Source organism: Methylobacterium sp. SyP6R, from assembly GCF_019216885.1.
In the GTDB taxonomy this organism is placed as follows: Bacteria; Pseudomonadota; Alphaproteobacteria; order Rhizobiales; family Beijerinckiaceae; genus Methylobacterium.
Window position 1 is genome coordinate 624,305 of sequence record NZ_JAAQRC020000001.1, and the last position, 55,787, is coordinate 680,091.

The window sequence follows — 55,787 nt, forward strand, 5'->3', positions numbered from 1 at the left end:
TGGCGAAGAAGTAGCGCGGCCAAGAGGTAGCGCGGCCGAGGAGTCGCGCGGCGAAGAAGGAAGCGGGCACAGAGGGAACACGGCAGGCGGCTTGCGGCTTTGGTCCGTCGTCGCCTCGCGGAGCCTCCGGCATGTCCCAGCCCGATACGCCCGTCCCGGATCCGGACGCCACCGGCCGGGCCCTCGTCCCGACCGGGTCTCCGGAGACCGACCGGCCCAGCCCCCGGGTGCTTCCGGCCCGGCCCCTGGCGACCTTCCTGGTCCACCTGATCGATGGCCCGACCGGGACCTTGAGGCCGTCGCGCCTCGATCGGTCGCGGGTGGCCTCGGAGCTTTATGCGGCCGGCCGCGGTCTCTGACGATTGTTCGCGTCACGCGACCGTCTAGAAACCCGCTGCGTCATCCCCGGGGCGCGACGAAGTCGAGAGCCCGGGATCCATCACCGCCGACGGTGCCAGACAAGGCGACCAGCGTTCCGCTTTTTCCTGCATCGCCGGCGATTATCGATCCCGGGTTCCGCTCCGCGGCCCCGGGACGACATCGAGGGCGTCAATTCGGTTGGCCAGCTCGAACGGCCGCTCGAAGGCGGTTCCCCTCCGATCCCGCTCCCCCGCCTCCAGCAGACCCATCAGCGAGCGCAGGGCGGGGCTGGCCTCCCCCGACCAGGCCAGGTGCGTGCGGTTGAGCCGCAACGGATCCGGCAGCTTGTAGCGCGCCACGGCACTCCCCAGCACCGCGTGGTCCAGCACCTCCGCCGGCACGATCGCCGCCCCGGTGCCGGCGGCCACGCAGGCGACGATGGCGTGGTACGAGCTCATCTCCAGGACCCGCTCCGGCGATCGGCCCTCCGCCGCGAGCCAGTCGAACAGGCGCTGGCGGTAGGAGCAGCCATGCGGGAAGGCCACCACGGTCCGGGTCATGGCGCGCTCGTCCGCAGTTTTGGCGCCGATCAGCACCAGCTCCTCGTCGAAGGCCGGCATCGACGACAGGGTTCCGCGCTCGAACGGCTCCGACACGAAGGCGGCTTCGACCTCGTGGCGCTCCAACTGGCGCAGCATCGCCCGCGTCGTGCCGGTCTGCAGCTCGATCGTGACGTCGGGATAGCGCGCGTGGAACGCCGACAGGATCGGCGGCAGCCGGGCGCCGGCGGCGCTCTCCAGAGAGCCGAGCCGCAGCACCCCGCGCACGGCACCGCCCCGCAGTTCCCGCTCGGCCAGGTCCGCCAGCTGCAACAGCTTCTCGGCATGGCCGAGCAGGGTGCGCCCGGCCTCGGTGAGGGCGAGCGTGCGGCCCTCGCGCCGGAACAGGGCGACGCCCAGCCGCTCCTCGAACTGCTTGATCCGGGTCGTCACGTTGGACGGCACCCGGTTCAGGACGTTCGCCGCCCGCGTGACCCCGCCCTCCCGCACCACGCTGCGGAAGATGTGCAGGTCGTCGAGGTCCATCATTCTCATGAAGAGAAGAATACGTCACGAAAATTCATTTTCCAAGAAGGGACGGCGGGTGTCTGGTCGACCCATGAGCACCACGGATCTCCCCCTCGCCCGATTCGACGCCCGCCCGAACCACGGGCCTGTCGTCGCCGGCGGCATCATCGCGCTGGCGGTCGCCATGGGCATCGGCCGCTTCGCCTTCACGCTGCTCCTGCCCTTGATGCTGCGCGACGGGACATTGAACCCGGCGGACGGCGCCGAATGGGCGGCCGCCAACTATGCCGGCTACCTCGTCGGGGCTCTCACGGCGGCGTGGTTCTCCGGGGATCCGGTCCGGGGATTGCGAGTGAGCCTCGCGGGCGTGGCACTGACGACGTTGGCGATGGCGGTCGCCGGCCACCCCGTCCCGATCGCGGTCGGCGCGCTCCTGCGGGCGGCGGCCGGGATATTCAGCGCCTGGGCCCTCGTCTGCGCCAGCGGCTGGTGCCTCGCCGAACTCGCCCGGCGGGAGGTGCCGCGGCTCGGCGCCTGGATCTATGCCGGCGTCGGCCTCGGCATCGCGCTCACCGGCCTCCTCGCCTGGCTCGGCGGGCGCCAGCCGGCGGCGCGATTGTGGCTCGAACTCGGGGCGCTGGCGGCTTTCGGCGCGCTCGTCGTCGGGCTCCTGTCGCGCCGGCAGGGGGCGCGCCCGGCCGGTCCGGCGGAGCGCGAGGCGGCGTCCGTCGCCCGGGGAGCGGGGCAGGGGGCCCTCGTCCTCGCTTACGGCACCTTCGGCTTCGGCTACATCGTGCCGGCGACGTTCCTGCCGGCCATGGCGCGGGACCTGGCGCCGGACCCGCTGGTCTTCGGCCTGGCCTGGCCGCTGTTCGGCCTCGCCGCCCTCGTCTCGGTCGCGGTGGCGGCGCGCCTCCTCGCGGGCGTGCCGCGCCGGCGCCTCTGGGCGGTGGCGCAAGGAACGATGGCGCTCGGCACCGCCCTGCCGCTCGCCGTCCATGCCCTCTGGGCGGTCGCGGCCTCGGCCGTGCTCGTCGGCGGCACCTTCATGCTCGCCACCATGGCGGGCCTGCAATTGGCCCGCGAGGCGCGGCCGGACGCGCCGACGCCCTTGCTCGCCCGGATGACCGCCGCCTTCGCGGCCGGGCAGATCTTGGGCCCGCTCCTGGTGCGCGCCCTCGGGCCGGGGCGCTGGGCGGGCCTCGACGCCCTTGACCTGACCGGCGCGCTGGCGACGCTGCTGCTCGCGCTCACCGCCCTGTGGCTGTGGCGGGCCGGCCGCGCCCCGGTCTGATGTGGGGTCTCCAAACGAGAACGGCGCCCGCGAGGGGCGCCGTCATCCCGTGCCGGTCATCGGCGGCGCGTCAAGAGCGCCGCCACGCCGGATCACGCGTCGGACTTGACCTTCAGCACCTGGCGACCGCGGTACATGCCGGTCTTCAGGTCGATGTGGTGCGGGCGGCGCAGCTCGCCGGAATCCTTGTCCTCGACGTAGGTCGGGGCCTTGAGGGCGTCGGCGGAGCGGCGCATGCCGCGCCGCGACGGAGAGGTCTTTCGCTTCGGAACGGCCATTGGAACTACTTCCCGTGCAACAAAATAGGCGCGAAGCTGCCCCGGGCGGAGCCGCCGCGCGCGTCGCGATCCTGATCGGAGCGGGGTCTATAGAGGAGACGCGCCGCCCTGGCTAGGGGACCGGTCCCATAAATCCGCTCAAGCCCTCATACACTCTCATTAAGCTGGCGTTCAACGGCGAAGGTCGCATGATGGGCCCTGCCGCCCCGGAAGCTCCAGATCCGGAGGCCCTGAGGGCGGCATGATCGGAGCTTTCCCGATGACGCGCTTTCCCCGCCTGACCCGCGCCCTGGCGCTGACCGCCCTTCTGGCCGCGGGCCCCGCTCTGGCCCAGACCCCGGCCCCGTCGACCCCGACGACGCGGCCGGCGCCGACCACGACGGCTCCCGCGGCGCCGGTCGCCCCCAAGGCGCCGGAAGTTCCGAAGGCCGCCCCCGCCGCGCAGCCGGCGCAAGCCGGCAAGCCCGCCCTCATCGACCTCAACAGCGCGAGCAAGCAGGAACTCGAGACCCTGAAGGGCATCGGGGCGGCGCGCTCGGAGGCGATCATCAAGGGCCGGCCCTATCGCGGCAAGGACGAACTCCTGTCGAAGAAGATCGTCCCGTCGAACGTCTACGACGACATCAAGGACAAAGTGATCGCCCGCCAGAAGTCCTGACGGCGGGCATCCTCGCCGGCCGATCCTTGCCGACCATGGGGAGGGGTGCTAGGCGCCGGGGCAGCCCTTCGCTTCCCCGGACGCCCTTTCCCATGCCCCACCGCCTGCACCGCGGCGACCTGCCCGACGATTACGTGCCGGGCCCGGCCATCGCGGTCGATACCGAGACCCTCGGCCTCCAGCCCCACCGCGACCGGCTCTGCGTGGTGCAGATCTCCCGCGGCGACGGCGAGGCCGACGTGGTGCAGATCCCCAAGGTCGGCCCCGAGCCGGTGGTGCTCAAGCGGGTCATGGCCGATCCGGCGGTCACCAAGATCTTTCATTACGCCCGCTTCGACCTCGCGGTGCTCTACCACCGCCTCGGCGTGATGCCGGGGCCGGTCTACTGCACCAAGATCGCCTCGCGGCTCGCCCGCACCTATACCGACCGGCACGGCCTGAAGGACCTGGTGCGCGAGCTGATCGGCGTCGACCTGTCGAAGCAGCAGCAATCCTCGGATTGGGGCGCCGACACCCTGACCCAGGCGCAGATCGACTATGCGGCCTCCGACGTGCTCCACCTCCACGCCCTGCGCGACCGGCTCGACATGATGCTGGCCCGCGAGGACCGGACCGCGATCGCCCAGGCCTGCTTCGACTTCCTGCCGACCCGCGCCCGCCTCGACCTGCTCGAATGGGACGAGACCGACATCTTCGCCCATAGCTGAGCCTCGACCGGGCGAGACGAAGCGTTGCCGTTCTGGTAACCTGCCGGCCATAACTTCGACACCGGGCCGGAGCATGGGGGCCGACGTCCCACGCATTCCGCGCCGGACCTCGGTACGATGCAGGCGGTCACGACCTTGCTGCAAGCTTCCCCGTTCGAGACGGTTTCCCAGGGCCTCGATCCCCGGCGCCTGCGCGCCCATGTGCGGGCGCGTCGGCACAGCGCCCAGGTGCGCTGGCTGCGGCGCGCGATTCCCCTCGGGGCGGGGGCGGCGGGGCTCGCCCTCGTGGTCGGCACCTGGCTCAACCCCTTCGCCGATCTCGGCGTCTCGGTCAGCCTCGGCGGGATCGGCGTCTCGGGCTCGAAGGTGACGATGGAGAGCCCGCGGCTCTCGGGCTACCGCTCGAAGGACAACCGGCCCTACGTCGTCACCGCGAAGGCTGCGCTCCAGGACGTGCGCAAGCCCTTCGTGATCGAATTGCAGAGCATGCTGGGGCGCCTCACCACCGACGAATCGGGGGGGCTCGCCCATATCGAGGCGACGGCCGGCATCTTCGACACCCAGAAGGAAGCGCTGGACCTGAGCCAGCACATCCGCCTCTGGACCGACAAGGGCCAGGAGGCGCGGTTGACCTCGGCCCATGTCGACTTCAAGGCCGGCACGATGTCCTCGCGCGAGGCGGTTACCGTCACGATGCCGACCGGCTCGATCAAGGCCGACGGCCTCGACGTGACCGAGAACGGCAAGACCATCTCGTTCGTCGGCAACGTCAAGGCGGTCTTCAACCACGCCCCTTCGCCAGAATCCTCGGAGCAGGATCCGCCGCTGCGGACCTCCGAGGCCCAGATCAAGGACGAGTAGCCCGTGCGTCCCCGTCTCCCGGCCCTCGCGGCGCTCCTCACCCTCGCGGTCGTCGCCCTCCCGTCGGCCTCGCGGTCCGAGACGCCCGCGCCCGCGCCCAAGAAGAAGGAGGCCGGCTCGGGCTTCGGCGCCTTCAGCAGCGGCGGCGGCAAGGAGCCGATCAAGATCGACGCCGACCGGCTCGACGTGTTCGACCGCGAGAATAAGGCTGTCTTCGCCGGCAACGTCGTGGCGGTGCAGGGCGAGAGCACGATCCGCTGCTCCAGCATGACCGTGCATTACCAGCGCAAGGAGAAGGAGCCGAAGGGCAAGGGGGCCGAGGCCAAGGGGGGCGAGGTGAAGCCCGACGCGAAGGCGTCCATCGCCCAGCCGGTGGAGGCCAAACCGGTCGAGAAGGCCGTGAAGGTCGAGGCGAAGCCCGAGCCCAAGGTCGAGAAGGCCGAAAAATCCTCCGACCCGACCGACGGCAGCGCGATCCGCCAGGTGGTCTGCGCCGGCCCGGTCACGGTGGTGTCGAAGGATCAGGTGGCGAGCGGCGACAACGCGGTGTTCGACCGGGTGGCGAATCGGGTCGTGCTGACCGGCAACGTGGTGCTGAGCCAGTGCCAGAACGTCACCCGTGGCTCGCGCCTCGTCTACGACATGAATACCGGCCGGGCGAACATGGACCCGGTCGCCGGCGGGCGCGTCTCGGCAATGTTCGTGCCGGGCGGCAAGGATGACGGCGCCAAGGGCAAGCAGGCGGGCTGTGCGCAGCCGCCGGGACAGGCGGGGAAGGCGGCGCCGAAGCCGCGGGGGTAGGTGGAGGCGTGTGGAAGAACTATTCACCACAGGCCCGGTATGGTTTGGATCTATCTGACTTGATCTGCTGCGGGATTGATTGTGGAGGAGGGTCAGCTGCGCAGATGTAATGTGTTAAATCTGATATTTTCTGGATTTCGATTGCTGATAAATATGGGCATATAGTAACCTCTTGGCGCGATAGAAAAATATTATATTGTCTCGCGTTTTGTGATATTTTGCCTCTGATTTATCTAATTTGAAGCTACCCCATATAGCAAGCCCCATTGAGATTGGCATCCGCAGGGGGTGCCATATTGGACAGGAAGTCCCATCCCGCATCGGCCGTAAGGAGTGCTGCAAATGTTGGTAGATTGTCCAGAATATGGACTATATTGCCCCTGCTGAAAGCGATTGTTGTGCCAGGCAACAAAGTTGTTTGCTCTAGAATTTGCCTCATTCTCAACGCCGCTACTGTCTTTGACATAGCGCTTTGAAAAATCAATCAAGCCCCATCTGCGGTACTGTTCAACATGCCCGAGTTCGTGTGCCCAGAGCGCTATATCTCCAAAAGCTTGATTTGCATTTTTAAACATGATCACATCAACAAGGGTTATGGCTATGGCATCGCCGTAACGAAAAGCATTTGACGCGAGAAGTAAATCATTTCCAAGTCCAACCCTAAATCTCACGGTATTGATAATATCATCGGGAAAAAATCCCGACAAAGCATTTCTGATATTCGGTGGAATTGGACTGACGCCGGCACTTATCGCATCATTCCGCGATGCTTGGATAAGGCCGGCAAGGGTAGGACCTGCAGTTTCGCCAAGCAACTCGCCGGTGCCATGCCTAACGACACCTGATATGCCTTCTTCTAAATGTTTATATGGCGGGACTGCCTGTTTGATTTGATCATGGCCTCTATCTATGGCTCGCCCAACACCACCTAAGCCGACGCGGTCGCCGAACCACGTAGCCAATCCTTGAGCGGAGGTGTAGTTGGCCGATAGCAGAAAAAGACAAGTGGATGCGGCAAAACGAGAGCGCATGGCCCCGTCCTCCTTCGTTGTGAACTGAAAGCTGGCATGCAACTTAGCAATTTTCAATAGGCTTCGTGACTTGACTTTACCGCTTCGATTGCGGCGGTATGCGCGCGTTCCAAAGCGCGTCTACCGTTCGCGGCATGCGAAACGTCCGGTGTGGATGTCTAGTTGGCTCCGGCCGCAAATAGCCTCTATGCTAGCCTAGACAGGGCGGGGCGGATCAAGGTTTACTGCGCCAAGATTTTTAATCGGAGCGTAAAATGTCTGAAAACCCCAGCATTCGAACAGATCAGAACAAAACAGCAGATTTCCAAGTAAGATCGCAAAATATCTCTCATATCATAAGTATTTTTGCATTAATTATTTCAGTCGCTTCGACTCTCCTAGCAGGACTTTCGATTTATCTGTCGCAAAACAAAGAAATTAACGTAGATATCAGGAATTCAACGAGGGACTGGCAAAAAGGTGCAATATTTTCTACTCTTCTAAATTCTCAGAAGCCAATGTCTATAGAAGACATCGAAGCGAAATACCGGAATATTGCGAATGCTTATAGAGATCAATTCAGGCTCGTAGATAAAAATTATTCAAGGGAAGAGATATACGGCGTTCTTTTAGAGCTTATGAATGGAAGTGCAATAAAGTTACGCGATAACAAATATTTTGCTGTGCGCGCGGATGATGATAATTTGCAAGACAGACGTATAGCATTTGATATGCTAGAGTTTGTGCTTAGAAACGAGTATAAGTATCAGTATGACGAATTTGCATCTCAATTTGCGAACTGGTATTATAATAACAAAGGTGATCCTTTGACAAAAGAAAGGGCACTTGGCATTCTTGCTATCGCGTTCCAGAGCAACCTGCTCGGCCTGCGTGTTCAGCAGGGATTTCGAGTTGACTGTGCAGTGGTTGGTGAGATCCCCCCACTTTATGTAACTAGCAACTTCGCAATCCGTACAGGCGCTCCTGCCGTCCTGCCGTTGCCGTCCGCCCTTCCACCTTGTCCGGCTAAGCCATGAGACTATGGCAGTGACTCACTCGGTGCTGTATCACAAGATTTGGCATCAACGTCTGGCATCGGAAATATTATTCTAAAGCAGTGCAATGCGTCATTCAAATGCGACAAGCTAATCAAGTTCGGGTGCAGATGTCCAATATCTCGGAGCTTTCCCTGCTGCATACGGAATGAAACTGCGCCCCAAACCGTAATATCCTTGTAAATCTGGCGGCCCAGCGATCACCTCGCCGGGCCGCCCCATTCCAATTACGCCGAAACCAACGGCGTCCCCGCCTCCGCCGTACTATCCGCCTCGACCTTCACCCCCTCGCTCCCCTGCGCCTCGACCACCGCCGCCGCCGTGATGTTGACGATGCCCCGCGCCGTCACCGACGGGGTCAGGATGTGGGCGGGCTGCGCCGGGCCAAGGAGCAGCGGCCCCACCGGCAGCGCGTCGGCGAGCATCTTGGAGAACTGGAACGCGATGTTGGCCGCGTCCAGGTTCGGCATGATCAGCACGTTGGCCTCGCCCTTGAGGCGCGAGCCCGGCAGCACCTTGTCGCGGATCGCCTGGGACAGGGCGGTGTCGGCCGCCATCTCGCCGTCGACCTCGAGGTCGGGCGCGCGCTCGCGCAGCAACGTGAGGGCCTGGCGCATCTTGCGGGACGAGGCCGTGTCGAACGAGCCGAAATCGGCGTGGCTGACCAGCGCGATCTTCGGCGACAGGCCGAAGCGGCGGGCGGTGTCGCCGCAGGCGATGGCGACGTCGGCGATCTCCTCGGCGCTCGGATCGGGCCGCACATGGGTGTCGGCGATGAAGTAGGCGCCCTTCGAGGTGACGATGAGGCTCAGCGCCGCGAAGTCCCGCGCACCGGGCGCGAGCCCGATGATGTCGCGGATCACCCGCAGCTTGCTCTCGAAGCGCCCTTCCAGGCCGCAGATCAGCGCGTCGGCCTCGCCGCGGCGGACAGCCAGCGCGCCGATCACCGCATTGTTGGTGCGGACCAGCGTCCGGGCGGCGTCGGGCGTGATGCCGCGGCGGCCGGCCAGATCCATGTAGGTCTGGACGTAGGCGCGGTAGCGCGGATCGTCGTCCGGGTTGATCAGCTCGAACTCGCGGCCCGGCTGGATCGCGAGGCCGAAGCGCTTCAGGCGGGTCTCGATCACGCTCGGACGGCCGATCAGGATGGGCTTGGCCAAGCCCTCCTCGACGATCGCCTGGACGGCGCGCAGCACCCGCTCGTCCTCGCCCTCGGCGTAGACGACCCGGCGCGGGTCCTCCTTGGCCTTGGTGAAGACCGGCTTCATGATGAAGCCGGAGCGATGCACGAACCGGTCGAGGGATTCGGCATAGGCCTGCACGTCCGGCAGCGGACGCTTGGCGACGCCGGACTCCATCGCCGCCTGCGCGACGGCGGGCGCGATGCGCAGGATCAGGCGCGGGTCGAACGGGCTCGGGATCAGGGAGTGCGGGCCGAAGGGCCGCGCCTCGCCGCCATAGGCGCGGGCGACCACGTCGGACGGGGTCTCGCGGGCGAGCCCGGCGATCGCCTTGACGGCCGCCGCCTTCATCTCCTCGTTGATCGTGGTCGCCCCGACATCGAGCGCGCCCCGGAAGATGTAGGGGAAGCACAGGACGTTGTTGACCTGGTTCGGGAAGTCCGACCGTCCGGTGCAGATCATCGCGTCCGGCCGCTTCTCCTCGGCGAGGTTCGGCATGATCTCCGGATAGGGGTTGGCGAGCGCCATGATCAGCGGCTTCTCGGCCATCCGCTCCAGCATCTCGGGCTTGAGCACGCCGCCGGCCGAGAGGCCCAGGAACACGTCGGCGCCCGGGATGATCTCGGCGAGCGTCCGGGCCTGGGTGTCCTGCGCGTAGACCGACTTCCAGCGGTCCATGAGCTTTTCACGGCCCTTGAAGACGACGCCCTCGAGGTCGGTGACGAAGATGTTCTCGCGGCGTGCGCCGAGCGAGACGAGCTGGTTGAGGCAGGCGAGCGCAGCCGCCCCCGCGCCTGAAGTGACGATCTTGACGTCGGCGATGTTCTTGCCGGCGAATTCGAGGCCGTTGAGGACGGCGGCCGCCACGATGATCGCGGTGCCGTGCTGGTCGTCGTGGAAGACCGGGATGTTCATCCGGGCCCGGCAGCGCTCCTCGACCTCGAAGCACTCCGGCGCCTTGATGTCCTCGAGGTTGATGCCGCCGAAGGTCGGCTCCAGGGCCGCCACCACGTCGACGAGCTTGTCGACGTTCTTCTCGTCGAGCTCGATGTCGAAGACGTCGATGCCGGCGAATTTCTTGAACAGGACCGCCTTGCCCTCCATCACGGGCTTGGAGGCGAGCGGGCCGATATCGCCGAGGCCCAGCACCGCGGTGCCGTTCGAGACCACCGCGACGAGGTTCTGGCGTGCGGTGAGGCTCGCGGCCTCCTCCGGATCGGCGACGATCGCCTCGCAGGCGGCGGCCACGCCCGGGGAATAGGCGAGCGCGAGGTCGCGCTGGTTGCCGAGCGGCTTCGTCGGCTGGATCTCCAGCTTCCCGGGTCTCGGATTGCGGTGATAGAACAGCGCGCCGCTCTTCAGATCGTCCGAAATGTTGCTGCTCACCGCGCTGTCTCCCCGGGTCGCCCGAAAAGTCGGGCTTGCCATCCTGCCCGCGACTCATGCCGGAGTGCGCGGGTGATGGGTTTCCTGCACCGCCTGCGGCAGGGGCGCAACCCTCACAACGAGACCCGCCTGCATCTCGCCAAGCTTACCGCCCGCTACGGCTTCCGGATCGGCCCGTACTCCTACGGCAGGCCGAAAATCCGCTTCCCGGAATCCGGCGCCCGACTGTCGATCGGCCCCTATTGCTCGATCGCCGACAAGGTCGAGATCCTGCTCGGCGGCAACCACCGCACCGACTGGGTCTCGACCTATCCGTTCGCGGCGATGACGGGATTGTGGCCGGACCTCGACGCGCCGGACGACTACCACGCCTCGCGGGGCGACGTGGCGATCGGTGCCGATGTCTGGCTCGGATCGGGCTGCCTGATCCTGTCGGGGGTCACGATCGGCCCCGGCGCCGTGGTGGCGGCCCGCGCCGTCGTCACCCGGGACGTGCCGGCCTACGCGATCGTCGCCGGCAACCCGGCCCGGGTGATCCGCCACCGCTTCCCGCCTGAGATCGTGGCGGCCTTGGTCGATACCGCCTGGTGGGACCTGCCGCCGGAGCGGGTGCGGGCCCTGGTGCCGCTCATCCAGAGCGGCGATGCCGATTCCCTGGTGCGGGCTGTGAGGGGAGGGGAGCCGGCGCCACCAGGGTGACCGCCACGAGGGTGCCGTGGAGCCGCGCCGCCTCGGAGGATCGGCAGGCCGTCACAGCCCCCGCATCTGCCGCTCCACGAAGGCCTGCATGCTGCCAGCGTGCTCGGCCACGCGCTCGTTCACGCACATCTGCACGGTGGTGCCGTAATACAGCATCCCGAGGCTCTTCTGCTTCTGGCACTCGTAGACCGGTTGGGCATAGAGGCCGCCGATGAACAGGACCGGCAGGGCCAGCACCTTGGCGAGGGTCACGAGGCCGCCGAGGAGGCGGCTGCGCGACGGCGCGGGAGTCGGCGCCCAGACGATCTCGATGGTGCGCCCGTCATGAGGGTGGACGTCATGAGGGCGGACGTCATGGCTGCGGTCATCGCGAATGCGCACGTCGTGGCGGACGGCAGACCGGGGCGCCGCTTCGCGTTGCGGCGTGGCCCGATCGGACAGGCTCCCGGGCGCGAACGGGCGAGCCCCCCCGTCACGGCTCTCGGTGACCATCCGGCGAAAATCGGCGTTCGTCAGAGCCATGGCTGCCACCCTTCCTGGAGGATCCCGCAATGGGGCGCGACGGCCCCGGTCAGGGGTCTCCTTGCGTCAGGCGTGCCAGTGGAAACCAATCGGAAACCATGCCCCGGCGGCACATTTCGCCGGGTCGAAGCCCGTCAGGTGGTACCGGGCCCGTCCCGCTCGTAGGGTGGTTGTACCAGGACGGGGCAGGTCGCTCAGCACGCCTCCCCACCCGCGAGACGCTTCTCGTAGCGCCAGGCGGTGGTGCCGTCCTCGTAATAGTCCGGCACGGTCTCGAAGCGGCGATAGCCGCTGCGCTCGTAGAGGCGGATGCCGGCGCCGTTATCCTCGCGGACCTCCAGGCGCAAGGCCTCGCAGCCCCGGGCCAGGGCCTCGGCCTCGGCAGCCTGGAGCAGCACCCGGCCGAGCCCCGTGCCGGCCCGGCTCGGCGCCACCGCGATCGAGGACAGGCGGGCGCGACCGCTGCCGCGGCGGCGCTCGATCGTGGCGGCGCCGACCAGCACCGCCTCGTCGAGGGCGACCAGCAGCGAGATCGACGGCGACCCGATGGCGTGGCGGATCGCCCGGCGCTCGGCCCGGTCGGTGGCGAAGGCCGCGGCTTCGAGCGCCATCAGGGCGTCGAGGTCGTCCCGGATCGCCGGCCGGATCGTGACGACCGGTGCAGGGGAGGGGTGGCCGCTCACGCGGCCGTCCACGGATAGGTCCAGGTCTCGGTCAGGGTCTGGCCGCGGGCGCGCAGGAAGGCGCGCAGCTCGGTCGATTGCCCGGGCTGGTCGAGCCGCACGTCGATCGCGGCGCGAAAGCCCCGCACGTGGAGGTTGGGCACCAGGGAGACCGCCAGGATCTTGCCCTGCGTCGTCGAGGGCACGATCTCGACCGCCATCGGGTCGGTGAGCCAGTAGCCGAGGTCGCCGCCCGAGAAGTCGACGAGGAAGCGCCGGGTGCGCGGCTCGCTGGCGTCCATCGTGCCGCCGCTCGCCGTGGTGCGGGCGACGTAGGTGTTCACGACGCGCCCGCCGGGATGCAGGTCGTCGGTCTCGGCGAGCGCGCGGATCTTGTAGGACAGCTCCACCGCCTCGCCGGCCTTGTAGGGCTGCTTGGGCTGCCAGGAGGCCACGATGTTGTCGTGGGTCTCGTTCTGCGTCGGCAGCTCGACGAGGCGCACCGTGCCCTCGCCCCACTCGCCCTGCGGCTCGACCCAGTAGCCCGGGCGGCGGTGATAGAACGCCTCGAGGTCCTGGTAATCCTCGAACACCCGGTCGCGCTGCATCAGCCCGAAGCCCTTCGGGTTGCGGTCCTCGAAGGCCGAGATGCAGCGCTCCTTCGGGTTGCGCAACGGCCGCCAGATCCACTCGCCGCCGCCCGACTGCATCAGTAATCCGTCGGAATCGTGCAGCTCGGGGCGGTAATCGTCCGAGTGGTGGCGGTCGTTCTCGCCGATGAAGAACATCGAGGTCAGGGGCGCGATCCCGACCGTGGCGAGGTCCCGGCGCGGAACCAGCGTGCAGCGCACGTCGACCACGGTCTCGTCGCCGGGATAGACCAGGAACTGGAACGCGCCGGTGCAGGACGGCCCGTCGAGGAGGGCGTAGATCACCGCCCGGTCGGCGCCCTTCGGCGGCATCTCGATCCAGAACTCGCGGAAGACCGGGAATTCCTCCGGCCCGCCGACGCCCTCGACGTTGACGGCTAAGCCCCGGGCCGAGAGCCCGTAGAGCTGGTCGCGGCCGAGGAAGCGGTAGTAGCTGGCGCCGAGGAACGAGATCAGCTCGTCGAGCACGCCCGGCTTGTTGAGCGGGTAGTGCAGCCGGAAGCCCGCGAAGCCCAGGGTGACCGGCAGCGGCTTGTCGATGGTGGTGCGGCCGTAATCGAACAGGGCCGGCTGGTAGGGGATCGGCGTCGGCACGCCGTCGCGCACCACGTTCACGGTCACCGGCCTCGTATAGAGGAAGCCGGGATGGAACAGCTGGAGCCGGAACGGCCCGTCCAGGTCGCCGAGCAAGGCCTTGTCCGGCCGGAAGCGGATGTCGCGCCAGGCATCGTAGTCGAGGGAGGCCAGCGGCGCCGGCAGCGGCGCCACGGTGGCCTCGAACGGCGCCCCGGCCAGCGCCTTCGCCCGGCGGACCACCTCGTCGAAGCGGAAGCGCGGCGGGCCGGACGGCGCCGGGGCGGGCTCCGGCGGCGGCAGGGCGCTCGGGCCGGGCTGGGTCGGCCCGACCTGGGCTGTGGCCGCCCCGGTCAGGGCGGCGGAGGAGAGCAGGCCGGCGATGAGCGCGCGGCGCGAGGGTGCGATGGTCATGGTGTCCCGGAGAATAAGGCGCTCCGGCTGAACGGGCGCCTCGTGCGTCGTCGGGTTGAATGGCCCGTCCGGCGTCACTTGAGAAGGCCCCGCCATGTGACGGTGTCGTCATGTTTCGGATCCGAGCCTGTCGCGCGCTGTATCTCCCGCGCCACGCTGGGGAATTCCGCCGGAAATCGGGAGATCGGGGCTTGCGGCCGGGGGGCATGGCCCGTATCTACCGCCTTGCCCAATTTCGCACGTGCCTGTGGCCGCGTGCCGGTTGGTGGGCATCCGGACAAGAGGCCGGACAGCCGCCAGGGGTCTTAAAGGATCGATGGCCGGGAAGGGTGGATCCCTCCGGCCGGCATCCAGGTGGAAACACCGGACCCCGACAACAACCGGCAGCCGGAGGCAAAACCGGCGAACCCCGCTCTCCACGGGGGACGCAGCTTAAAGCAACGACGAACGGGCTTTTTTGGTCTCGTCGGCCCTCCAAAGGCCGACACCGAAGAGGCTTGTTTCTCCTTGCCCCGAGTGCGGATCGGGTTTCCCCGTTCCAAGCAAAGGCAGCTTCCGGGTGCTCTGCGCCCGCGTCGCACGGCGTGTCTCCACAGCACGTCCGCGCCGCGCCGCATCGCCCCCTGACGCCGGACGGCCGACGCGCGCCGTCTTGATCTCGACTTCGGGTTCCCGCGGGAGCCCTCTCGAACCTTTGGTGGGGCTGATCATGACCGATCGCATCCGCGATTTCCTGCGCGTGCGCCGCGAGCTCGGCCGGGACGAGGGTCCCGTGATGGTGCTCGACCTCGACGTCGTGCGCGACAACTACACCGCCTTCGCCCGCGCCCTGCCGGACACGCGCGTCTTCTACGCCGTCAAGGCGAACCCGGCCCCCGAGGTGCTGCGGGCGCTCGCCGAGATGGGCTCCTGCTTCGACACCGCCTCGGTGGTCGAGATCCAGATGGCGCTTTCCGCCGGTGCCACCGCCGACCGCGTGTCGTTCGGCAACACCATCAAGAAGGAGCGCTGCATCGCCCGGGCGCTTCAGCTCGGCGTGCGGCTCTTCGCCGTCGACTGCCAGGCCGAGATCGACAAGATCGCCCGCGCCGCCGACGCGGTCAAGGTCGCCCGCGAGGACGTGCAGGTGTTCTGCCGCATCCTGTGCGACGGCGCCGGGGCCGAGTGGCCGCTCTCGCGCAAGTTCGGCTGCGTGCCGGAGATGGCGGTGGACGTGCTCGAGCACGGCACCCGGGCGGGCCTCAACGCCTACGGCGTGTCGTTCCATGTCGGCTCGCAGCAGGGCAACACGGAAGCCTGGGACGGGGCGCTCGCCTCGGCCGCGGCGATCTTCCGCGAATGCGCCCATCGCAGCATCCATCTCTCGATGGTCAACCTCGGCGGCGGCTTCCCGACCAAGTACCTCAAGGCGGTGCCGGGCGTGGAATCCTACGGCGACGCGATCTTCCGGGCGCTGACCAAGCATTTCGGCAACCAGCTGCCGGAGACGATCATCGAGCCGGGCCGCGGCATGGTCGGCAATGCCGGCGTGATCGAGGCCGAGGTGGTGCTGGTCTCGCAGAAGTCCGACGCGGCCGACGAGGTGCGCTGGGTCTATCTCGACATCGGCAAGTTCGGCGGCCTCGCCGAGACGATGGACGAGTCGATCCGCTACCGCATCGTCACCGAGCACGACGAGGACCGCACGATCCCCTGCGTGCTCGCCGGCCCGACCTGCGACTCGGCCGACGTGCTCTACGAGAAGACCCCGTACCCGCTGCCGATCTCGCTGGCGATCGGCGACAAGGTGCTGATCGAGGGCGCGGGCGCCTACACCACCACCTATGCGGCGGTGGCGTTCAACGGCTTCCCGCCGCTCCAGTCCTACGTGATCTGAGGGTTCGGCGCCGCGAGGCGCCGGTCCTTCGGAACGAAGCGCCGGGTCGGCCGTTCTCACGGGCCCCGGCGCTTTCGCGCCTTTTCCAGCCACCGAACAAGTCCCGGACGGCCCGCCGCGTGCGGCAGGTGCGAGGGCTGTCCTTTGCCCGCTTTCTGTGAGTATCGGGAGGGTACGGCCGTGATCCAGATCCGCGACGAGCGCGCCACCGATGTCGCCGCCCGCGAGCACCTGCTCGATGCCTGCTTCGGCGAGGCCCGCTTCACCAAGACCTGCGAGCGCCTGCGCGAAGGCCGCCTTCCGGCCGACGGCCTTGCCCTCGTCGTCGAGATGGACGGCCGTCTGGTCGCCACCGTGCGGCTGTGGCACGTCGATGCCGGCGGTATCCCCGCCCTGATGCTCGGCCCGATCGCCGTCGATCCGGCCCTGCACGGGCTCGGCCTCGGCAACAGGCTGATGCGCGAGGCGCTGGCCCGCGCGGCCTCGCTCGGCCACCGGGCGGTGATCCTGGTCGGGGACGCGCCCTACTACGCCCGCTTCGGCTTCACCCACGAGCGGGTCGGGACCTTGAGCCTGCCGGGGCCCTACGCGCCGGAGCGGTTCCTCGCCCTCGACCTCGCGCCGGGGGCGCTCGACGGCGCGACCGGCATGGTTCGGGCGACCGGGCGGATGGAGCAGAGCGCGCTGCCGGCGGAGACGTACCGCGTCGCCGCCTGACCGGCGCCAATCGAGGCCGGGGCTGCCCGGCCTTGCGGCAAGCTGGGGGGAGGGCTGTCGCATCGCAGGTGGATAGTCTTCCCATCGACGAGACCCACCTCTCGGAGCCTGCCCAAGTGATCCGACCCAACTGACATCCTCAACGTCATCCCGGGGCCGCGAAAGCGGAACCCGGGATCCGTAACCGCTGACGATGCCGGACAAGACGGGAACGCTATCCGCTTCTTCCGAATCTTCGGCGGCTATGGATCCCGGGTCCTCGTCTTCGACGAACCCTGGGATCAGGTTGAGAGCGATCGGATAAGAGTGCGGCAATCTCTCAGTGCCGGTTCGGGTGGATTTATCTTCCGAAAAAGCGAGAAGGACTGCGGACTCTCCCAACCACCCACCTTATCCTGAGGTGTTAGTCGATCGAAGATCGACTGACCTCGAAGGAGGACTCCAGCTGCCGCGGCGATCCCCGGAGCCCTGCTTCGAGGCCCCCTTCTGTCGCACATCAGGATGAGGTAAGTGGATGAGATAACCGCACGATTCCCAAGTATATGTTTCCCAAGTATATGTTGGAAAAATTTTCAAACGAACTCTCAGAAAGTTCGCTTGCCTTCCTCGACACTGTTGTCACCCTCCTCGTCATTCCGGGGCCGCGTAGCGGAGCCCGGAATCCAGACACTCAGGTGATCCAGAAGAAAGCGGAACGATCTCCGCTCGATCCTGACCCATCCGAGGTTCTGGATTCCGGGCTCCGCTTTCGCGGCCCCGGAATGACCCGGTGGATTTGAGATTGCGAGAGATCGAGCAACCTGATCTCACACGGGGAGGGGGAAATCCCTCCACCTCGTCGTCGTCCATCATCGGGCAGCCCCGGCCCCCGGCTCACGCCGACCGGCGCAGCGAATAGGTCGGTATCGGCACCTCGGCCGGAACCCGGTCCTGGGCCACGATCACCTCCGGCACGCCGGCGGCCTCGGCGGTGTCGAACAGGCCGACGAGGCGCGGGTCGTCGGCTTCGGCGTTCGAGGCGATCACCACCGCGTCCATCCAGGCCGAGACCGCGCTCACCAGCGGCCGGGTCTCGGCGGAGAAGCCGTCGCCGAGGCAGGCGATCACCCAATCATAGGCCTCGCCGAGGGCGTCGAAGGTGAGCCCGAGGGCGTCGCGTCCGGCGACAAGAGCCTCGGCCCCGCCGCGGCCGCGCTCGATCAGGTTCAGGCGCGGGCCCTCGTCGGGCTGGATCACGGTGGTGAAGTCGGCGCGGCCGGCGACGAGGTCGGCGAGGCCCGGGCGGTCCTCCCGCGGGCTGTCGAGGCGCACCAGGAGGGCGCGGCCGTGCAGGGCGGCGGCGCGGCCGAGGCTGCGGGCGAGCCCGTCGAGGTCGGTCTCGTCGCCGGCGCCGATGAGGAGCACCCGCCGGCCGCCCCCCGCCGTCTCGATCGCGTCGAGCCGCGCCACCAGGATGTCGAGGTCGTAGCGGGCCTCGAAGGGCAGCAGGGCGGGCGGAACGGGAGCGGCCGGGAGCGGCGCCGGAGCCGGTGCGACGACCGGGACCGTTGCGGCAATCGGAGCCGGATCGGCAGGCAGAACCGTCGCGGCGAGGGCCGGCTCTGCGGCCGGGAGCGGCGCGGCCGGTGTCGCGGCGATGGGGGCGGCGTGCGCCGTCGCGAGGGGCGCCGGCTCGACGGGCGGCGTGAAAGCCGGGGACGCCGCCGGCACGGCAGCCGCGACCGGATCGACGCTCGGGCGCAGATCGGCTTCGAGGCCGGTTGCGGGCGTCGCGGACACGTCCGGCTCCGCCATGCGGGCGGCGGAGGCCGCCGCGGGCATGACCGGAGCGGGCATGACAGGGGCAGGGAAAGGCGCCGCCGCGACGGGGGCCTCCGGCACCGGTTCGGTCTCCGGCCGGCGCACGGGTGGACGGCCGCGGCCGCGGCCCGGCGGATCGCCGGAGAGCAGCGCCTTGGCGACGATGGCGCCGATGGCGAACAGGAAGGCGATCACCGTGGCGAACAGGACGATCGGCAGTTTCTTGGGGAAGGACGGCAGGTCGGGCACCACCGCGCGGGAGACCACGCGGGCATCGGCCGGCGCGGCGCTCGCCGCGTCGCGGGCCGCCGCCTCGCGGAAGCGGCCGAGATAGGATTCGAGCTGTTCGCGCTGGGCCTTCGCCTCGCGCTCGAGCGCGCGCAATTCGACCTCGTCGCCATTCGCCTTGGCGACGATGCCGCGCTGGGCATCCACCGCCGCCTGCAGGCTCTCGACCCGGCTGCCGGCGATGCGGGCATCGTTCTCGAGGGTGCGCACCGCCCGGTCGGCGGCGGCGCGGATCTGGGTCTCCAGGCCCTCGAGCTGGGCGCGCAGCTCCTTCATCCGCGGATGCTGGGGCAGCAGGGTCCGGGCCTCCAGCGCCAGCTGCGCCTTGAGGCCGATGCGCTGCTCGACCAGGCGACGGATCAGCTCGTTGTTGGCGACGTCGGGGATCTCGAAGCCGCGACCGTCCTTCAGCATCTCGCGGATCAGCTTGGCCTTGGCGCCGGAATCGGCCTGGGCGGCGCGGGCCTGGGTCAGCTGGGTCGAGAGTTCGGCGAGCTGCTGGGCGGCGAGCGGCTGGTTGGCGGTGCCGCCGCTGCCGATCAGCCCGTTGCGGGCCCGGAACGCCTCGACCTTGCCCTCGGCCTCCGCGACGCGGCTGCGCAGGTTCTCGATATTCGTGCCGAGCCAGGTCGAGGCGTAGCGGGCGGTGTCGACCTTCACGGCGGCGAGCGAGGACAGGTACAGGTCCGAGATGGTGTTGGCGGCCTTCGCGGCCAGTTCCGGATCCTTTGAGCGGAACTCGATCGTCAGGATGCGCGACTTGCCGGCGGGGTAGACCAGCAACCGCTCGAAGTATTTTTCCAGCACCCGGTCGACCGGCTCGCGGTCGAGGGGATTCTGGGCGAGGCCGAGCATCACCAGCATCTGCTGCAGGCCGCCGACGCCCTTGACCATCGGGTCGAATTCGGGATTGCCGACGAGGCCGAGGCTCTTGATCGCCTCGCGGGCGATGTCGCGCGACATCACCACCTGGACCTGGCTCGCCACCGCCTGCTCGTCGATCGGCAGGGGCATCTCGCCCCGGTCCTGCTGCAGCCGCGTCAGCGCGCTGTCGCGGCTCTCGAGCAGGAGCTTGGCCTCCGCGGTGTAGCGCGGCGTCACCACCTGGACGAAGGCGACCGAGAGGCCGAAGGCCGCGACGGTCGGCAGCAGGATGACGAGCCAGCGCCGCCGCAGCAGGCGGCCGACATCGCTGAGGGTCAGGCCGTCCTCGGGGTCGCGTTCCCGGTCGGGGCTGGCGACCGTCCTCGCGCTTCTCGGCTCCTCGGAGCCGGAGTCTTTGGGACCCTTGCGGGCCCGGCCGGCGAGGCGGTCGGGCAGCCGGGCCTGCGACCGCTCGGCGAAGGGGAAGACGCGGGGCATTGCGGACCGTCGATGAGGAGGCGGGGATTGGCCCGGACCGGGCCTTGCCGTCAGCAGACGCGATTAAGGTTGCCGCGCGGTTAAGACCGGATTCCTCTTGCGCCGTCCCGATCGCGGTCCGGGTGAGACTTCATTAACCACGACACCCTAGGCCTGGGGACAACATCTCCGACACGACTTGGACTGGCCGGAAGCGATGAACCGACGCGCCCTTCTCACAGGCTTGGCGACCACGCTCGCGCTCGGCGGCTGCCTGCGGCCCGAGTACCGCACCGCGCTCCTCGACGAGACCGGCACCGGCGGGATCGGCGCGTCGTACTCGCTCGCCTCCGGCGACCGGCTGCGGGTGATCGTGTTCGGCCAGGACAACCTCTCGAACATCTACGCGGTGGACGGGGCCGGGCGCATCGCCATGCCGCTGATCGGCCCGATCAAGGTCGCCGGCGGCTCGACCGCCCAGGCCGCCCGCGCCATCGAGGCGCGCCTGCGCGACGGCTTCGTGCGCGAGCCCCACGTCACGGTCGAGGTCGAGGTCTACCGGCCGTTCTTCATCCTGGGCGAGGTCACCACCTCGGGCCAGTATCCCTTCGTGAGCGGCATGACGGTCGAGACCGCGGTGGCGATCGCGGCGGGCTTCGGCCCCCGCGCCGCCCGCGACTACGCCGTGCTCACCCGCGAGGGACCGACCGGCCTCGTCTCCGGCATCGTCCCGATGACCTATCCGGTCCGCCCCGGCGACACGATCGTGGTCAAGGAGCGGTGGTTCTGACCGCATTGCGCAAACCCTTCGACTTGCGCTGACCGTCGATTAACCACGCCCTCATCCATCGCTCTCCGGACTGGACTTCCCTCCCGCCGCTTAACCGCCCGGCCACGGCCTTGGGGCGAGATACCGGCAGCCGCCCGCCGCGGCGCCGTCATCCGCTCAGAGGATTCAAGCCCGTGGCCGCCACCCCCCTCCGCCTCGCCGCCGATCCCCCGCCGCCGGAGCCCGTGTCCGCCCCGCGCGAGCGGATCCTGCACGTCTTCCGCGCCCCGGTCGGCGGCCTGTTCCGTCACGTCCTCGACGTCGCACGGCTGCAAGCCGAGGCCGGCCACGCCGTCGGCCTGTTCTGCGATGCGAGCACCGGAGGCGCCCGGGCGGAGGCGGTCCTCGCCGAGCTGGCGCCGCATCTCGCGCTGGGCATCACCCGGCTGCCGATGCGCCGCAACCCGCATCCGAGCGACCTCGCCGCCCTGGCGGCGCTCTCCCGCCTAGTGACCCGGCTCGCGCCCACCGTCCTGCACGGTCACGGCTCCAAGGGCGGCCTGTTCGCCCGCCTGGCGCCGGCCGGCGGCAGCGCGCGTCCGGTGCGGGCCTACACGCCGCATGGCGGCAGCTTCAACTACCGCCCGGGCTCGCCGCTCCACCGCCTCTACATGCTGGCGGAAGGTATGCTCACCCGGCGCACCGACGTGTTCCTGTTCGAGAGCGACTACATCGCCGGGCGCTACCGGGCCTATGTCGGCCCGACCGACCGGCTGGTGCGGGTGGTGCACAACGGCATCTCGCCGGCCGAGTTCGCCCCGATCGTCTTGGGTCCGGCCCCGCTCGACCTCGTCTATATCGGCGAATTGCGCGAGGCGAAGGGCGTGCCGGTGCTGTTCGAGGCGCTGGCGCGCCTGCGCCGGGAGCTGGGGCGGCGCCTGACCCTGCTGGTGGTCGGCTCGGGGCCCGACGAGGTCGCTTTGCGCAACCGCGTCGCCGCGCTGGGCCTCGCCGAGGACGTGCTGTTCGAGCCGCCGCAGCCGATCCGGGCCGCGTTGAGCCGCGCCACCGTGATGGTGGTGCCCTCGCTGGCCGAGTCGCTGCCCTACGTGATCCTGGAGGCGGCGGCCGCCGCCCAGCCCCTCGTCTCGACCGATGTCGGCGGTATCCCGGAGATCTTCGGGCCCGCCGCGCCCGCTCTGGTGCCGCCGGGCGATGCCGCCGCCCTCAGCACGGCGATCCTGCGCAAGGTCGACCAGGATCCGGAGCAGCGCGCCGGCGAGGCGGCGGCGCTCAGCGCCTTCGTCCGCTGCCGCTTCTCGATGAGCCGGATGGCGGAGGACGGGCTCGCCGGCTACGCCGCCGCGCGGGGCTGACCCGCCGTCCCGGTCCCGCCGATTTTCCACAAACCCGTCATGGTCCTTTTAAGCCTTCGCTCAGGGCTTGGCGGCAGGATACCGATCCTAACCCCCGGTCGATGCGGGACTTTCTCCGCCTCGACCGAGACCGGAACCGTGCCATGAGTGCGTTCGACGTCCGCGACATCCTCAAGACCGTGGCGGCCGACCAGGCCGGGCCCCTGGGCCGCCTGGGCCAAGAGCGCGAGGCCGTGCGCGAGGCCGTGCGCGAGGCCGTGCGCGAGGCCGTGCCCCCCGCCGAGACGGTGGCGCCGGTGCGGCCGAACCCCGTCCTCTCGCCGGTGGTCTTCACCGGCTGCGTACGGGCCCTCGAATTCGTCCTGGTGGCTTTGGCCGGCCTCTGCGCCCAGCGCGGGCTGCTCGCCGGCGTGGTGCCGCTCAACCTCGGCTATGGGGCGGCGATCCTCGGGCTTGCCGCCCTCAACGTGCTGGTGCTGCAGGCGCTCGGCGCCTACGGCATCCGGGCGTTCCGGGCCTTCTTCAGCGTCGGCGCCCGGGTCGTGCTCGGCTGGTCGCTGGTGATGCTGCTCGCCGCGACCGCCCTGTTCCTCGCCAAGCTCGGCGACAACTACTCGCGGCTGTGGCTGGTGAGCGTCTATGGCGGCGGCCTGGCGCTGCTGCTCGTCGAGCGCCTCGCTCTCGCCCTGGCGGTGAGCGCGCAGATGCGCCGCGGCCGCTTCGACCGGCGCGTGGCCATCGTGGGCGGGGGCGAGCCGGCCGAGGCGCTGATCCGGGCGATCGAGGCGCAGGGCGATTCCGGCCTCAAGGTGGTCGGCCTGTTCGACGACCGCAACGACGGCCGCTCGGCCGACGTGGTGGCCGGCTACCCGAAGCTCGGCACCGTCAGCGACCTCGTCACCTTCGCCCGCCGCACCAAGGTCGACCTGATCGTCTTCACCCTGCCGATCTCGGCCGAGGCGCGCATCCTGCAGATGCTCGCCAAGCTCTGGGTGCTGCCGGTCGATATCCGCCTGTCGGCCCACGCCTCGAAGCTGCGGTTGCGGCCGCGCAGCTACTCCTATCTCGGCTCGGTGCCGGTGCTCGACGTGTTCGACCGGCCGATCGCCGACTGGGACGTGGTGGTGAAGGGCGTGTTCGACCGCGTGGTCGGCGCCGTGCTGCTGCTGCTGCTCTCGCCGGTGATGCTGGCGGTGGGGCTCGCGGTCAAGCTCACCTCGCCGGGCCCGGTCTTTTTCCGGCAGAAGCGCCACGGCTTCAACAACGAGGTCATCGACGTCTACAAGTTCCGATCGATGTACACCGACCAGTGCGACTATACCGCCGCCAAGGTCGTCACCAAGGGCGACCCGCGGGTGACCCCGGTCGGCCGTTTCATCCGCAAGAGCTCGCTCGACGAGCTGCCGCAGCTCCTCAACGTGGTGAAGGGCGACCTGTCGCTGGTCGGGCCGCGCCCGCACGCCCTGCAGGCCAAGGCCGCCAACACCCTCTACGACCAGGTCGTCGACGGCTACTTCGCCCGCCACAAGGTCAAGCCCGGCATCACCGGCTGGGCCCAGATCAACGGCTGGCGCGGCGAGACCGACACCAGCGAGAAGATCCAGCGCCGCGTCGAGCACGACCTGTATTACATCGAGAACTGGTCGGTGTTCTTCGACCTGCAGATCCTGGCGATGACCCCGCTGGCCCTGTTCAAGACCGAGAACGCGTATTGAGGTGGGTGGGGGGACGGGGGCGCATTCTCTAACCCCCCACAGGACTTCGCCTCGAACCTGTTTTTCGATCGAGGGTCTTTGACACCCTCCGCGTCATTCCGGGGCCGCGCGAGCGGAGCCCGGAATGACGCGGAGAATTTGATATTTTTGTAGAGATCAGCCAAACAAGACCGTGTATCGATCACTCCGCGGTCGCGTTCACGTTCAGGCGATCGAAGATCTTGCCCGGGCTCGGGGCGGTGCTGAAATCCATCAGGCCGAGCCCGCCCGGATCCTTGGCGGCGGCGCTGACCGAGAGGCGGCCGGGCTTGACCACGAAGCGCGATACCGCCTGGCCCAAAGCCTTGGCGGAGGGCGAGCCGCCGAGCACCGCCGGGATCCCCAGCATCGCCGCGGTGCCGTATTCGCGCTGCAGCTCCTCGGGCTTGAGGCTCTGGGCCTTGGCCTGCTGGTCGACGAAGCGCTGGAACAGGCCGCCATTCTCCAGGGTGAGGGCCAAGGTCTTGGCGCTGGCGCCGAGCAGGGCCAGGGAGGAGACCATCGGCTCGGGGTCGAACACCTCCTTGCCGATCCCGCCGATCGTGCCGGTGATCCGGGCGGTGCCCATGTCCTTGCCCGTGAGCGTCACATCGCGAAAGCTCACCTCGCGGGCGGCCTCGTCCCAGCGGGCGTCGAGGCTGCCGGAGAGGTCCAGCGCGGTATAGCCGAGGCCGGAGAGGTCGGCCAACACCGGTGCCGTGGTGCCGGGCGGAACCGCGCAGGTGAAGCCGTCGAAGGTGAAGTGCGAGGCGGTCGGCACGCCGTCATGCGGATCGCTCATCGCGAGGGCGGCGTTGCGGACGGCGAAGCGCAGCGGGCCCGAAGCGGCGAGCGGGTCCGTCGGCGCAGCGTCCGCCGGCAGATCGACGTCGAGTCCGTCGAGGGCGACGCGGCCGACGGAAGGGGCGTAGCGGCGCAATTCGGCCTGGTCGAGCGGGCCGGCGGCGGCGCGGCGCAGGCCCTCCAGCACCGGCTTGAGCGACAGGCCGGAGAAGGTCAGCTCCTTCAGGGCGACGCGGCCGGACGCGGCGTCCACCTTCAGACCCTCGGCCTTCATCCGGCCGGCGCCGTCCTCGGTGCCGTAGGTGAGGCGGGCAAGGCTCGCCTGGACCGGGTTCGGCTTCGGGCCGCCGCCCGGCGCCGCGAAGCTGATGCCGCTGAGCTCGAGCCCGCCGATGTCGATCCCGTCGAGCAGGTCGGCGGCGAGGCCCGACAGGCGGGACCGCTCCGGCCCCTCGGCCTTGCCCGCCCCTTGGCCCGCCCCCTCCGCCAGCGCCCGGACCGATTCGGCCCAGGGAATCGTGGTCGGACGGCCGATGAGGTCGCGGGCGTCGATGCGGGCGATGCGGAAGGCGGCCCCGTCGGGGCCGGTCATCGCGATGTCCTCGGCGGTGACGCCGCCATAGACCCGGATCGGCGCGGCACCGGGGCCGCCGGGCTCGGTGAACAGACGCGCAAGGCCCGGCAGGTCGACCTCGCGGGCGCTCAACCGGCCATAGGCGCCGGCGGCGTCGGGGCCCGGCCCCTCGACCGTCAGGGTGGCGCCGCCGGCCTCCAGCGTGCCGATCCGGCCGGCCGCGACGTCCTTGGCGACCACGTCGTGATAGACCGCAACCTGTACCCGCCCGCCGACCGGCTGCTCGACCCGCAGGACCGGGATCACGATCTCGCGGGCGGAGAGCTTTTCCAGCCGCGTGCGCCACGGCGCCGGGCCGGCCGGGTCGAGGATGGCCCGCGTCTCGTCCCGCGACAGGGCGGTACCGCGCAATTCGAGCTTCGGTGCCTTCAGGGTGACGGGGCCGAGCGGCAGAACCACCTCTTCGAGGGCGACCGAGGCGTCCTGTGCGAGCGCCGGAGCGCCTTGTGCCTGGGCGGGGCCCGCGAGCCACGGCAGCGTCGCCGGCAGGGCGGCGGCCAGCGTGGCGCAGGCGACGGCGCCGAGCGCGGCCCGGGCCACGCCCGTTGAAAGAGAGCGGGTCATGGCGGAACGTCCCGGAAGCTTGAAGACGAAATTACAGCGAGAACGAGGTGCCGCAGCCGCAGGAGGCGGTAGCCTGCGGGTTCTCGATCTTGAACGACTGGCCGATCAGGTCGTTGACGAAATCGATCGTCGCGCCCTCCATGTACGGCAGCGAGGTCGGGTCGACCAGCACCGTGGCGCCGTCGCGCTCCACCGCCAGGTCGTCGTCGGCGCGGTCCTTCGCGATGTCGAAGGCGTACTGGAACCCGGAGCAGCCGCCGCCATTCACGCTGATGCGCAGCATCGAGCCGGGGGGCTCGGCGCCCATGATCTCGTTGATGCGGCGGGCGGCGCGGGACGTCAGGGTGATCGGGGTCATCGACGGCTTCTCGGGTGGGGGTCCGGCGTGCGAAGGCAACATAAGAATGATGACCGTGCGCCGCAACAGCGGTGGATGGATGACTGATGAGGGCGGCAACGTGAGACGGACAGGCGAGCGCTGGCGGGCCCCCTACGGCAGCGACCCGTTCGCGTCGCGCGGGCGGCTGATCCCGGAGGCGGCCTCGCCGACCCGCACCGATTTCCAGCGCGACCGCGACCGGATCGTGCATTCGGCGGCCTTCCGGCGGCTCAAGCACAAGACGCAGGTGTTCGTCCATCACGAGGGCGACCATTACCGCACCCGCCTGACCCACACCTTGGAGGTGAGCCAGATCGCCCGCGCGCTCGCCCGGGCGCTCGGCCTCGACGAGGACCTGGCCGAGGCCCTGGCGCTGGCCCACGACCTCGGCCACACCCCCTTCGGCCATACCGGCGAGGATGCGCTGCATGCCTGCATGCGCGATCATGGCGGCTTCGACCACAACGCCCAGGCCCTGCGGCTGGTGACCCGGCTGGAGCGCCGCTACGCCACCTTCGACGGGCTGAACCTCACCTGGGAGACGCTGGAAGGGCTGGTCAAGCATAACGGCCCGCTCCTGGCCCGCGACGGGCGGCCGACGCCGCATTACGAGTCGAGCGGCATCCCGGTGGCGATCACCGAGTACAACGCCGTCAACGACCTGGAGCTGGCCACCTTCGCCGGGCCCGAGGCCCAGGTGGCGGCGCTCGCCGACGACATCGCCTACGACGCCCACGACCTCGACGACGGGTTGCGGGCCGACCTCTTCGGCCTCGACGACCTGGGGGAGGTGCCGTTCCTGGACGGTCTCCTCGGCGAGATCCGCAGCACCTATCCGGGCCTCGAGCGCTCGCGGGTGGTGCACGAACTCGCCCGCCGGGTCATCACCCGCTTCGTCGAGGACGTGATCGCGGAGGCCGAGCGGCGCCTGTCCGCGTTGCAGCCCGCGGACGCCGCCGCGATCCGCCATGCTGCGGCCCCGGTGGTCGCATTCTCGGCGGCGATGGCCGCGGCCGACCGGGACATCAAGACCTTCCTGTTCGCCCGGATGTACCGCCACCCCGGCGTGATGGCGGTGCGCCGCCGCGCCGCCTCGATCGTCGACGACCTGTTCGCCACCTTCCGGCGCGACCCGAGCCGGATGCCCGAGGAGTGGTGCGCCGGCCTCTCCGGCCCGGACGACCCCCGCACCCCGCGCCGCGTCGCCGACTACATCGCCGGCATGACCGACAATTACGCGGTGAGCCAGCACCGCCGGCTGTTTCCCGCGACGCCGGACCTGCACTGGGTGATCTGGCCGGGGCTGGAGGGGTGATCCGGAGATCGGGAAGAAATGGCTGTGCCATAAGGCGCTGCGGCACAATCCAGCGGTACAATCGCCGCTCCCATCCACCACCTCATCCTGAGGTGTTAGTCGATCGAAGATCGACTGACCTCGAAGTAGGCCTCCAGAAATCTCTGCGATTCCTGGATCCCTCCTTCGAGGCTCACTTCGTTCGCACCTCAGGATGAGGCCGCTGGTGGGAAGGCCGATCTCGGCGGACTTCACGGGCCGTCATTGATGATGCGGCCGGACACCGGACCTTGCCTCTCCCCCGCGCGTCGCCACGCGAGGGGAGGGCGGGGCCATCAATTGCCGCGCGAAAGCGCCTCGAGCACCTTGCCGCCCGGGCGGCCGGTCTGCGGCATGCCGAGCCGGCGCTCGATGTCCTTGATCGCCTCGCGGGTCTTCGCGCCGACCTTGCCGTCCGGCTCGCCGACGTCGTAGCCGCGGGCGGTCAGCGCGCTCTGAAGGCTGCGGCGCTCGGCCCGGGACAGGGGCGGGTCGTCGGTCGGCCACGCCGTCTGCACGCCGGGCTTGCCGCGCAGGCGGTCCGACAGGACTGCGATGGCAAGGCCATAGGATTCGGCGGCGTTGTAGGAATAGATCGCGTCGAAGTTCTTCGTCACCACGAAGGCCGGGCCGTCGGCGCCGGCCGGCGCCAGGATGCCGACCGGTCCCTCGCCCGAGAGCGGCCGCCCGTCGATCCGGGTGACGCCGAGGGAGGCCCAATGCGCCACCGGCTTCTTGTTCTTGCGCCCGGCGGCCGCGACGTTGAAGCCGCGGGGCAGCCGCACCTCGTAGCCCCAGGGCTGGCCGTTGTGCCACTTGGCGACGCGTAGGAAGTTGGCGGTGGAGCCGACCGCGTCCGGCACCGAATCGACCACGTCGCGCCGCCCGTCGCCGTCGAGATCGACCGCGAGGCGCTGGTAGGTGGTCGGCATGAACTGGGTCTGGCCGAAGGCGCCGGCCCAGGATCCCGTCAGGCGCTCGGGCGCGATGTCGCCGCGGTCGATGATCTTGAGGGTGGCGATCAGTTCGCTGCGGAAGAACTCGCGCCGGCGGGTGCCGCCGCAGGCGAGCGTCGCCAGCGACTGCACCAGCGGCATCTTGCCGAGGTTCTTGCCGAAATTCGATTCGACGCCCCACACCGCCGCGATGGTGTAGCGGTCGACGCCGTAGCGCGCCTCGGCCTGGGCGAGGGCGTTGGCGTGCTGGCGCATGGCGGCGCGGCCGTCATCGACCCGCTCGTCGTCGACGAGGGCGGCCATGTAGTCCCAGATCGGGGTCTTGAACTCGGGCTGGGCCTGGGACAGCTCGATCACCTTGTCGTCGAAGGCGATGCCCGCCGTCGCCGCCTGGAACGCCGCCGGCGAGACGCCGGAAGCCGCCGCATCCTGGCCGATCCCGGCGAGGCAGGAGCGGAAATCCGCCAAAGCCGCCTGCGGCAGGCCGAATCCGGCGAGGCAGAGCAGGGTGGCGGCCGTGAGGGTCGCGCGCCGCGTCATGCAGAAATCTCTCCCGTTTCGCCGATCCAAGCACCGGAATAGGGCGTCATCAGGGTTAAGGAAAACCTGACGGGATCGGCGACCGATGGGAGATCCGCCGCGGCGAACCGCCCGCCGGCCCGGCGGGATTATTTTTTGCGGAAGGCCGTCCTCAAGCCCAGGGCCGTTCCGCGAGCTTCTGCTCGTAGGCGTCGATCGCCGGCGCCTTCTCGAGAGTCAGCCCGATATCGTCGAGGCCGTTCAGCAGGTTGTGCTTGCGGCCCGGATCGATGTCGAAATGCAGGGTGCCGCCGTCGGGTCCCTTGATGATCTGGTTCTCGAGGTCGATCGTCAGCGTCGCGTTGGCGCCGCGATTGGCGTCGTCGAGGAGCTTTTCCAGGTCCTCCGGCGACACCGTGATCAGCAGGATGCCGTTCTTGGCGCTGTTGTTGAAGAAGATGTCGGCGAAGCTCGTCGAGATGATGCAGCGGATGCCGAAATCGGCCAGCGCCCAGGGGGCGTGCTCGCGCGAGGAGCCGCAGCCGAAGTTGTCGCCCGCGACCAAAATCTTGGCGTTGCGGTAGGCCGGCTGGTTGAGGACGAAGTCGGGATTCTCCGAGCCGTCGTCGCGGTAGCGCATCTCGGAAAAGAGGCCCTTGCCGAGGCCGGTACGCTTGATCGTCTTGAGGTACTGCTTGGGGATGATGCGGTCGGTGTCGACGTTGACGATCGGCAGCGGGGCCGCAACGCCCTCCAGCACGGTGAATTTTTCCATGGGTCGCTTCGTCCGAGATGCGCGCCGCGCGGGATGTGGTCTCCGCGCGGCGTCAGTTCGGAGGTGTTCTAGCAAGTCACCGGTGCGGCGGGAAGCGCGGGTCGCGTCACCGCGAGCCCGACAGCTCCAGCACGTCGTCGAAGGTCCGCAGGCCCGGACGCGGCGAGTTCACCAGCACCGCCATGTTGCCCGGCGCGTGCTGGTTCTTCCACATCTTGGTGTGGGCCTCCGGGATCTTGTCCCAGGGGAAGAGCTCGCTCATGCAGGGATCGACCCGGCGGTCGATGACGAACTGGTTGGCGGCGGCCGCCTGCTTCAGGTGCGCGAAGTGCGAGCCCTGGATGCGCTTCTGCCGCATCCAGACGTAGCGGGCGTCGAAGGTGATGTTGAAGCCGGTCGTGCCGGCGCAGAACACCACCATGCCGCCGCGCTTCACCACCAGCGCCGAGACCGGGAAGGTCGCCTCGCCCGGGTGCTCGAACACGATGTCGACGTCGTTGCCCTTGCCGGTGATGTCCCAGATCGCCTTGCCGAACTTGCGGGCTTCCTTGGTCCATTCGTTGAACTCGGGCGAGTTCACCTTGGGCAGCTGGCCCCAGCAGTTGAAGTCCTTGCGGTTGATGACGCCCTTGGCGCCCAGGCTCATGACGTAGTCGCGCTTCGACTCGTCGGAGATCACCGCGATCGCGTTGGCGCCGGCCGCCGCGCAGAGCTGGACGCCGAACACGCCGAGGCCGCCCGAGGCGCCCCAGATCAGCACGTTCTGGCCCGGCTTGATCGTGTGCGGCGCGTGGCCGAACAGCATCCGGTAGGCGGTGGCCAGCGTGAGCGTGTAGCAGGCGCTCTCCTCCCAGGTCAGGTGCTTGGGCCGGTGCATCAGCTGGCGCGACTGCACCCGGCAGAACTGGCCGAAGGAGCCGTCCGGGGTCTCGTAGCCCCAGATGCGCTGCGACGGCGAGAACATCGGGTCGCCGCCGTTACACTCCTCGTCGTCGCCGTCGTCCTGGTTGCAGTGAACGATGACCTCGTCGCCGACCTTCCAGCGCTTCACCTTGGCGCCGACCGCCCAGACGATGCCCGAGGCATCCGAGCCCGCGACGTGGAAATCGGCCTTGTGGACGTCGAACGGCGAGATCGGCTCGCCGAGGCCCGCCCAGACGCCGTTGTAGTTCACGCCGGCGGCCATCACGAGGACGAGCACCTCGTCGTCGCCGATCGACCAGGTCGGCAGGACCTCGATCTGCATCGAGGTTTCCGGCGGGCCGTGGCGCTCGCGCCGGATGGCCCAGGCATACATCTTCGCCGGGACGTGGCCGAGCGGCGGAATCTCGCCGATCTCGTAGAGATCCTTCATCTGGGGCCCACCCTTTGCCACCGGTTCCAGCGCGGCGCTCGCTGCCATTGCGGACCCTCCCTTGGTATGATGCACTGCACCGTGAATTCTAGCGCCGTTCCAAGGGGCCTCAATAGCCCATTTGGCGGCGTGGCCTACTTGTCGGCCTTACGTCATGGGTGACGGTCAAGCCGGGTAGGGTTACCATTGCTGCTTCACGGCGGGCATCCGGGCCCGCGCGCATAGCGGATAACGAGGGACGAGGGCGCAGATGGGCGAGCCGGACGTCAAGCGGGACAAGCCGTGGATCATCCGCACCTATGCGGGCCATTCCACGGCGGCGGAATCGAACGCGCTCTACCGCGGCAACCTCGCCAAGGGGCAGACCGGCCTGTCGGTCGCCTTCGACCTGCCGACCCAGACCGGCTACGACCCCGACCACGAGCTCGCCCGCGGCGAGGTCGGTAAGGTCGGCGTCTCGATCGCGCATCTCGGCGACATGCGGACCCTGTTCCAGGACATCCCGCTCTCCCAGATGAACACCTCGATGACCATCAACGCCACGGCCCCCTGGCTGCTGGCGCTCTATCTCGCGGTGGCCGAGGAGCAGGGGGCGCCGTTCTCGGCCCTCCAGGGCACGACCCAGAACGACATCATCAAGGAATACCTGTCGCGGGGCACCTACGTCTTCCCGCCGGGGCCGTCCTTGCGGCTCACCAAGGACGTGATCCTGTTCACGACGAGCCAGGTTCCGAAATGGAACCCGATGAACGTCTGCTCCTACCACCTGCAGGAGGCCGGGGCGACGCCGGTCCAGGAACTGTCCTACGCGCTGGCCGTGGCCATCGCGGTGCTCGATACAGTGCGGGACGACCCCGCCTTCGACGAGGCGAGCTTCGCCGACGTGGTCGGGCGCATCTCGTTCTTCGTGAATGCCGGCATGCGCTTCGTCACCGAGATCTGCAAGATGCGGGCGTTCAGCGATCTCTGGGACGAGATCACCCGGGACCGCTACGGCATCACCGACGAGAGGAAGCGCATCTTCCGCTACGGCGTGCAGGTGAATTCCCTCGGCCTCACCGAGCAGCAGCCCGAGAACAACGTCCACCGCATCCTGATCGAGATGCTGGCGGTGACGCTGTCGAAGCGCGCCCGCGCCCGCGCGGTCCAGCTGCCGGCCTGGAACGAGGCGCTCGGCCTGCCGCGGCCCTGGGACCAGCAATGGTCGATGCGGATGCAGCAGATCCTCGCCTTCGAGACCGATCTCCTCGAATACGACGACATCTTCGACGGCTCGACCGCCATCGACGCCAAGGTCGAGGCCCTGAAGACCGAGACCCGGGCGGAACTCGCCCGGATCGGCGCGCTCGGCGGCGCGGTGACGGCGATCGAGACCGGCCTGATGAAGCGGGCGCTCGTCGAATCGAACGCGAAGCGCATCGCCGCGATCGAGCGCGGCGAGCAGGTCGTGGTCGGCGTCAACAAGTTCCAGAACGGCGAGCCCTCGCCGCTCACCGCCGGCGACGGGGCGATCTTCACCGTCTCCGAGACCGTCGAGATGGAGGCGCAAGGGCGCATCAAGGCCTGGCGCGCTCAGCGCGACGCGGCGGCGGTCGCGGCGGCGCTCGACGAGCTCGAGGCCTCGGCCCGCGAGGGCCGCAACGTGATGCCGGCCTCGATCGCCTGCGCCAAGGCCGGCGTCACCACCGGCGAGTGGGGCGAGCGCCTGCGCCAGGTGTTCGGCGAGTACCGGGCGCCCACCGGCGTCACGCCCGAGACCGTCACCTCTGGGGCGGCCGAGGAGGCGCGGCTCCTCATCGCCGATCTCGGCGAACGCCTGGGCGAGGCGCCGAAGCTCGTCGTCGGCAAGCCCGGCCTCGACGGCCACTCGAACGGTGCCGAGCAGATCGCGCTCCGCGCCCGCGACGTCGGCTTCGACGTGACCTATGACGGCATCCGCCAGACCCCGACGGAGATCGTCGCCAAGGCGCGCGAGCGCAACGCCCACATCATCGGCCTGTCGATCCTGTCGGGCTCGCACGTCCCGCTGGTGCGCGAGGTGCGGGCGCTGCTGCGCAAGGAAGGCCTCGACCACATCCCGGTCGTCGTCGGCGGCATCATCTCGGCCGAGGACGAGCTGGTGCTGAAGAACATGGGGGTCGCCGCAATCTACACCCCCAAGGACTACGCCCTCGACACGATCATGGTCGGCCTCGCCAAGGTGGTCGAGCGGTCGATCGCGAAGCGCGAGGCGGAGGATGCGGAGCCGCGGCGGGAAGAGGTGTTCTGAGAGAGGGCCGGCTTCGGTATCCTCGACCGAATCCACACCCTCCGCGTCATCCCGGGGCCGCGAAAGCGGAGCCTGGGATGACCCCGTGTGTCGGCAATCGTCGCGACACTTCGCTTCGTGCCGACCCGTGCGCTCAAGGCCGGCGACGGGTTCCGGGTGCCGGCGGCCGCGCCCCATGGCGAGGCGCCAAGAGCGGGGCGCAGCCGGTGCGCCTCGTCAGCACCTCCATAGCCGCGAAGGGCGAGCCGCTGGCGTCTCCGGCGCAAGGCGGCGACTGGCTGCCGCCCGGCGGGTAGGGTAGGGGTACGGCGCTCCTCCCGCACATCGCTCGCCGCATGCCGCTCAGCCCCCTCGTTGCCACCTCTTTGGCCATCCCCCTCGCCGCCGCCCTGTCGGCCGGGCTGATCGTCGCCTTGCGGCCGCTGCTCCAGCGCTACGCCCTCGCGCGGCCGAACGCCCGGTCGAGCCACCGCGTCCCGACCCCGCAGGGCGGCGGCATCGCGGTGGTGGCGGCCGCGCTCGTCGTGACGTTGGGGCTGGCCGGGATACCGGGCGCCGACGTCGCGGCTCTCGCCATCGGCACGGTCGTCCTGGCGCTGGTCGGGGCCGTCGACGACATCCGGCCGCTTCCGGTGAGGGTCCGCCTGCCGCTCCAGGGGGCTTGCGTGGTGCTGGTGCTCACCGCCGCCGGCGGGCAGCTGGTGCCCGGAATTCCGCTCTGGTGCGAGCGTGCCCTCGCGGTCCTGGCCGGCCTGTGGTTCGTCAACCTCACGAACTTCATGGACGGGCTCGACTGGATGACGGTGGCCGAGATGGTGCCGCTGCTCGCCGCCCTCCTGACCTTCGGCCTCGCGGACCGGCTGCCCGGGGACGCGGCCCTGGTGGCGGCGGCCCTGCTCGGCGGCATCCTCGGCTTCGCGCCGTTCAACCGGCCGGTCGCGAAACTCTTCCTCGGCGATGTCGGCTCGCTGCCGATCGGCCTCGTCGTCGCCTGGCTGCTCTATCGGCTCGCCGGGGAGGGAGGCTTCGCCGCCGCGATCCTGCTGCCGCTCTACTACCTCGCCGATGCTACCCTGACCCTCGGGCGCCGGGCGCTCGCCGGGGAGCCGGTCTGGCAGGCGCATCGCAGCCATTTCTATCAGCGCGCCACGACCAACGGCCGCTCCGTGCCCTTCGTGGTCGGGGCGGTCTTCGGGCTCAACCTCGCCCTGGCCGGCCTCGCCGCCGCGACGCTCGCCGCGCCGGGCTGGACGACGTCCCTCGCGGCGCTTGCGCTCGGCGCCGGGCTCGTCGCGGGGCTGCTCCGGCTCTTCTCCCTGCCCGCCGTGAGGAACGCCGCCGCATGACCGCACCCCTCGTCGCCCTCACCGGCTCGACCGGCTTCATCGGCCGCCATCTCCTGGCGGCCTTGAGCGCCCGGGGCTACCGGGTGCGGGTGCTGCTGCGCCGGCCGGTGGAACTGCCGCCGGGCATCAGCGGCGCGGTGGTCGGCGATCTCGCCCGGCCGCAGAACATGGCGGCGGCGCTTACCGGCGCCGATGCGGTGGTGCATTCGGCCGGTCTCGCCCACGCGATGTCGGGGGCGCCCGAGGACGATTACCGGACCTTCAACACCGAGGCGACGCGGGGCCTCGCCCAGGCGGCGTCCCGCGCCCGGGTGCGCCGCTTCGTGTTCCTGTCCTCGATCCGGGCCCAGTCGGGGCCCTCCGCCTCACGTCTCCTCACCGAGGCCGATGCCCCGGCGCCGACCGATCCTTACGGCCGCTCCAAGCTCGCCGCCGAGGAGGCGCTGGCCGAAATCGATATCGACCACGTCTCGCTGCGGCCGGTGCTGGTCTACGGGCCGGGCCAGAAGGGCAACATGGCGGCGCTGATGCGGCTCGCCCGGGCGCCGTACCCGCTTCCCCTCGGGGGCCTGTCCGGACGGCGCTCCCTGGTTTCGGTCGAAACCTTGAGCGACGCCGTCGATGCGGTGTTGCGCGCCCCCGGCCCCTTGCGCCGGCCGCTGATCGTCGCCGAGGCCGAGCCGTTGCGCGTGCCGGAGATGATCGCGTCCTTGCGCGCCGGCCTCGACCGCCGGCCGGGCCTCGTGCCGGTGCCGCAGGCGCTCCTCGACGCCGCCCTGGCGCTGACGGGGCGCAGCGCGCTGCGCGAGCGCCTGGCCGGTTCCCTGGTCGCCCGCGCGGCCGGCCTGGAGGCCCTGGGCTGGACGGCGCCGGTCGAGACCCGCAGCGGCCTCGCTTCCCTGGCTCGGGCCGGCGGCTGAGCGGCCGACAAAGGGCCGGATGCGGCATGGCGGCCGATGTAGCCGCCATGCGAGAGCCTCGGCGCGGTCCGCGCCGGAGCCGGGATCAATCCTCCGCGTCGTCCTCGTCGGGCTGGCGGATGCCGTAGCGGTTCTCGAGGTTGACGGTGGTGCGCGGCGCCCGCTCGCCGGGACCCAGATCACGCGGGCCCATCTCGCGCGGCCCGTCCGGCCCGAGGGAGCGCGGCGCACGGACGGGGCGGTCGCCCTGGTCGCGGCCGATGCGCGGGATCAGCTGCACGATGTCGACGAAGTCGTCGGCCTGGCGGCGCAGCTCGTCGGCGACCATCGGCGGCTGGGTCTGCACCGTCGAGACCACGGTCACCCGCACGCCGCGGCGCTGCAAGGCCGCCACCAGCGGCTTGAAATCGCCGTCGCCGGAGAACAGCACCATGTGGTCGATATAGGGGCTGAGTTCCATGGCATCGATCGTCAGCTCGATGTCCATGTTGCCCTTGATCTTGCGCCGGCCGGTCGAATCGGTGAATTCCTTCACCGGCTTGGTGACGACGCGGTAGCCGTTGTAATCGAGCCAGTCGATCAGCGGCCGGATCGAGGAATATTCCTGATCCTCGATCAAGGCGGTGTAGTAGAAGGCGCGGACCAGATTCTCGCGTGCCCGGAAATCGGCCAGGAGCTTGCGGTAATCGATGTCGAAGCCGAGGGCCTTGGTGGTAGCGTAGATGTTGGCGCCGTCGATGAACAGGGCGCTGCGTGGGGGATTGGGCATCCTATATCCTTGAAGGTGCGGCACGGCCGCACGAAAAGAATCACTTGCGAGAAAAGCCGCTACGAAGAATGCAACTGCCCCTTGAGTATCCAGCTTGGGGCAATCAGTGCGGGTGCCGCACACCGCATAGCGGCCGCAATAAGCACAGCTAAGGATGCGCCGCAGTGCCTGTCAAGCGGCGATGCCGTGGCGTGCGCGGCGATCTGGATCCGGTCGAGCATCGGGTGCGAGCCGTCTTCGGCGAGTGCGGTGCTCCTTTGATGTGCCCGAAGAGGCAGGTCGAAACCGGTTGACCCTATGGGGCGAGGGGCGTAGGGTCCGCGCCACTCTCTAAAGGGCAGGCTTTCCACAGCATGCGTACGGTCCTTATTGTAGCGGAGGCGCCACCGAAGGGGCGGGCTTGAGAAGCCCGGCATCCCATGGGTGGCGCATGCAGGGTCCTTCGGGGCCCTTTTTTGTTGCGTAAAACGGACCCGAGAGCGCGGACGAGACCCAAGGAACGGAGCGCGGCGATGAGTGCGGGCGAGGTCATGACGGGCGCCGAGATGGTGATCCGGGCGTTTCAGGATCAGGGAGTCGACACCCTGTTCGGCTATCCGGGCGGCGCGGTGCTGCCGATCTACGACGCGCTCTTCCACCAGGAGTCGGTGAAGCACATCCTGGTCCGGCACGAGCAGGGCGCGGTGCACGCGGCGGAGGGCTATGCCCGCTCGTCGGGCAAGGTCGGCTGCGTCCTCGTCACTTCGGGGCCGGGTGCCACCAACATCGTGACCGGCCTCACCGACGCGCTGCTCGATTCGATCCCGCTCGTCTGCATCACCGGCCAGGTGCCGACGCACCTGATCGGCTCCGACGCGTTCCAGGAATGCGACACGGTCGGCATCACCCGCAGCTGCACCAAGCACAATTACCTGGTCAAATCGATCGAGGACCTGCCGCGGATCCTGCACGAGGCGTTCTACGTCGCCTCGCACGGCCGGCCCGGCCCGGTGGTGATCGACCTGCCGAAGGACATCCAGTTCGCCAGCGGCGTCTACCGCCGTCCGGTCGACAACAGCCACAAGACCTACAACCCGCAGACGCAGGGCGACCCGGAGAAGATCCGCGCCGCGGTGGCGCTGATGGCGGGCGCGCGTCGCCCGGTCTTCTATACCGGCGGCGGCGTCATCAATGCCGGGCCGGAGGCCTCGGCGCTGCTGCGCGAGCTCGCCCGCGCCACCGGCTTCCCGGTCACCTCGACGCTGATGGGCTTAGGCGCCTTCCCCGGCTCGGACCCGCAGTTCCTCGGCATGCTCGGCATGCACGGGACCTACGAGGCCAACCTGGCGATGCACGAATGCGACGTCATGGTCTGCATCGGCGCGCGCTTCGACGACCGCATCACCGGCCGGCTCGACGCGTTCTCGCCCTTCTCCAAGAAGATCCACGTCGACATCGACGCCTCCTCGATCAACAAGACGGTCAAGGCCGATATCGGCATCGTCGGCGATTGCGGCTCGGTGCTCGCCGACATGCTGCGCGAGTGGCGTACCCTGACGCCGGAGCCCGACAAGGGCCGCCTGACCGAGTGGCTGTCGAAGATCCGCGGCTGGAAGGCGCGCGAATGCCTCGGCTACTGGCCGTCGGGCACCACCATCAAGCCGCAATACGCCGTCCAGCGCCTCTACGAGGCGACCAAGGATCGCGAGACCTACGTCACCACGGAGGTCGGCCAGCACCAGATGTGGGCGGCCCAGTACTACAAGTTCGACGAGCCGAACCGCTGGATGACCTCGGGGGGCTTGGGCACCATGGGCTACGGCCTGCCGGCGGCGATCGGCGCCCAGTTGGCGCATCGCGGCGCGCTCGTCATCGACATCGCCGGCGAAGCCTCGATCCAGATGAACATCCAGGAGATGTCGACCGCCGTGCAGTATCGCCTGCCGGTCAAGATCTTCATCCTGAACAACGAGTACATGGGCATGGTGCGCCAGTGGCAGCAGCTGCTGCACGGCTCGCGCTATTCCGAGAGCTATTCGGAGAGCCTGCCCGACTTCGTCAAGCTCGCCGAGGCCTACGGCGCCAAGGGCATCCGCTGCTCCGATCCCGGCAGCCTCGATGCGGCGATCGCCGAGATGCTCGACTATGACGGCCCGGTCATCTTCGACTGCATCGTCGACAAGACCGAGAACTGCTTCCCGATGATCCCGTCGGGCAAGGCACATAACGAGATGCTGCTCTCGGACTACCTCGGCGAGACCGGGGCGGACCTGGGCGACGTGATCTCCGACGAAGGCAAGATGCTGGTCTGAGCGGGCAAGGGTTAGGACGATGAACGCCATGAACACCCATTATCCCGATCCGGTCCGCGTCGAGCCGGTGAACCGCCACACGCTGGCGGTCATCGTCGACAACGAGCCCGGCGTGCTCGCCCGCATCGCCGGCCTGTTCTCCGGCCGCGGCTACAACATCGAGAGCCTGACGGTGTCGGAGACCGAAGAGGCCCGGCACATCTCCCGCATCACCATCGTGACCGCGGGCACCAACGCGGTGATCGAGCAGATCAAGGCGCAGCTCGACCGGCTGGTGCCGGTGCACCGGGTGGTCGATCTCACGCTTCAGGGCGAGTCGCTCGAGCGCGAGCTGGCTCTCGTGAAGGTGGCCGGCAAGGGCGAGCACCGGGTCGAGGCGATGCGGCTCGCCGCCGCCTTCGGTGCCCGCACTCTCGACGCGACGCTCGCCTCGTTCGTGTTCGAGCTGACCGGCACGACCGACGAGATCGACCGGTTCGTCAAGCTGATGGCGTCGGTGGGCTTGGTCGAGGTGTCGCGCACCGGCGTCGCCGCGATGGGGCGCGGTGCGGAGGCGATGTAGCGCTCGGCTACTCGGCGGGCGGGGTGCCGGTGCGCCCCGCCTGGCCGTACTTCCGCTCGAAGCGGTAGACGGCATACCAGGCGCCCGCGATGCTCGTCACCGAGATGAACAGGGCGAAGCCCAGCATCAAGAGGGTGGCGTCCCAGGGCATCGTCACTCCTCCCGGCGCAGAAATCGGATCACGACGTGACCGACGCAATGTAAGGCGAGGGAGGTCGCGATCCAAGAGAGGTGCGATCGACCCAAGGCAACATTCGGGCTGCTGACCATCGGTACGATGATGGCCGCGCCGGCGACGGCGATGGCCATGGCGTTCACGTAGGCAGCAGACAGCTTCAGGTGCTCGTTCAGGCGCTTCGCCACGTGCTTGCGACGTGCGGCAATTTCTCCCCCATTGGGCGCTGCCTTGGTCACGCGGGCTGCCTCACTGCTTCATGACCCAACGTAACCGATCCATCTTCCGCGGTCGATATCCATCTCGACATACAAAAATGCCTCCCCGATGGACGGGGAGGCGAACCGTGCTTTCATTCTTCAGTATGAGCGGACGGGCGAGGGAGTTCGAAGCCGGGGCTGGCTCAAGCGCCGGCCCCGAGAACGCTCCTCGCCTCAGCGCGCGCCCTTGCCGTCCCCGTCGCGCATCGCGCCGGTCGGCTCCTGGACGTGGGCCTCCAGGAACCAGAGCTGCTTGTCGACCGCGCGGGAGACCTCGGTGAACAGGTCGGCGGTGCCGGCGTCACCCGCTTCGTCGGTCTGGTCGATGTTCTCGCGCACGGCGTTGGCGTAGGCCGCGTAGCGGTCGATCAGGGCCGAGAGGTGGTCGGCGATGGCGTAGACATCGGTCGGGTAGGGAGAGAGCTTCGAGGAGGCGGCGACCACCGTGGCGGTGCCGAGCGCCGTGGCGCCGAGCTGCACGGCCCGCTCCGCGACCTTGTCGTTGAGGTCGTCGATCTCGGTGCGGAACCCGTCGAGCATCTCGTGGATGCCGATGAATTGCGGGCCCTTCAGGTTCCAGTGCGCCTGCTTGATGTTCAGCGCCAGGTCGATGCCGTCGGCGAGGCGCGCGTTCAGGGCCTCGATCGAGACGCGCTTGGCGTTCGAGTCGGTGTCGTTGCGGGTGCGGTGCTGGCGCGGCTCGCCGGCCTTGCCCTTGGAATCCGCCATGTCGATTACTCCGTCGATTTCCCGCAACAACGAGGCCGAGGGGCGGCCGTTCCGATGCTGCGGTGGGGTTTCGTGAGCCGTCCCGCGCTTTTCGCCGGGGCGGTTGGACGATCCCGGACCGGGGCCGTCCGATGATGAAGGAACTAGGGCTGGGTACTGAGGCAGACACCCCGCCGGGCGAAACCCTGACCCTCCGTCAGAGCATCGGCTGGCCGCCGGTGACCGGCACGAGCGCGCCGGTCATGTAGCTGCCCTCCCGCGAGGCCAGCAGCACATAGGCCGGGGCCAGTTCCGCCGGCTGGCCGGCCCGACCCAGAGGCGTGTCGGCGCCGAGCTGCTCGATCTGCTCCGGCTTCTTCACGATCGGCTGGATCGGCGTCCAGACCGGGCCGGGAGCGACGCAATTGACCCGGATGCCCTTCGGGGCGAGCAGGTTCGACAGCCCGACCGTCAGGGTGCTGATCGCCCCCTTGGTGGCGGCGTAGACCAGCATGCTCGCATCGGCGACCTTGGCCTGCTGGCTCGTCGAGTTCACGATCGCCGAGCCCGGCCGCATGTGCTTCACGGCCTCCTGCGCCAGGTAGATCATCGCGAAGACGTTGGCGCGGAACGAACCCTCGACGTCGTGGGCGGTGACGTCGTCGAGGCCCTCGTTCACCACCTGGGCGGCGGCGTTGTTGACCAGGATGTCGATCCGGCCAAACGCGGCGGCGGTCTTTGCGACGATCGCCCGGCAATGCGCCTCGTCGCGCAGGTCGCCCGGCAGCAGCAGGCAGCGCCGGCCGGCCTTCTCGACCCAGGCCTTCGTGCCTTGCGCGTCCTCCTCCTCCGAGTCGAGGTAGGAGATCGCCACGTCGGCGCCCTCGCGGGCATAGGCGATGGCGACCGCCCGGCCGATGCCGGAATCGCCCCCGGTGATCAGCGCGATCCGGTCGGTGAGCAGGCCCTTGCCGACGTAAGACTCCTCGCCGTGGTCCGGGGCCGGGTCCATCGGCCCGGTGAGGCCGGGGCGCGGCTGCTGCTGCGCGCCGGGGAAGGGCGGCCGGGGATGGCCCGTGCGGGGATCGTCGCTCATCGGGGGCCTTTCAGGAACGCGCCGGCAGTGCGTAAGGACAACGCCATGATGGTGAGCGCCGGATTCGCCGCGAGCGAACTCGGGAAGACCGAGCCGTCGCAGATCCAGAGATTCTCGACCTCGTGGCTGCGCCCATAGGCATCGACGACGGAGGCGTCCGGGTTCCGTCCCATCCGGCAGGTGCCGAGGGTGTGGGCGACCCGCTCCAGTACCCAGATGTCGGAGGCGCCCGCCGCCTCCCAGATCTCGCGCATCAGCTTGGTGGCGTGGGCGTTGAGCTTGTCCTCGTTCGACCCGTAGCCGAAATCGACCTTGGCTTTCCGCATCCCGAGCGCGTCGGTCTCGTCCGACAGGGTCAGGACGTTGGCGTCGCAGGGCAGCGTCTCGCCGTTGATGCCGATGCCGGCGACGCGGTTGTAGTGGCGGAGGTAATCGGTCAGCGCCGTGCCCCACAGGCCGCGGCCGCGGGCGACGGCATTGGCCCAGGTCAGCGGCTCGACGCCGAGGCTCTGCACCAGGTAGCCGCCGGCGAAATCGGCGCCCTTCGGCCGGGTATAGTCTTCCGTGATGAGCGAGGACGGGTAGCCCCGGTTCATCCCGACCTCGTCGGCGAAGGTGCCCCAGACCTGCGTCGCGACGTGGCCGATATAGTTCCTCCCGACCTGGCCGCTGCCGGTGGCGAGATCGAGATGGAGCAGGAGGCGCGGCGTCTCGACGGCGCCGGCGCACAGGATCAGGTTGGCGCAACGCTGGCGATGGTCGCGGCCGCCGCTGCGATAGATGACGGCCGTGATCCGCCCGGCCTTGTCGCGCTCGACCCCGTGCACCCTGGCCTCGGCACGGATCTCGGCGCCGCGGGCCACGGCCAGCGGCAGGTAGGTCACGTCCATGCTGGCCTTGGCGCGTGTGCGGCAGCCCTGGTGGCAGAAGCCGCAATTGATGCAGGCCTTGCGCTCCGGCACGGCAGGATCGGCGGTGAAGTCGCGCGAGACCACCGCCGCGGGTGCGTCGGTCGCGGTGATCCCGAGTGTCTGGCAGGCCGAGGCCATGATCTGGGCCGGGCCGTTGCGCAGGACCGGCGGCAGCGGGAAGCGGCGGGCCTCGTCCCACGGATAGGGCGTCGGGCCCGACGTGCCGATGAACCGCTCGACGCGGTCGTAGAACGGCACCAGCTCGGCGTGGTCGATCGGCCAGTCGCAACCCTCGCCGCTCTCGGCGTTCAGCCGGAAGTCGCGCGGATCGGCCCGGGGCACGAAGGCGCCCCAATGCAGGGTCGAGCCGCCGACGCCGGTGCCGCTGTTGTTGCCCCCGAAGGCCTCCGGCGTCGAGCCGCCGCTCAGGCGCTCCTCGGTCCAGTAGATCTCGTCGGCGAGCGTCTCGTCGAAGCCGTATCCGGCGGGATCGAAGTTCGGCCCGGCCTCCAGCGCCACGACCTTGAGGCCGGCGGCGGCGAGTTCCGCGAGGAGTGGCGCGCCGCCGGCCCCGGTGCCGACCACCACCACGTCGACGACCTCGTCGGTGCTGTAACGGTTCTGCCCCGAGAGGTTCATCGGGCGTCTCCCACGATGTCGAGGATCGGGGCTTCCCAGGATTCGCGCTCGTTCAGGCCGGTCAGGCGATAGCCGGGCAGGCTGTCGGCGTCGTCGCCCCCCGCGCCGATCCCGGTGAAGCCGATCACCGCGAGGCCGGCCGGATGGGCGAGGTAGGTGCGCACCGCCTCGCCCCGCAATTCCTCGAACCAGCAGTTCATGAGGTCGGGCGCGAGGCCGCCTTGGATCTCCGGCAGGTCGCCGGAGGCGGCGCGGGTGAGAAGGGCATCCTGCTCAGGCCCGCCGAGGGCCGTGAAGGGACGCCCATGGGCCTCCCGCGCGGCCCCGTCGAGGGTCCGGAGCGCGCGGCTGTAGGCCTCCGCGTCCGGCGGCAGGGCGGCGAAGCGCCAGCCGTCGCCGGTGCCGGAGGCGAGCCGCGCGTCGATGCGGCGGGCGAGATCGATCTTCCCCGGGCCCGCCTGCGGCAGCACCCGATCGAGGCAGGCGGCGAGGGCCGCGCGCTCGTCGGGCTCCAAGCAGAACGGGCCGTCGGGCTCGCGCATCCGCTCGCGCAGGGTCGTGCGCAGGCGGGTATTGACCCGGTCGGAACCGATCAGCGCCGCGAAGGCCGGCGGCAGGGCAGGGGACTCGACGGTCTGCGGCGGGGTCGCGACGAGGTCGCGGATCAGGGCCGCCAGCATCTCCGGCCGCTCCAGGGGGAGCAGATGGCCGGCTCCGGGAGCGACCTCGTGGCGGTGGCGGGCGAGGTGGGGCAGGGTCAGCGCGGCCTGTGCCTCCGGCCCGAGATCGCCATCCTCCGCCCCGCTCACCACCAGGGTGGGGGTCGACAGGGTGCCGATGCGGTCGCGCCAATCCTCGTTGGCGCCGCTCGCGAGCCAGGCCTTCCAGGCTTGCGGATTGGCGCGCAGCACGTCCTCGACGGTCCGGGCATGATCCTCCGGATCAAGGGGGGCGCCGACATTCGCCGCCACGAAGGCCTCGGCCTCCCGTCGCCGAGTCTCGGGATCGGCGTCGATCCAGGCGATCATCGCCTGCCGGCGCTCCTCTTCCATCGGCTCGGGCGCGGGCGGCGAGCCCGCCAGCAGCACCAGCCCGGCGAGGCCGGCGAGCGCCGGATCGCCGTCCTCGCTGCGGCGAGCGAGCGCCAGGGCGACCTTCGCCCCCATGCTGTTGCCGGCGATGAGCCAGGGCCCGGGCGGGCCCTCGGCGGTGATGCGGGCGGCGACGTGGTCGGCCATGGCGGCGACGCCGCAACCCGGATGGTCGGCGTCGTCGCCGAAGCCCGGCAGGTCGATGGCGACGCAGCGCAGGTGGGGCCCGAGACGCTCGGCGAGGGGGCGCCAGGTGCGGGCGCTGCCTCCGAGGAAGTGCAGGCAGAAGAGGACGGGGTGGTCGATCATGCCGGCGAGATCGCGCGGTGCTGCGCTGCGTCAACGGCGGCCTGCCCGCGGCGCCTTGCAGCACCCCGGGATGATCTGTCGAGTCATCGACGGACCGGAGAGGCCGGCGGATCACCTCTCGATCGGTCTTGATGCGGCGGTGGGCGCGGCGAAGGACTCCCTCGACAGTCGAGCGCTATGCCCGATCAGAGATAATATATGATTTCTTCGTCTCGCACATCGAGGTGCGACGCGGGCTTCCGCGGCCCGCACTGCAAATTTGATCTATGTTAAATTATTACAATGAGCCAATAGCCGTCGCCGCCTCATCCTGGCAGGAGGCGAGAAGAGCCGCACATGTAGACCCCATATCTCGCCGTAGCGGCGGGAAGCGTCGCTGTATCTGCACGGCCGGCTAGATACACTCGAATTCCGGCCTCTCCCGACAACGCGAAACGCCGCGCAGACGGGCTGTCCGCGCGGCGTTTCCCGAGGGATGCGCCGCAGCCCGCCCGAAGCGGCCGCGGCACGTCAGGCTTAGTTCTTGGCCTTGTCGACCAGGGCCTTCTCCTTGATCCACGGCATCATGCCGCGGAGGCGCTCGCCGACCTCCTCGATCGGGTGGGCGGCGTTGCGGGCGCGGGTCGCCTTGAACGAGGTCTGGTTGACCTTGTTCTCGAGCATCCAGTTGCGGGTGAAGGTGCCGTTCTGGATGTCGGTGAGCACCCGCTTCATCTCGGCCTTGGTCTCGGGCGTGATGATGCGCGGGCCGGTCACGTACTCGCCGTACTCGGCGGTGTTCGAGATCGAGTAGTTCATGTTGGCGATGCCGCCCTCGTAGATGAGGTCGACGATCAGCTTCACCTCGTGGAGGCACTCGAAATAGGCCATCTCGGGGGCGTAGCCGCCCTCGACCAGGGTCTCGAAGCCGGCCTTGATCAGCTCGACGAGGCCGCCGCAGAGCACGACCTGCTCACCGAACAGGTCGGTCTCGCACTCTTCCTTGAAGGTGGTCTCGATGATGCCGGCGCGGCCGCCGCCATTGGCCGAGGCGTAGGACAGGCCGAGGTCGTGGGCGTTGCCCGAGGCGTCCTGGGCGATGGCGATCAGGGTCGGCACGCCGCCGCCGCGCAGGTACTCGGAGCGCACGGTGTGGCCGGGGCCCTTCGGGGCGACCATCAGCACGTCGAGGTCGGCGCGCGGCTCGATCAGGTTGAAGTGGACGTTGAGGCCGTGGGCGAACAGCAGGGCGGCGCCCTGCTTCATGTTGGCCTGGAGCGAGTCGCGGTAGATCTCGCCCTGCAGCTCGTCGGGGGTCAGCATCATGACGACGTCGGCCTGCTTGGCGGCGTCGGCGACTTCCATGACCGTGAAGCCCTCGGCCTCGGCCTTCTTGGCGCTGGCCGAGCCCTTGCGCAGCGCGATCACCACGTCCTTGACGCCGGAATCGCGCAGGTTCAGCGCGTGGGCATGGCCCTGGCTGCCGTAGCCGACGATGACGACCTTCTTGCCCTTGATCAGATTGATGTCGGCATCACGATCGTAATAGACCCGCATGGCGGCTCCCCCTTGTGCAGATGGCGAGAAACTCGAACGCTCCGGCGCTGGAGCGGCCGTGCGACGGCCGGCTTGTAGCGGCGTGATTCGCGTCAAGGAAGAGGGGATGCGCGCGAACGCGCACATGACTGGTCCGTTCCGGACGCGGATTCGACCATTCGGGTTGCCGGCTCGACCAGCCCGGACCGGGGCGGAACCGGGATCGCAGCCCGGTCCGCCGCCGGTGGATCCTCACGCCGGCAGGGGCAGCCCCTCGCGGGCGAAGGCGCGCTGCACCGCCGGGCGCGCGGCCATGCGGCGGGCGTGATCCGTCCAGTGCGGGAACTGGCGGGCCATGTCGTAGCCGAGCACCTGGCCGCGGCCCCAGTGCCAGAACACCAGCAGGTAGGGATCGGCGACGCTGTAATGCGCGCCGGCGGCCCAGCCGCCGCGGGAGAGCCCGACCTCGATCATCGTCCACAGATCGGCGCAGGTCTCGAAGCCCTTGGCCTTCACGTCCTCGATCGCCGCGGCGTCGGTGGCGTAGCGCTCGGCCCGGCGGATATGGGCGTAGGCCGGGTGGATGGTGGAGGAGAGCCAGGCGAGCCACTCGGCGCACCGCGCCTCCTCCCGCGGGTCCTCCGGCCACAGGCCGGCCTGCGGGTGCGTGCGGGCGATGTAGCGCAGGATCGCCGGGTTCTCGGTCAGGACCCACTCGCCCTCGGCGAGCGCCGGCACCCGGCCCTTCTGGTTGATGGCGAGGTAGCGGCCGCCGCGCTGCTCGGCTTTGGCGAAGTCGACCTTCACCGCCTCGAAGGCTGCGCCGGTCTCTTCGAGGGCGATGTGGGGCGCGAGCGAGCAGGCGCCCGGCGAATAGTAGAGCGTGGTGATGTCGGACAACGGGACCTCCCGGCGAAGCCCCGGGTCCTTAGCGCGAACAGGTCCTTAGCGGTACTGCCTCCGGGCGGGGTGTTCCACTGGCCGGGAACGGCCCCGATGCCGCGATGTCATCCCATCCACGACCTCATCCCGAGGTGCGAACGACGTGAGCCTCGAAGGAGGCCTCCAGAAAGCCCTGAGACCTCTGGAGCCCTCCTTCGAGGCTCGCTTCGCTCGCACCTCAGGATGAGGTTGCGGATCGGAGTGAGGTGCCGACGGAGCAGGCGCTCAGGCGGACACTTGCGGGCGTGCCGCCACGCCGGCCACTGGACGGGTGCGCTGCATCACCAGCCAGACGAGGGCGCAGAGCACGATCGCGCCCTGCACGCTCAAGGCCTCCCAGCTGCCGTTGAAGCCGAGATCGGTGACGAAGTCCGGCACGCCGTCGTTGTGCACCGGAACGAGCACCTGCTCCTGGAATTCCTGGATCGCCGCGCCGACCATGCGCAGGCCCATCACGAACAGGAAGGCCGAGGTGAGCAGGAAGACCGGGCGCAGGGGCAGCCGCAGCGCCAGCCACTGCATCGCCACGAACACCACCGCGAGGGCGGCCGCCGCGACTGCGAGGCCGCCGAAGAGCGAGCCGTCGAACCCGCCGGCGGTGCGCGCCAGGGCGTGCAGGAACAAAACCGTCTCGGCGCCCTCGCGGAACACCGCCAGGAAGGCGATGCCGGCGAGCGACAGGACCGTGCCGGCGCTCATCGCCCGTTCGGCCATGCGGTTGATCTCGGCCTTCCAGGCCGCCGGGTCCTGGCGCAGGAACAGCCAGCCGCTCATCGTGAACATCAGGCCGGCCGCGACCACGATGACGCCAGCCTCGATCAGGTCGTTGTGGTTGCCGTCGAAGAAGGCCTCGAACACCCAGGCCATGCCGAAGCTCGCCAGCACCGCGAGGCCGGCCCCGGCATAGACCGGGCGGATGCGGTCGGCGCCGCCGGCCCGGCGCAGGAACGCGGCGAGCGCGGCCACCACCAGCAGCGCCTCCAGCCCCTCCCGGAACAGGATGGTGAAGGCCTGCACGAAGGTGGATCCGTCGGCCATGGGGTGCTCCTCGCTCGTAGTGTCCGAAAATGGGGACCGTCGCGCCCCGTCGGCCGCCCTCTTAGGCGAGGCGGTCCCGGCTTTCAAACGTCGAATCTTTGTTTTGTATGATTCTAATCTAGATCCGGGCGAGTAACGACTGTCGTATCCTGCTCCAGGGTCGGTCGATCCCTGACGTAAAACGGGGGATCCAGAAACAGAGCGGAATAGATGCAGCCCGCCTCGACCATTCTCCGACGGCGAATTCGCCGCGCGGACGATCCGGGAGATCCATCACCACGCCGCATGCGGCCTCAGCCCGCGGACCCGCGCCACCGCCGCCTCCAGCCCCGTCCATTCCGGCGCGCCGGGTGCGTAGCGGGCGCGGGTATAGGCCACGACCTCCGCCACCTGGCGGTCGGTGAGGGTGTCGCGAAAGGCCGGCATCGCGGCGGGTGGTGCCGAGGGATCGGGATTCGGGAAGCGCTCGGCCGATGCCGCGACGCCGTTGAGGACCGCCTGGATCAGGTTGTCCGGGTACGCGCTGTGCACGGCTGTGACGAGGCCGAGCGGCACGAGCTCTCCCCCGGCCCCGCCCTCGTGGCAGGAGGCGCAGGCGCCCTGGAACAGGGCGGAGGAGAGGGGAGGGCCCGCGGCCTCCGCGGCGCGGTGGGGCCGGGCTGCCGGCGCCTCGCCGGCGAGGCTCGCGAGGTAGATCGCCATGGCGCGGATGTCGCCATCCGGCAGGGGGCCGAGCGAGGCGACCACGTCGGCCATCGGGCCGGCGGCGCTGCCGTGGCGGGGCGAGCGGCCGGTGCGCAGGTAGGCGAAGAGATCGTCCTCGGTCCAGGGCAGGCGCGCGCGCGACAGGCCGGTCAGGGCCGGCGCCTCCCAGCCGTCGGCGAAGCCGCCGGCGAGGCGGGCCGCGCCGCGGCGCTCGGCCCCCAGCGCATTCCTTGGAGTGTGGCAGGCGCCGCAATGGCCGAGGGCTTCCACCAGATAGGCGCCGCGGTTCCAGTCCGGGCCGCGAGCCGGATCGGCGAAGATGGTCGGGCGGTGAAACAGGGCGTTCCAGCCCGCCATCAGCGGCCGGTGATTGAAGGGAGGACGCAGGCTGGTCTCGGGGACCGGGTTCGCCACCGGCGCTTGCGCCATCAGGAAGGCGTAGAGCGCCTGCAGGTCGCGCTCCGAGATGCTGGCGAAGCTCGTATAGGGATGGGCCGGGTAGAGGTGATGCCCGTCACGCGATACCCCCTCGCGCATCGCCCGGGCGAAGGCGGGGTAGGACCAGGCGCCGATCCCGACCCCGGCATCGGGCGTGATGTTCGAGGCGTGGACGATGCCGAACGGAGTCTCGAGCCCGCGCCCTCCGGCGAAGGACCGGCCGTCCGGCCCGACATGGCAGACGAGGCAGGCGCCGGCCGCCGCGACGAGGCGCCCCTGCGCGATCGTGGCGGCGGAATAGGCCGCAGCGTCCGGCCGCTCGATCGACGGATAGGCCGGGCGCCAGGGCAGGAGAGTGGTGGCGAGGGCCAGCGCCCCGGCCCCGGCCCCGAACAGCCCGGCGAGGAAGCCGCGGCGGCGGCGCGGCGCCTCGTCGGGGCCTGCGATCCGCGGCGGGTTGAGGGCGGCGCGGACCGCCTCGGCGGTCAGGGGCAGTTCGCGGAAGCGGATGCCGGTGGCGTCGAACAGCGCGTTGGTGATCGCCGCCGCGCTCGGCACCGAGGCCGATTCGCCGGCGCCGAGCGGCGGATCGTCCGGCCGCTTCACCATCAGCACGTCGATTGCGGGCACCTGCGGGAATGCGAGGATCGGGTAGCTGCCCCATTCCCGGCTCGTCACCCCGGTGGCGTCGAAGCCGACGGATTCCTTCAGCACCCGGCTCGTCGACTGGATGACGTTGCCGTGGATCTGGTGGCGCACCCCGTCCGGATTGATCATCAGGCCGGAATCCTGGCCGACCACCACCCGGGTGACCGCCACCTCGCCGGTCACCCGGTTGACCGCCACGTCGGCGACCCAGGCGGCCCAGGCGGCGGCCTTTCCCGGAAACGGCCCGTGTACATAGACCGCGTAGGCGAAGCCCCGCCCGTACAGGATGTCGCCGGAGCTCCCATGCGTGCCGGGCTTGGCGTGCGGCGCCCAAGACGCCCGCTCGGCGACCGCGCGCACGAGGTCGGCGGCGCGGGGATCGTCGAGGTAGCGCAGGCGGTACGCGATCGGGTCGATCCCGGCCGCGGCGGCGAGTTCGTCGATGTAGGATTCGTGCGCGAAGGTGTTGGGCAGGGCCGAGACGCCGCGCAGCCAGGAGGCGCGGGCGATCGGCGGCATGTCGTGGACCGTCACCCGGGCATTGCCGAAGGCATAAGGCGGGACTGCCGTGCGGTCGCCCATCGGGTAGACCGCCGGCGTCGCCGCGACCTTGCCGGTGAGGATCAGCGCCAGCGTCGGGGCGCCGTTCGAGGGGTAGCGGGTCGCGAAATCGTAGGCCGCCGGACCGCCCTCGGCATCGAGGCCGCCGCGCACGTCCATCACCTGCGCGGCGCCCTTCGGCTCCCAGGCGTGCTCCTGCTCGCGGGTGAGCTGTACCCGCACCGGCCGGCCGACCGCCCGGGCGAGAAGCGCGGCATCGGCGGCCACGTCGTCGGCGCAGTTGCGGCCGTAGCAGCCCGCCGCCTCGTGGCGCTCGATCGCGATCCTGTCCTCCGGCATGTCGAGGAGGAGCGCGAGGTCGCTTCGCAGGACGTGCGGGTTCTGGGTGCCCGACCACACCACGAGGTCGTCGCCTTGAAACTCCGCCACGGCGCAGGACGGCCCGATCGAGCCGTGCATCTGAAAGGGCCAGACGTAGGTGCGATCGAGCCGCGCCTCCGCATGAGCCAGCGCCCGCTCGACGTCGCCGCGGTCGAGCAGCGTGCGCGCCGTCGCGGGGTTGTCGCGCAAGGCCGCCTCGGGCCGGTTGAGGTCGGGAAGTCCCGACCAGGGGCGCCAGGTCACGGCAAGGCAGCGCGCCGCCTCTGCGGCGTTCTCCTCGCGCTCGGCGACGACTCCGACGAAGTCGCCGACGACCACAACCGCGACGAGGCCCGGGATATGGGCGACCGAGGCCTCGTCCACCGCCACCAGCAGATGGCCGAGGGTGGAATCGACGCCCGGTGTCGGCGGCCGGACCACCCGGCCATGCACCATGCCGGGCACCCGCACGTCGTGGATGTATGTCCAGGCGCCGACCGCCTTGGCGGGGATGTCGACCCGCGGCACCGGCCGGCCGACCAATGTGTAGGCCTCGACCGGCTTCACGGGCGCCTCGGGATCGAGGGTCAGCTCGGTGCGTGCGCCCCGCACCAGGTCGCCATAGGGTATGGCCAACTCCGGCTCCGCCGCGACCCGGACATGGCCGGCTTCGGCGACCAGCTCGGCGGTGCCGCGGTTGAGCCGGCGCGAGGCCGCCTCGACGAGGTGCCGGCGGGCGGTGGCGGCGGCCTGGCGCAGGGGCACGGCCGCGATCTGGATCGTCTCGCTCGCGATGGTGCCGCCCTGGTCCGGCGCGGTCGCGGTGTGGCCGAGCTCCATCGCCACCCGGGACAACGGGACGTCGAGTTCCTCGGCGACGATCTGGGCCAGCGCCGTGCGGATGCCGGTGCCGAGATCGACATGGCCGTTGAAGGCGGTGATCCGACCCTCGCCGTCGACCGCGAGGTAGAGCGCGCGCTGCGGCCCCGCCGCCTCGGCGGCGCCGGCTGCGTCGCCGAGGCGGGGCGGGCGGCCCGTCGTCTCGCGGTAGACGAGCAGCAGGTCGCCCGCCTCCCGCCAGTGCCGGCTCGCGTTCGCAGGATCCCGGGTCATGCCGCGTCTCCCCGGGTGCCGGCGCGCATCCGCTCGGCGGCGGCCCGCACGGCGCGCAGGATCTCGATATGGGTGCCGCAGCGGCACAGGTTGCCCTGGAGGCCCGCGCGGATCTCGGCCTCGTCCGGGTCCGGGTTGGCGGAGAGCAGCGCCACCGCGGTCATGATCATGCCGTTGAGGCAGTAGCCGCACTGCGCCGCGTTCTCGGCGATGAAGGCCTCCTGCACCGGGTGCAGCCGCCCGTCTTGCGCCAGCCCCTCCAGGGTGGTGATCCGGCGCCCGACAGCGGCCCGCAACGGAATCGCGCAGGAGCGCAGGGCCCGGCCGTCGACCAGCACCGTGCAGCTGCCGCACTGGCCGAGGCCGCAGCCGTATTTTGGGCCGTTCAGCGCCAGGTCGTTGCGCAGCACGTAGAGGAGGCGGGTGGCGGGGGCGGCCTCCACCGCCACGCTCCGGCCGTTGACCGTGAGCACGTGGCGGATCGCCGCCAGCCGAGGGTCGTTGGCGATCGGCCGCCGATCGTCCTGCATGTGGTCCTGTCCCGCCCCGGCCCGGCTGTTCCGCCGGCTGCCGGTAGTTCTCACAGATTTCGGCGGGGACCGGAACCCCGCCCGCGATCGGTGCGGCTTGCAAGAGCTTGGCCAGATGGAGCTTGGAGATGGAGCTTGGAGATGGAGCTTGGCCAGGTTGTGTCTGGCTGGGCGGGAGTGCCGAGAGAGTGGGAGCGATCGCGCCTCCCGCCGACCCTATGCCGACACGAGCGGTCGGCGCGACGTTAGCTAACTTGACTAAGGAGGCTGTCCGGTGAGACGTTGGGGTCGGATCGGGAACGTCGTCATGAAGCAGGTCACCATCCATTCGGCCAAGACAAACCTCTCGAAGCTCATCGAGGCCGCGCTCGGCGGCGAGGAGGTCGTGATCGCCAAAGGGCACAAGCCGGTCGTTCGTCTGGTTCCGATCACCCAGCAACCGTTCAAGATCGGCCTGTTGAAAGACCAGTTGGGGCAAGTACCGGATTTCTTCGAGCCGATGCCGGATGACGAACTCGACCTGTGGGAGGGAGGCAATGACGTCGGTCCTGCTTGATACGCACGCATGGGTCTGGAGCCTGATCGAGGATCGGCGCCTATCGAGCCAGGCGACCGTCGCGATCATGGCCGCAAAGCAGGTCTTCGTCAGCCCGATCAGCTTCTTCGAGATCGCCCAGAAGGTCCGCATCGGAAAATGGCCCGAGATGGAGCCTCATGTTGCGCAATTGGCTGCGCTCCTCACCAGGCAAGGCGGGCGACCTGTCTCGCTCGATCCGGAGATCTGCATCGCGGCCGGCTCGATGGAATGGACCCACCGCGATCCGTTCGATCGAATGCTGGCTGCGACAGCGCAACATCACCGTCTCCCGCTCATCTCGGCGGATGCGATTTTCGACGGAATGGTGCCCCGTGTCTGGTGAGCTTGAACTGTTGATAGTTCGCAAGCTGACATAAATAATGGCCAAGCTTGGATCGGAGCGTTTTATATTGTTATTTCATGTCTTAATTTTGTTAATGATTTACAGTTAAATCAATGTAATATTTCACAAAAAGCAATCAAACATCATGTTTTTGGAGGATGGAGTGTCCAGCGATACCACCCAAAGCAGTACGCCCGAGGGCGAGCCTGCGGCCGACGAGGCCGGCACCGTCGCCGAGGACGGCGTCGCGCTCTCGGTCACGGAAGGCGGCACCGGGACCATCGCCGTCTCCGAGACCGCGCCGCCGAGCCCATTCAACCCGACCATGCGCGACCCCGACGCCTCCGCCTCGGAGATGGGCAGGGGCGTGACGCCGCAGCCGATGGACCCCGACGACGGCGAGGCCGTGCCCTGCACCGGTCCGGAGGCCGACCAGGCCCTGATCCTCGGCCCGCCGGATGGGGAGGCCGGCGAGGCGGCGATCCCGGTCGCCGCGGGGCAGGACGGGGCGACCGCTCCGGCCGTCGTCCAGGCGCCGCCGGGCGTGGTCGACACCGCGAGCCTGTTCCGGGATTGGGCCGTGATGTGGTCCGGCAACCCGTCCGAGGTCGGGGATGCCGGCCTCGCGCCGTCGCACGACGGGGTCTGCCTGTGCGACGAGACCAGCCTGGCGGCCGGGGAGGGGATGGCCGACCTCGCCTCCTGATCCCCCGAACCTAGAGCGCTTCACGATCGCGCTGCAATCGCGAAGCTCTCTAGGTTTTTGATTATGCCGCATTTTCTACGACGAACCGGCATCCACTTCGTCGGAAAATGCTCTAGTCGATCCCGGGCACGCCCCGGGATCGATGCTGCGGCGCCCTCAGGGATCGTGGCCGATTCTATAGGCCCCGGACGCTTGCGGCGCGGCCCGTCTCCGCTAGCTCCCCGGGAGTAGGGGGGCTCATTCATGCAGCAGCGCTGGCCGGACCGGATCTGGATCGTGCGGCACGGCGAAAGCGCCGGCAACGTCGCCCGCGACGCCGCCCAGGCGGCCGGGCACACCCATATCGACATCGCCGAGCGCGACGTCGACGTGCCGCTGAGCCCGCTCGGCGAGCGCCAGGCCGCGGCGGTCGGGCGCTGGTTTTCCGAGAAGCCCGCTTCCGAGCGGCCCGACGTGGTGCTGACCTCGCCCTATCGCCGGGCCGAGGCCACCGCCCGGCTGATCTGCGAGGCCGGCGGCATCGCCGATCCGCTGCTGGACTACGTCGCCGACGAGCGCCTGCGCGAGAAGGAGTTCGGCATCCTCGACCGGCTCACCCGCGAGGGCATCACCCAGCTCCATCCCGACCAGGCCGAGCTGCGGCGGCTGCTCGGCAAATTCTACCACCGGCCGCCGGGCGGCGAGAGCTGGTGCGACGTGATCCTGCGGCTGCGCAGCGCCCTCGACACCGTCTCGCTGCATTACGGCGGCCGGCGCGTGCTGGTGGTCGGGCATCAGGTCGTGGTCCTGTGCCTGCGCTACCTGATCGAGGGCATGACCGAGGACGAGATCTTGGGGATCGACCGGGACGGCGACGTCGCCAATTGCGCGGTGACCGAATACGCCTTCGACCCGGACAAGGGCAGCAGCGGCAAGCTCGTCCTGCAGCGCTACAACTTCGTGGCCCCGCTGACCCGGGCCGGCGCCCCGGTGACCGCCGAGCCCGACGCCACGGGAGCCGCCCGATGACAACCGAGATCACCGCCGCGACCCTGCGCGGCCTGCCCCTGCCGGATTCAGGCAGCGGCAGCAAGGAGGCGCGCGGCAGCGCCCTCGTCATTGCAGGCTCGGTCGAGGTGCCGGGCGCCGCGATCCTGGCCGGCACCGCGGCGCTCCGGGCCGGCGCCGGCAAATTGCAGATGTCGATCGCCGCCGGCACCGCCCCGCACGCGGCTTTGGCGGTGCCGGAAGCCCTGGTGGTCCGGCTGCCCGAGGGCGAGGGCGGCCATGTCGATCACCATCAGGCCGCCGAGGTGCTGCTGCCGCGCTCCGAGCGGGCCGCCGCGATCCTGATCGGCGCCGGCATGGCCTCGGGCGAGCCGACCAAGGCGCTGACCGCCGCCCTCCTGACCGGCCCGGCCGAAGGCCCGTTCGTCCTCGATGCGGCGAGCATCGACGGGCTGTGCGACCAGGCCGCGGCGGTGCGGGCCCGCGGAGGCCGAGTGGTGCTGACCCCGCATGCCGGCGAGATGGCGCGCTGCCTCGGCTGCGAGCGCGACGCGGTCGAGGCCGATCCCCTCGGGGCGGCGC

50 protein-coding genes (2 of these 50 running past the window's edge) are annotated in these 55,787 nt (G+C 69.5%); 25 read left to right on the forward strand and 25 right to left on the reverse strand.

Features of this window, described 5'->3' with window-relative positions:
• Together phaR and HBB12_RS02840 are read left to right on the forward strand one after the other, a co-directional pair.
• On the forward strand, positions 1-14 hold the 3' end of the coding sequence (gene phaR / locus HBB12_RS02835) for a polyhydroxyalkanoate synthesis repressor PhaR (protein ID WP_236987970.1). It extends 589 nt beyond the left edge of the window; only the last 14 of its 603 coding nucleotides appear in the window; its start codon lies beyond the left edge, outside the window; it ends in the stop codon at positions 12-14.
• 117 nt (positions 15-131) lie between these two features.
• On the forward strand, positions 132-359 hold the full coding sequence (locus HBB12_RS02840; RefSeq protein ID WP_236987971.1) for a hypothetical protein: 228 nt from the start codon (positions 132-134) through the stop codon (positions 357-359).
• 141 nt (positions 360-500) lie between these two features.
• On the opposite strand, the gene HBB12_RS02845 is transcribed toward HBB12_RS02840, so the two are convergent.
• A complete protein-coding gene (locus HBB12_RS02845) occupies positions 501-1,454 on the reverse strand; it encodes a LysR family transcriptional regulator (RefSeq protein ID WP_236987972.1) in 954 nt (317 codons plus the stop codon).
• Between the two features lie 64 nt (positions 1,455-1,518).
• Here HBB12_RS02845 and HBB12_RS02850 point away from each other — a divergent pair, with 64 nt between their 5' ends.
• On the forward strand, positions 1,519-2,721 hold the full coding sequence (locus tag HBB12_RS02850; RefSeq protein ID WP_236987973.1) for a YbfB/YjiJ family MFS transporter: 1,203 nt from the start codon (positions 1,519-1,521) through the stop codon (positions 2,719-2,721).
• A 92-nt stretch (positions 2,722-2,813) separates the two neighbouring features.
• Here HBB12_RS02850 and rpmF read toward each other — a convergent pair whose 3' ends face one another.
• Positions 2,814-2,999 carry a 50S ribosomal protein L32 gene (gene rpmF / locus HBB12_RS02855; protein WP_048425702.1) on the reverse strand — a complete coding sequence of 62 codons (186 nt, stop codon included), beginning with the start codon at positions 2,997-2,999 and terminating at the stop codon, positions 2,814-2,816.
• Between the two features lie 259 nt (positions 3,000-3,258).
• Between rpmF and HBB12_RS02860 the strand changes: the two genes are divergently transcribed.
• The 4 genes from HBB12_RS02860 (at position 3,259) to HBB12_RS02875 (ending at position 6,026) form a co-directional block, all read left to right on the forward strand.
• Positions 3,259-3,657: a ComEA family DNA-binding protein gene (locus HBB12_RS02860; protein WP_236987974.1), complete on the forward strand. Its 399-nt coding sequence runs from the start codon at positions 3,259-3,261 to the stop codon at positions 3,655-3,657.
• Positions 3,658-3,749: 92 nt separating this feature from the next.
• Positions 3,750-4,364: a ribonuclease D gene (locus HBB12_RS02865; protein WP_236987975.1), complete on the forward strand. Its 615-nt coding sequence runs from the start codon at positions 3,750-3,752 to the stop codon at positions 4,362-4,364.
• Between the two features lie 117 nt (positions 4,365-4,481).
• The gene (lptC, locus tag HBB12_RS02870; protein ID WP_236987976.1) at positions 4,482-5,225 is read left to right on the forward strand and encodes an LPS export ABC transporter periplasmic protein LptC; all 744 of its coding nucleotides are present in this window, start codon (positions 4,482-4,484) and stop codon (positions 5,223-5,225) included.
• A gap of 3 nt (positions 5,226-5,228) precedes the next feature.
• Positions 5,229-6,026, forward strand: a complete 798-nt coding sequence (locus HBB12_RS02875; protein ID WP_236987977.1) for an LptA/OstA family protein — start codon at positions 5,229-5,231, stop codon at positions 6,024-6,026.
• 233 nt (positions 6,027-6,259) lie between these two features.
• On the opposite strand, the gene HBB12_RS02880 is transcribed toward HBB12_RS02875, so the two are convergent.
• On the reverse strand, positions 6,260-7,057 hold the full coding sequence (locus tag HBB12_RS02880) for an eCIS core domain-containing protein (protein WP_236987978.1): 798 nt from the start codon (positions 7,055-7,057) through the stop codon (positions 6,260-6,262).
• Between the two features lie 254 nt (positions 7,058-7,311).
• Between HBB12_RS02880 and HBB12_RS02885 the strand changes: the two genes are divergently transcribed.
• Positions 7,312-8,073, forward strand: a complete 762-nt coding sequence (locus HBB12_RS02885) for a hypothetical protein (RefSeq protein ID WP_236987979.1) — start codon at positions 7,312-7,314, stop codon at positions 8,071-8,073.
• A gap of 245 nt (positions 8,074-8,318) precedes the next feature.
• On the opposite strand, the gene HBB12_RS02890 is transcribed toward HBB12_RS02885, so the two are convergent.
• Complete coding sequence (locus tag HBB12_RS02890) at positions 8,319-10,658, reverse strand: NADP-dependent malic enzyme (RefSeq protein ID WP_272913242.1); 2,340 nt, start codon at positions 10,656-10,658, stop codon at positions 8,319-8,321.
• 84 nt (positions 10,659-10,742) lie between these two features.
• On the opposite strand from HBB12_RS02890, the gene HBB12_RS02895 reads away from it, so the two are divergent.
• A complete protein-coding gene (locus tag HBB12_RS02895; protein WP_272913312.1) occupies positions 10,743-11,357 on the forward strand; it encodes a CatB-related O-acetyltransferase in 615 nt (204 codons plus the stop codon).
• Positions 11,358-11,408: 51 nt separating this feature from the next.
• Here the strand turns inward: HBB12_RS02895 and HBB12_RS02900 are convergent, their stop codons facing one another.
• The 3 genes from HBB12_RS02900 to HBB12_RS02910 all read right to left on the reverse strand — a co-directional run bounded on the left by HBB12_RS02900 (position 11,409) and on the right by HBB12_RS02910 (position 14,178).
• Positions 11,409-11,879: a hypothetical protein gene (locus HBB12_RS02900; RefSeq protein WP_236987981.1), complete on the reverse strand. Its 471-nt coding sequence runs from the start codon at positions 11,877-11,879 to the stop codon at positions 11,409-11,411.
• Positions 11,880-12,073: 194 nt separating this feature from the next.
• Complete coding sequence (locus tag HBB12_RS02905; RefSeq protein WP_236987982.1) at positions 12,074-12,562, reverse strand: GNAT family N-acetyltransferase; 489 nt, start codon at positions 12,560-12,562, stop codon at positions 12,074-12,076.
• Positions 12,559-14,178 carry an OpgD/OpgG family glucan biosynthesis protein gene (locus HBB12_RS02910; protein WP_236987983.1) on the reverse strand — a complete coding sequence of 540 codons (1,620 nt, stop codon included), beginning with the start codon at positions 14,176-14,178 and terminating at the stop codon, positions 12,559-12,561. Before HBB12_RS02910 ends, HBB12_RS02905 begins: the two co-directional genes overlap by 4 nt.
• Positions 14,179-14,887: 709 nt before the next feature.
• Here HBB12_RS02910 and HBB12_RS02915 point away from each other — a divergent pair.
• Together HBB12_RS02915 and HBB12_RS02920 are read left to right on the forward strand one after the other, a co-directional pair.
• Positions 14,888-16,054 (forward strand): type III PLP-dependent enzyme, encoded by a 1,167-nt coding sequence (locus HBB12_RS02915; protein WP_236987984.1) that lies wholly within the window; start codon positions 14,888-14,890, stop codon positions 16,052-16,054.
• Positions 16,055-16,234: 180 nt separating this feature from the next.
• Complete coding sequence (locus HBB12_RS02920; RefSeq protein WP_236987985.1) at positions 16,235-16,771, forward strand: GNAT family N-acetyltransferase; 537 nt, start codon at positions 16,235-16,237, stop codon at positions 16,769-16,771.
• Between the two features lie 873 nt (positions 16,772-17,644).
• On the opposite strand, the gene HBB12_RS02925 is transcribed toward HBB12_RS02920, so the two are convergent.
• Entirely contained in the window at positions 17,645-20,221 is a 2,577-nt protein-coding gene (locus HBB12_RS02925; RefSeq protein ID WP_236987986.1) for an exopolysaccharide transport family protein, read from the reverse strand.
• Between the two features lie 196 nt (positions 20,222-20,417).
• Between HBB12_RS02925 and HBB12_RS02930 the strand changes: the two genes are divergently transcribed.
• The 3 genes from HBB12_RS02930 to HBB12_RS02940 all read left to right on the forward strand — a co-directional run bounded on the left by HBB12_RS02930 (position 20,418) and on the right by HBB12_RS02940 (position 24,060).
• Positions 20,418-20,990: a polysaccharide biosynthesis/export family protein gene (locus tag HBB12_RS02930; protein ID WP_236987987.1), complete on the forward strand. Its 573-nt coding sequence runs from the start codon at positions 20,418-20,420 to the stop codon at positions 20,988-20,990.
• A gap of 224 nt (positions 20,991-21,214) precedes the next feature.
• Entirely contained in the window at positions 21,215-22,345 is a 1,131-nt protein-coding gene (locus tag HBB12_RS02935) for a glycosyltransferase family 4 protein (protein WP_236992642.1), read from the forward strand.
• Positions 22,346-22,488: 143 nt separating this feature from the next.
• Positions 22,489-24,060 (forward strand): undecaprenyl-phosphate glucose phosphotransferase, encoded by a 1,572-nt coding sequence (locus HBB12_RS02940; RefSeq protein WP_236987988.1) that lies wholly within the window; start codon positions 22,489-22,491, stop codon positions 24,058-24,060.
• Between the two features lie 181 nt (positions 24,061-24,241).
• Here the strand turns inward: HBB12_RS02940 and HBB12_RS02945 are convergent, their stop codons facing one another.
• A complete protein-coding gene (locus HBB12_RS02945; RefSeq protein ID WP_236987989.1) occupies positions 24,242-26,080 on the reverse strand; it encodes an aq_1923 C-terminal domain in 1,839 nt (612 codons plus the stop codon).
• Positions 26,081-26,111: 31 nt separating this feature from the next.
• Positions 26,112-26,438, reverse strand: a complete 327-nt coding sequence (erpA, locus tag HBB12_RS02950) for an iron-sulfur cluster insertion protein ErpA (RefSeq protein WP_203158773.1) — start codon at positions 26,436-26,438, stop codon at positions 26,112-26,114.
• Positions 26,439-26,517: 79 nt separating this feature from the next.
• Between erpA and HBB12_RS02955 the strand changes: the two genes are divergently transcribed.
• A complete protein-coding gene (locus HBB12_RS02955; RefSeq protein ID WP_236987990.1) occupies positions 26,518-27,774 on the forward strand; it encodes a deoxyguanosinetriphosphate triphosphohydrolase in 1,257 nt (418 codons plus the stop codon).
• A gap of 314 nt (positions 27,775-28,088) precedes the next feature.
• On the opposite strand, the gene HBB12_RS02960 is transcribed toward HBB12_RS02955, so the two are convergent.
• The 3 genes from HBB12_RS02960 to ccrA all read right to left on the reverse strand — a co-directional run bounded on the left by HBB12_RS02960 (position 28,089) and on the right by ccrA (position 31,444).
• Positions 28,089-29,288, reverse strand: a complete 1,200-nt coding sequence (locus tag HBB12_RS02960; protein WP_236987991.1) for a lytic murein transglycosylase — start codon at positions 29,286-29,288, stop codon at positions 28,089-28,091.
• A gap of 151 nt (positions 29,289-29,439) precedes the next feature.
• On the reverse strand, positions 29,440-30,042 hold the full coding sequence (gene leuD, locus HBB12_RS02965; RefSeq protein WP_236987992.1) for a 3-isopropylmalate dehydratase small subunit: 603 nt from the start codon (positions 30,040-30,042) through the stop codon (positions 29,440-29,442).
• 106 nt (positions 30,043-30,148) lie between these two features.
• The gene (ccrA, locus tag HBB12_RS02970; protein ID WP_236987993.1) at positions 30,149-31,444 is read right to left on the reverse strand and encodes a crotonyl-CoA carboxylase/reductase; all 1,296 of its coding nucleotides are present in this window, start codon (positions 31,442-31,444) and stop codon (positions 30,149-30,151) included.
• A gap of 202 nt (positions 31,445-31,646) precedes the next feature.
• Here ccrA and HBB12_RS02975 point away from each other — a divergent pair, with 202 nt between their 5' ends.
• From HBB12_RS02975 to HBB12_RS02985, 3 genes are all read left to right on the forward strand, one after another.
• Positions 31,647-33,665 carry an ethylmalonyl-CoA mutase gene (locus HBB12_RS02975; RefSeq protein ID WP_236987994.1) on the forward strand — a complete coding sequence of 673 codons (2,019 nt, stop codon included), beginning with the start codon at positions 31,647-31,649 and terminating at the stop codon, positions 33,663-33,665.
• A gap of 335 nt (positions 33,666-34,000) precedes the next feature.
• Positions 34,001-35,011, forward strand: coding sequence for an MraY family glycosyltransferase (locus HBB12_RS02980; RefSeq protein ID WP_236987995.1), 1,011 nt, complete (start codon positions 34,001-34,003; stop codon positions 35,009-35,011).
• Positions 35,008-35,931: an NAD-dependent epimerase/dehydratase family protein gene (locus tag HBB12_RS02985; protein WP_236987996.1), complete on the forward strand. Its 924-nt coding sequence runs from the start codon at positions 35,008-35,010 to the stop codon at positions 35,929-35,931. The genes HBB12_RS02980 and HBB12_RS02985 overlap by 4 nt, the downstream gene beginning before the upstream one ends.
• Before the next feature lie 85 nt (positions 35,932-36,016).
• Here HBB12_RS02985 and HBB12_RS02990 read toward each other — a convergent pair whose 3' ends face one another.
• Complete coding sequence (locus tag HBB12_RS02990) at positions 36,017-36,700, reverse strand: LabA-like NYN domain-containing protein (RefSeq protein WP_236987997.1); 684 nt, start codon at positions 36,698-36,700, stop codon at positions 36,017-36,019.
• Between the two features lie 512 nt (positions 36,701-37,212).
• Here HBB12_RS02990 and HBB12_RS02995 point away from each other — a divergent pair.
• Both HBB12_RS02995 and ilvN read left to right on the forward strand, forming a co-directional pair.
• On the forward strand, positions 37,213-38,991 hold the full coding sequence (locus HBB12_RS02995; RefSeq protein ID WP_236987998.1) for an acetolactate synthase 3 large subunit: 1,779 nt from the start codon (positions 37,213-37,215) through the stop codon (positions 38,989-38,991).
• A 19-nt stretch (positions 38,992-39,010) separates the two neighbouring features.
• Entirely contained in the window at positions 39,011-39,553 is a 543-nt protein-coding gene (ilvN, locus tag HBB12_RS03000; RefSeq protein WP_236987999.1) for an acetolactate synthase small subunit, read from the forward strand.
• A gap of 7 nt (positions 39,554-39,560) precedes the next feature.
• Here ilvN and HBB12_RS03005 read toward each other — a convergent pair whose 3' ends face one another.
• The 11 genes from HBB12_RS03005 to HBB12_RS03055 all read right to left on the reverse strand — a co-directional run bounded on the left by HBB12_RS03005 (position 39,561) and on the right by HBB12_RS03055 (position 52,592).
• Entirely contained in the window at positions 39,561-39,704 is a 144-nt protein-coding gene (locus HBB12_RS03005; RefSeq protein ID WP_236988000.1) for a hypothetical protein, read from the reverse strand.
• 2 nt (positions 39,705-39,706) lie between these two features.
• Positions 39,707-39,967 (reverse strand): hypothetical protein, encoded by a 261-nt coding sequence (locus HBB12_RS03010; RefSeq protein ID WP_236988001.1) that lies wholly within the window; start codon positions 39,965-39,967, stop codon positions 39,707-39,709.
• 195 nt (positions 39,968-40,162) lie between these two features.
• Positions 40,163-40,717 carry a DNA starvation/stationary phase protection protein Dps gene (gene dps / locus HBB12_RS03015; protein ID WP_236988002.1) on the reverse strand — a complete coding sequence of 185 codons (555 nt, stop codon included), beginning with the start codon at positions 40,715-40,717 and terminating at the stop codon, positions 40,163-40,165.
• 196 nt (positions 40,718-40,913) lie between these two features.
• Complete coding sequence (locus tag HBB12_RS03020; protein ID WP_236988003.1) at positions 40,914-41,792, reverse strand: SDR family oxidoreductase; 879 nt, start codon at positions 41,790-41,792, stop codon at positions 40,914-40,916.
• A complete protein-coding gene (locus tag HBB12_RS03025) occupies positions 41,789-43,342 on the reverse strand; it encodes a GMC family oxidoreductase (RefSeq protein WP_236988004.1) in 1,554 nt (517 codons plus the stop codon). The genes HBB12_RS03020 and HBB12_RS03025 overlap by 4 nt, the downstream gene beginning before the upstream one ends.
• On the reverse strand, positions 43,339-44,742 hold the full coding sequence (locus HBB12_RS03030) for an alpha/beta hydrolase (protein ID WP_236988005.1): 1,404 nt from the start codon (positions 44,740-44,742) through the stop codon (positions 43,339-43,341). Before HBB12_RS03030 ends, HBB12_RS03025 begins: the two co-directional genes overlap by 4 nt.
• A 516-nt stretch (positions 44,743-45,258) precedes the next feature.
• Positions 45,259-46,278: a ketol-acid reductoisomerase gene (ilvC, locus tag HBB12_RS03035; RefSeq protein ID WP_048425858.1), complete on the reverse strand. Its 1,020-nt coding sequence runs from the start codon at positions 46,276-46,278 to the stop codon at positions 45,259-45,261.
• 231 nt (positions 46,279-46,509) lie between these two features.
• Positions 46,510-47,148: a glutathione S-transferase family protein gene (locus HBB12_RS03040; protein WP_442919339.1), complete on the reverse strand. Its 639-nt coding sequence runs from the start codon at positions 47,146-47,148 to the stop codon at positions 46,510-46,512.
• A 276-nt stretch (positions 47,149-47,424) separates the two neighbouring features.
• The gene (locus HBB12_RS03045) at positions 47,425-48,237 is read right to left on the reverse strand and encodes an FTR1 family iron permease (RefSeq protein WP_236988007.1); all 813 of its coding nucleotides are present in this window, start codon (positions 48,235-48,237) and stop codon (positions 47,425-47,427) included.
• 273 nt (positions 48,238-48,510) lie between these two features.
• Complete coding sequence (locus HBB12_RS03050; RefSeq protein ID WP_236988008.1) at positions 48,511-52,062, reverse strand: molybdopterin cofactor-binding domain-containing protein; 3,552 nt, start codon at positions 52,060-52,062, stop codon at positions 48,511-48,513.
• Complete coding sequence (locus tag HBB12_RS03055) at positions 52,059-52,592, reverse strand: (2Fe-2S)-binding protein (RefSeq protein WP_236988009.1); 534 nt, start codon at positions 52,590-52,592, stop codon at positions 52,059-52,061. The genes HBB12_RS03050 and HBB12_RS03055 overlap by 4 nt, the downstream gene beginning before the upstream one ends.
• Before the next feature lie 307 nt (positions 52,593-52,899).
• Here HBB12_RS03055 and HBB12_RS03060 point away from each other — a divergent pair, with 307 nt between their 5' ends.
• The 5 genes from HBB12_RS03060 to HBB12_RS03080 form a co-directional block, all read left to right on the forward strand.
• Positions 52,900-53,148 carry a type II toxin-antitoxin system Phd/YefM family antitoxin gene (locus tag HBB12_RS03060; protein ID WP_236988010.1) on the forward strand — a complete coding sequence of 83 codons (249 nt, stop codon included), beginning with the start codon at positions 52,900-52,902 and terminating at the stop codon, positions 53,146-53,148.
• The gene (locus HBB12_RS03065; protein ID WP_236988011.1) at positions 53,129-53,512 is read left to right on the forward strand and encodes a type II toxin-antitoxin system VapC family toxin; all 384 of its coding nucleotides are present in this window, start codon (positions 53,129-53,131) and stop codon (positions 53,510-53,512) included. Before HBB12_RS03060 ends, HBB12_RS03065 begins: the two co-directional genes overlap by 20 nt.
• Positions 53,513-53,675: 163 nt before the next feature.
• Positions 53,676-54,218 carry a hypothetical protein gene (locus HBB12_RS03070; protein WP_236988012.1) on the forward strand — a complete coding sequence of 181 codons (543 nt, stop codon included), beginning with the start codon at positions 53,676-53,678 and terminating at the stop codon, positions 54,216-54,218.
• Between the two features lie 243 nt (positions 54,219-54,461).
• Positions 54,462-55,226, forward strand: a complete 765-nt coding sequence (locus HBB12_RS03075; protein ID WP_236988013.1) for a histidine phosphatase family protein — start codon at positions 54,462-54,464, stop codon at positions 55,224-55,226.
• Positions 55,223-55,787: the 5' portion of an NAD(P)H-hydrate dehydratase gene (locus HBB12_RS03080; protein WP_236988014.1), read on the forward strand. It continues 326 nt past the right edge of the window; only the first 565 of its 891 coding nucleotides appear in the window; the start codon lies at positions 55,223-55,225; its stop codon lies beyond the right edge, outside the window. The genes HBB12_RS03075 and HBB12_RS03080 overlap by 4 nt, the downstream gene beginning before the upstream one ends.

Bases quoted from the DNA above. Each gene is read 5' to 3' on its own strand.
- HBB12_RS02840 (WP_236987971.1), top strand. From the start codon at position 132: ATGTCCCAGCCCGATACGCCCGTCCCGGATCCGGACGCCACCGGCCGG.
- HBB12_RS02845 (WP_236987972.1), bottom strand. From the start codon at position 1,454: ATGAGAATGATGGACCTCGACGACCTGCACATCTTCCGCAGCGTGGTG.
- HBB12_RS02850 (WP_236987973.1), top strand. From the start codon at position 1,519: ATGAGCACCACGGATCTCCCCCTCGCCCGATTCGACGCCCGCCCGAAC.
- rpmF (WP_048425702.1), bottom strand. From the start codon at position 2,999: ATGGCCGTTCCGAAGCGAAAGACCTCTCCGTCGCGGCGCGGCATGCGC.
- HBB12_RS02860 (WP_236987974.1), top strand. From the start codon at position 3,259: ATGACGCGCTTTCCCCGCCTGACCCGCGCCCTGGCGCTGACCGCCCTT.
- HBB12_RS02865 (WP_236987975.1), top strand. From the start codon at position 3,750: ATGCCCCACCGCCTGCACCGCGGCGACCTGCCCGACGATTACGTGCCG.
- lptC (WP_236987976.1), top strand. From the start codon at position 4,482: ATGCAGGCGGTCACGACCTTGCTGCAAGCTTCCCCGTTCGAGACGGTT.
- HBB12_RS02880 (WP_236987978.1), bottom strand. From the start codon at position 7,057: ATGCGCTCTCGTTTTGCCGCATCCACTTGTCTTTTTCTGCTATCGGCC.
- HBB12_RS02885 (WP_236987979.1), top strand. From the start codon at position 7,312: ATGTCTGAAAACCCCAGCATTCGAACAGATCAGAACAAAACAGCAGAT.
- HBB12_RS02900 (WP_236987981.1), bottom strand. From the start codon at position 11,879: ATGGCTCTGACGAACGCCGATTTTCGCCGGATGGTCACCGAGAGCCGT.
- HBB12_RS02910 (WP_236987983.1), bottom strand. From the start codon at position 14,178: ATGACCATCGCACCCTCGCGCCGCGCGCTCATCGCCGGCCTGCTCTCC.
- HBB12_RS02915 (WP_236987984.1), top strand. From the start codon at position 14,888: ATGACCGATCGCATCCGCGATTTCCTGCGCGTGCGCCGCGAGCTCGGC.
- HBB12_RS02925 (WP_236987986.1), bottom strand. From the start codon at position 20,221: ATGCCCCGCGTCTTCCCCTTCGCCGAGCGGTCGCAGGCCCGGCTGCCC.
- HBB12_RS02930 (WP_236987987.1), top strand. From the start codon at position 20,418: ATGAACCGACGCGCCCTTCTCACAGGCTTGGCGACCACGCTCGCGCTC.
- HBB12_RS02940 (WP_236987988.1), top strand. From the start codon at position 22,489: ATGAGTGCGTTCGACGTCCGCGACATCCTCAAGACCGTGGCGGCCGAC.
- HBB12_RS02945 (WP_236987989.1), bottom strand. From the start codon at position 26,080: ATGACCCGCTCTCTTTCAACGGGCGTGGCCCGGGCCGCGCTCGGCGCC.
- erpA (WP_203158773.1), bottom strand. From the start codon at position 26,438: ATGACCCCGATCACCCTGACGTCCCGCGCCGCCCGCCGCATCAACGAG.
- HBB12_RS02955 (WP_236987990.1), top strand. From the start codon at position 26,518: ATGACTGATGAGGGCGGCAACGTGAGACGGACAGGCGAGCGCTGGCGG.
- HBB12_RS02960 (WP_236987991.1), bottom strand. From the start codon at position 29,288: ATGACGCGGCGCGCGACCCTCACGGCCGCCACCCTGCTCTGCCTCGCC.
- leuD (WP_236987992.1), bottom strand. From the start codon at position 30,042: ATGGAAAAATTCACCGTGCTGGAGGGCGTTGCGGCCCCGCTGCCGATC.
- ccrA (WP_236987993.1), bottom strand. From the start codon at position 31,444: ATGGCAGCGAGCGCCGCGCTGGAACCGGTGGCAAAGGGTGGGCCCCAG.
- HBB12_RS02975 (WP_236987994.1), top strand. From the start codon at position 31,647: ATGGGCGAGCCGGACGTCAAGCGGGACAAGCCGTGGATCATCCGCACC.
- HBB12_RS02980 (WP_236987995.1), top strand. From the start codon at position 34,001: ATGCCGCTCAGCCCCCTCGTTGCCACCTCTTTGGCCATCCCCCTCGCC.
- HBB12_RS02985 (WP_236987996.1), top strand. From the start codon at position 35,008: ATGACCGCACCCCTCGTCGCCCTCACCGGCTCGACCGGCTTCATCGGC.
- HBB12_RS02990 (WP_236987997.1), bottom strand. From the start codon at position 36,700: ATGCCCAATCCCCCACGCAGCGCCCTGTTCATCGACGGCGCCAACATC.
- HBB12_RS02995 (WP_236987998.1), top strand. From the start codon at position 37,213: ATGAGTGCGGGCGAGGTCATGACGGGCGCCGAGATGGTGATCCGGGCG.
- ilvN (WP_236987999.1), top strand. From the start codon at position 39,011: ATGAACGCCATGAACACCCATTATCCCGATCCGGTCCGCGTCGAGCCG.
- HBB12_RS03005 (WP_236988000.1), bottom strand. From the start codon at position 39,704: ATGCCCTGGGACGCCACCCTCTTGATGCTGGGCTTCGCCCTGTTCATC.
- dps (WP_236988002.1), bottom strand. From the start codon at position 40,717: ATGGCGGATTCCAAGGGCAAGGCCGGCGAGCCGCGCCAGCACCGCACC.
- HBB12_RS03020 (WP_236988003.1), bottom strand. From the start codon at position 41,792: ATGAGCGACGATCCCCGCACGGGCCATCCCCGGCCGCCCTTCCCCGGC.
- HBB12_RS03025 (WP_236988004.1), bottom strand. From the start codon at position 43,342: ATGAACCTCTCGGGGCAGAACCGTTACAGCACCGACGAGGTCGTCGAC.
- HBB12_RS03030 (WP_236988005.1), bottom strand. From the start codon at position 44,742: ATGATCGACCACCCCGTCCTCTTCTGCCTGCACTTCCTCGGAGGCAGC.
- ilvC (WP_048425858.1), bottom strand. From the start codon at position 46,278: ATGCGGGTCTATTACGATCGTGATGCCGACATCAATCTGATCAAGGGC.
- HBB12_RS03045 (WP_236988007.1), bottom strand. From the start codon at position 48,237: ATGGCCGACGGATCCACCTTCGTGCAGGCCTTCACCATCCTGTTCCGG.
- HBB12_RS03050 (WP_236988008.1), bottom strand. From the start codon at position 52,062: ATGACCCGGGATCCTGCGAACGCGAGCCGGCACTGGCGGGAGGCGGGC.
- HBB12_RS03055 (WP_236988009.1), bottom strand. From the start codon at position 52,592: ATGCAGGACGATCGGCGGCCGATCGCCAACGACCCTCGGCTGGCGGCG.
- HBB12_RS03060 (WP_236988010.1), top strand. From the start codon at position 52,900: ATGAAGCAGGTCACCATCCATTCGGCCAAGACAAACCTCTCGAAGCTC.
- HBB12_RS03065 (WP_236988011.1), top strand. From the start codon at position 53,129: ATGACGTCGGTCCTGCTTGATACGCACGCATGGGTCTGGAGCCTGATC.
- HBB12_RS03075 (WP_236988013.1), top strand. From the start codon at position 54,462: ATGCAGCAGCGCTGGCCGGACCGGATCTGGATCGTGCGGCACGGCGAA.